Source organism: Streptomyces sp. NPDC049040, from assembly GCF_043197715.1.
In the GTDB taxonomy this organism is placed as follows: domain Bacteria; phylum Actinomycetota; class Actinomycetes; order Streptomycetales; family Streptomycetaceae; genus Actinacidiphila.
In genome coordinates this window covers 581,257-637,430 of the sequence record NZ_JBICTO010000004.1, presented here as the reverse complement: position 1 = coordinate 637,430, position 56,174 = coordinate 581,257, and the positions used below count along the sequence as shown (strand labels likewise).

Genomic DNA, 56,174 nt, shown 5'->3' with positions numbered 1-56,174 from the left:
CGCAGGCGAGGGTGAGGACCGCGGCAAAGACTGCGACACCAGGGGCCTGCTGGTGGATGTCACCGGCATCCCCCTCACGACCAGTTGAGGAACACCGTGTCCGAGTCCAGGAGATCGGCCGCGATCTTGGTCACCAATCCCCCCGGCGCGATCGGGACCACCCGGAAGTCTGGCTCCTCGTAGCTGTAATCCTCGTCGGTGTCCCGGGCGTTGGGCCTGTGCACGGAGACGATGAACTCCTTCCCGTCAGGGGATGTCAGCATCCCCTCGCCAACCATTCCCTCATCCGGCCCGACCGCCGCGATCCGCGGGCCGGTGGGGCGGCCGGTGCGGGAGTCCATGGCCAGGAACGAGCCGGACGGCGTACGGCACAGCACCTGATCGTCACCGCTCCAGCCGACGACGCCCACACATCCGCTCAGCAGGGTGGCGCCGTGGGCAGAGGTCCTGGTGAGGGGGCCGGTGGTGTCCGAGGTGTCGAAGACGGTCCCGAAGACCTTGGGCGCGTTCGCGGTGATCCGACGGCCCTTCGGCGCCAGGTGCACCATGTTCGCCTGGAGGGCGCGCGGGGGCTTGCCCAAGACAGTGAGGGGCAGCCCATGTCCGGCCGCCGGGCCTTGGTCCGTCAGGTGGCGATCGCCCTCGACGGACCGGGAGCCGATCCTCTGCTCGCCGCCGGGGGCCGTATAGGTGAACCACGCACTGCGGCCGTCCGGCGACATCACCGCGTTCTGCTCGTCGTCACCGGCCGCACCACTCAGCCGTACGACCCCGTCCGGGCCGTCCTCGCTCGTCACGTAACCGGCGTGGGAGATCGCATCGTCGCCGGGATCGCGGAAGACCACCGCCATGTGTGTGAACGTCAGGTCGAACAGGGCTCGGATCCGTGGAGCCATGTCCTCCAGGGAGGACACGCCGTACGGGGAACGGTTGTCCGCGTTGGTTCCACAGAGATCCACGAGAGGGCTGCTGACCGCCTTGGCCCCGGTGTAGTTGGTGAACGCGGCGTCGTCCGGCAGGGCGAACTCCCGCTCCGCGCGCATCTGCCACGTCCGCGGGTCCCAGGCGCGGACCGAGACGGCGCCGGAGCGTGCGCCCATTTCGCACGTGGCGGTGACAACCGTGCCCTTGTGGGTGAAAGGACTGTCGGGGAGGGCGTATCCGCGGTTGCCGAGGTATGGCGCCGAGGTCCTGGCGGCGGGCTTCCCGGTCTGGTCCTTCCGGACCTGCCTGTGGGAGGACGTGCTGCACGCCGGGATGCACAGGGCGGCCAGCACGGTGAGGGCCGTCGCCCTGTGCACTACAGGATGTCGCATTCCGGGTCCTCGGGCTTGAGGTGGCACGCGGTCCAGGGGACGGAGCCGGTGAGCCATTTCTGGTCGGGATGGAGGGGGATCGACTCCGTGCGGACGCGCAGGGGCTTCCCGTCGCGGTCCTTCAACTGCACCCACCGAGCCTTCTGGTAGGCGTCGACGTAGTGGACGGTGACACCCCACTCGCACGACTGCCCCGGCGGGGCGATCGCCTCCACCCGCAGGCCGCCGGAGGCCTGCCCTCCCCCGACCTCGATGTAGTGGGTGTCGAAGTAGGGCTCGCCCTGCCCCTCTCCTTCGTCCGTCAGAACGGGTTCGTCGGCCCTCGGCGGGATGTGGAGCTGGATCCCCTGGTAGACCGCTCCGCCCTGCGGCGGGCTGGCGACGACTGTCTTTACCGTGCTCTTCCGGCACGCGACGGGGGTCACTTTCCAGCCGTCGATGACGACCGCCGTGGCCCGTGTGCTCAGCACGGTCATCTTGAACGTGTCCGTGGTCTCCAGGTGGCCGTTCGACGACTGCTGTACGTGTCCCTTCGGGGCGTACTGCATTTCTGACGGGAACGAGAGCGGGCGACCGCTCAGCGTCCTGAGGTAGGCGAAGGCGGAGGAGGGATCGTCGCCGGCCGTCAACTTCCGCGTCTCCGCGGGGGTCAGGTCCCGATCGAGGAGCATGACCCACGGCTGGCCAGGGTCGCCCTTGTCGGGCTGGACGGACACCGTGAACGGCTGCTGGGCGGCGTCGTATGCCTTGTTCGACTCGTTCTCCCTGCTCACGCTTGGCTTGATCAGGAGGTAGTCCCTCACGACCACACCGGCGACGCCGAGGAGGGCGGCCGCCGCCGTGACCAGTAACCAGATCACCTTCTTGCGGCGCGAGGCCCCGGGAGCCACGCCGAGGACCTCGGCGGTGATCGCCCGTAAGCTCTCGCGGGGCGGGCTCTCCGACGCGGCGGAGTTCTGCGGCGGGGACTCCGCCGCGGGAGTGGCAGGCGGGTCGCCGCCCGTGGTACCGCTCTCACTTGCCGACTCCGGCGGTGTGCCGCCGTCAGCGCCCGGCTGTGGCTCCGGGGTCTCCTCCGCCGGCTCGGTCGTCGCGCTGCTCGGAGACTCCGCCGCGGCCGCGGACGGCATGCCGCCGACCGAGACCCCGCTTGCGCCCAGCGGTTCCTGCTCCGGGGTCCCCTCCGCCGGCTCGGTCGTCGTCATACCCATCCCCCCGACGTGATGCGCCCTGTCTATCCCACACCACCACCTGGTCGCAGACGTTTGTAGGAATCAGCCAAACGGCGCCGCTCCCCCCGACCCGAGCTGGAGGCGAAGCCGGATCCGACCGAGGAGGTCCTGGACCGCCTCCCGGACCGGTTTTCGCCTTCGATGGGTTCGGCCCGCTCGGGATCCGTCCCACCGCGGGCTCGGGCCGGTCCGCCCAGAATCACCCCGACCGTGTGGGTGCCGCAGATGCCATCCACACAGGTCAGTAGGAATGTCGCCCGTCTGCTGCGGTTGCAGAAGACGGGCTTGCTTGAACGTGTTCGTGTTGCGTTGGCCTCCCGTTGAACATGATCAAGTGGATCTCAGCCGGTGCTCACCCGGGACGGGCTGACAATGCCGTTGAGCTGCACGGATGAGGTTTTCGCAGGGACAGGGCCGAACGGGTGCTGCATCATTGGCCCGACGCCCGCCCGCGACGCCACCCAAACGAGAGGCCCCACCATGAGCCCGAGGCTGACGTTGGAGGAGCACCGAGACCTGGGGCTGTCCCTGGCCTACGTCAGGGACGAACTGCAGAAGCGGACCATCCAGCTCGCCAACGCCTACCCGCAGCCGGGGCCCGAAGCAGTACCGGAGGAACTGCTCAAAGAGGCCCTGAGGACCCTGGAATCCGTGCGATACGAACTCGACCAGATCATGTGCCACGAGTACCCGGACAACGGCACACCGGAGGTCTACTACCCAGAGGGTGGACAGAGGGCGACCTGGCGCCCACTCCGGCAGCGGTGACGCCACGACGACAACCAGCAGGACGAGACGCGGCGGATGAACGCCCCGCCCACCGTGGGCGTGACGCAGATGGGGCTGCCCTCACGCGCAGGCGCCCCTCCCCACCAGACCTGGGGAGGGGCGCCGTGTCGCGGTGCGTGTCACATGCGGTGACCGTCGCGCCAGCCGTAGTCGAGGATGAGCCAGATGACCTCCGAGCCGTAGGGCCACCGAGCGACTGCGCCGGACGGCCAGAGGTGAAGCAGCGTGCGAGATGGCCACGAGTCGCCGACCTCGATGGGTCGTGCTGCCCGGGGCAGTCGAAGCCGTTGTTTCCGCTCGCGCGGACGGGCATCGCCTGGCCTGCTCTCTCCATGCCCGACAACCGGGATCCGCCGTTCTCGCCCCGCGTCGTCTCGTGTTCTCCGATCCGACGGTGCGGCAGACCGTCCTAGAGGAGCAGCCCATCCTGCCGCTGTCCTACTACCAGCAGCACATCCCGGTCCCCGACGGCTGGGACGACCACCCCTGCTCCTGCCTCCTGTTCGGCCCTCCGTACGACGACCTCGCCGCCGAGGCCCGCGAACACGGCTGGCGTGTGGCACACCTGCCCGGTGAACACCTGCACCCGACCGTCGAGCCTGCCCTTACGGCCCGCCACCTCATCGAACTCGCCACCACGACCCGATCCACCTCCGACGCGATCACGGCCTGGAGCAGGGGCTCGACCACAAGACCGGGTCAGGCCGGCATGCTGGGGCCTGCGCCGCTCCGTTCACGCCAGTGGGTGAGGTTGCGGCGGGTTTCGAGGGTGTGGGGGTGGTCGGGGCCCAGTACGCGTGTCCGGTCGGTGAGCAGTTCGGCGTACGCGGTCACGGCGCCGGCCGCGTCGCCTGCCTCGCCCCGCCGGTAGGCGAGATTGTGGCGGGTCACCAGAGTCCCGGCATGGTCGGGTCCCAGCACCCGCACCACGTCGGTGAGCAGTTCGGCGAAGGCGCTTACGGCGCCGGTCGCGTCGCCTGCTTCGCCCTGCCAGTGGGCGATGGCGTGGCGGGTTTCGAGGGTGTGGGGGTGGTCGGGGCCCAGTACGCGTGTCCGGTCGGTGAGCAGTTCGGCGTACGCGCTTACGGCGCCGGTCGCGTCGCCTGCTTCGCCCTGCCAGTGGGCGATGGCGTGGCGGGTTTCGAGGGTGTGGGGGTGGTCGGGGCCCAGTACGCGAGTCCGGTCGCGGAGCAGTTCGGCGTACGCGGTCACGGCGCCGGTCGCGTCGCCTGTCTCGCCCCGCCAGAAGGCGATGGCGCGGCGGGTTTCCAGGCTGCCGGGGTGGTCGGGGCCCAGCGCCAGCTCGTAGATGCCCAGGAGTTCGGAGTACGCGGATACGGCGCCGGCCGCGTCGCCGGCCTCCCCCCGCCAGTCGGCGAGGCGGTGACGGGTGGCGAGGGTGTCGATGTGGCCGGGGCCCAATACACGTTCCTGGTCGGCGAGCAGTTCGGTGAGCGCGGATACTGCGCCGGGCGCGTCGCCCCCGCGCCCCTGCCACAAGGCGAGGTCGCCGCGTGCGGTGAGGGTGTCGGGATGATCGAGGCCGAGACCGGTGCGGGTGGCGTCCGCCAGGTTCCTGAAGTAGGTGACAGCGGCGGTGACCTGGCCCGATGCCCCCAGGCTGCGACCGGCCAGGAAGACCACCTTGTGGACGTTCGGCAGGTGGAGGCACCCCGCCGGGCCGGTGCGGGCGGCCAGGGCGGCCGTGTTGGCGCGGAGGGTCTGGGCGAGGTCGGCGTCACGTTCCATCTCGGGCCACGCGGCCAGCACGGCGTCAGCGGCGACGAGGGCGTAGGCCGTGTGCTCGCCAGGGGTCAGGGAGTCGCGGGCGGTGCGCTGGACGAGGGAGTGGACGCGTACGGGCCGGTGGATCACTCCGGGGTTGTCGTCGACCAGGCTGAGTCGGTCCAGGACCCGCAGCGCTCTGTGAACCTGCTCCTCGGTCGCGGCCGGTGCCGGAGCGGTGCTGGTCTGCGGGCGCCGCCAGCGTCGCCGTTGCGGGGCCGGCTCGGGCCGGTCGGTGGCTGCGGCGAGGAGTTCGCGGACCGGCCGGGAAGTCAGGACCGAGGCAGGAATGCCGTTGGGGTCGAGCATGGCGGCGAGGGCGAGCAGAGGCCGGGCGAAGCCGGGCGGGTCCTGACGGTCGGCCAGGTCCACCGAGAGGGACCAGGCCGCCCCTACCGAGGTGTGCTGGTCGTCGGGCAGTCTGCCCGAACCGGGCACTGCCTCGGTGAGGGTACGGGTGCGGTCGGCCAGCAGGGCCCGGTAGTCGGCGATGCCCAGGGCCTGATCGGCCAGATAGGCCACCGCCTGTGACAGCGCCAGTGGCAGGCACCCCAGGTCGACGGCGAGGGCCGCGAGCTGATCGTCCGGTTCCGTACGCCCGCCGGCGACCAGCGCGGACGCCAGGTAATCCGTTGCCTCGTCCTCGGTGAACAGCCCGACCTCGATCCGGGACCGTCCGCTGCCGGTCAGAGCCGAGTCCCTGCGCCGAGTGGTGACGAGCGTCCGGCCCGTAGGACTGTCCGGCGGCCACAGGCCCCTCAGGTCCGCCGGGTCGGCGACATCGTCCAGTACGACCAGCCACCGGCACGGCTCCCGCCCGGTTTTGGGCTCCAGCCACGCCAGGAACGCGTCCGCCGCGGCCTGCGGATCCGACGGGTCCGCACCCGCCATGTCCACGCCCGCGCGTCCCAACCCCGCGACCGCCGAGGCCCGGTCCACCGCGGTCACCCATACCAGCAGGTCCACCTCGCCCTCCGCCCACGCCGAACGTGCCTCGTCGGCGGCAAGTTGGGTCTTGCCGACCCCGCCCATCCCGGTCAGCACCTGGCACGGCAACGCCGTCCCCCCGCGGGACGCCGCCTCCCGTAGCCGGGCGGCCTCCGCACGCCCCGTGAACGACTGCGCCCGCGGTGGGATCACACCCACCTGGTGCGGAAGCGAGATCACAGGGCGCCCAGCGCCGTGAAAGTGGTTGTGCTGGGTGTTGCCGTCACCGGTCTGGAAGGCGGTGGGCCCGCTGAAGATGTCCCCGGCCACGATCAGGATCCGAAGGTGTTGGTCTGCGTGTTGTGGTCACCGGCCTGGAAGGCGGCCGGCCCGCTGAAGGTGTTCCCGTACACGGCTCGCGCCCCCGGCCCGGCCGACTCCGCGGCACTGACCACCTCCGCCACGGCATGCTTCAACGTCCGCGCGAACGTGGCGTCCTGCTCGACGGCCTCCTCCAGGGCCAATCGCAGGCGCGTCCGGGTGCGTTCCGACACCGCTTCCCGGGTCGACGCTGCCTCGGCAACCGCCTGCTCCAGCGCCGGATCCGTACCCAGCCGGGTGGCTACGACATCGTGCAGACGGTCCATCCCCGTGTCCAGCAACGTGTCCACTTCGGCGTCCGCCCGACCCGCCACGCGACGCGCCTTCCGCACCGCCCACGCGACCAGGTACCCGACCGCCAACTCCACACCCACCACAACGCCCCCGCCCAGCGCTCGTCAGCCAGCCATACGTCCGTCAACGACCATATGCCTCCCCTCGGGGACACCGCCCGATGGAGGGCAGAGAAGGGGGCGAACGAATCGGGTCCGAGCCGTGTGGGCCGCCGCGCCGAGCGCCGCCTCGCGGGTGGTGACGGACCGGCGCTCAGCAGCTGAGGAGGTCCGCAGTGGTCTCCGCCAGCGTCCGCCCAGTCGAGAAGGCGCGGGCGCGCGTCAGGGCCGGGGTGGCGCCGGGCGAGCTGGCATGGATCTCCGGGACCGCTGAACCTGTGGGGCTCTACAGTCATCGCTGCAGGTGGCAGCTCTGGAGTGGCCTGAGCTGGGACCATGTCCGCGTGATCGTCTCACCGCTGTACAAGGCAACTCGCAAGCTGTTGACCATCTCTGGCGTGATGCTGCGCCGAGACATCGCCAAGGACGCGGAGCTGCTTGTCCTCCGGCATGAGAACGCGGTACTACGCCGTCAGATCGCCTGAGCGCGCCGGGCGCCGAGGAGGCGCCCGGCGCCACCGGTCAGCGGGCCACCGCCACTGCCAGCAGGAACCACCCGGTGTGCGGGATCCACTGCTCGGCCCACCGCCACGACTCGCCCTCGGGGGCGTCGCCGGGCAGGAAGGCGATGTCGTCCTCGTCCGCCCACCCGGAGGTGATGCCGTTGACGATGCCGCCGGGGAGGTTGGGGAAGTCGGAGGCATAATCCACGTTGCCGCGGCCGCGGCCCTGCAGCATGCACGCGCCGAAGGGATTGCGGCCGGTGACCCATGCCAGCTGATCGTCAGCGAAGTCCAGCAGCCGCTCCCGGTCGGCCGCGCAGACATCGCCGGCGTCCGCGCAGAAGCCGGCCGCCGCGGCCAGCGAGGCGATGGTGGCGTTCTCGCCCTGCCACCAGTAGCCGGTCTCGTTGGCATGCGGGAAGAAGAACGCGTCGCGGTCCTCGCCGCCGGCCGGCCGAACCCGCTGCCGCGGATATCCGAACGGGTTCGGCACCGCCGAGGTGCGGCGCAGCGTGTCGAGCATCGCCTCGACCGCCACCTTCCGTGCCGGGCCCGCCTCGGGGGCGTCCGGGAGGACGGCGGCGAACCGGACCAGGGCGAGGGCGGGCAGACCGGCCTCCACCGCGTGGAAGAAGGGCCGCCCCTCCGCGTCCCCGGTGAACCAGCCGGGGCCGCCGCCGTCCGGGCGTTCGTACCGGTCGATCAGCAGCCGCGCACGGCGCCGTGCGGCCTCGACCACCGGCGCGAGCGGCGCCGCACCCGCCGCGGCCAGCTCGGACGCGGCCAGCAGCGCCGCGTAGTCGTCGATCACCGACTCCGTGCCGTCGTCCAGGTACTCCAGGTTGTGTGCCTCCAGGTGGGCGAAGCCGGCCAGGGCCGCCTCCAGGTACTGCCCGCCGGTGAAGTCCCCGTGGTCGCCGAGGGCGGAGGCGCGGGCCAGGGCGGCGATGGCGAGGCCGCCGCCCTGCCGGTAGGCCGCCTGGTAGCGGTCGGTGCGGACGCACTCCGCCAGCGGCGCCGTCACGAACCGTTCGTCGAGCCGCTTGGTGAGGGCGTCGAAGACGCCGGTGTAGAAGTAGCCCTCGGGGGAGCGGAAACGCATCAGGAAGTCCGCGCCCCACAGGGCTTCGTCGCGCAGCCGGGCGCCGAGCGAGCGGAGCAGACCGGGGTGCCGCTCGGCGACCGCGTCCCGGGCCGCGGCCAACGCCCAGGCGCACAGCGGGATCTGCTGCGGGCTCATGGTGCGGGTGTAGGTGAGGTGGCTGAGGAACTTGCTCGGGTCGCCGCTCGCGTCGAGCCAGCCGCCGTGCGCGTCCACCTCGCGGCCGGTCTCGTCGCCCCACAGCCGGGCGTGCCGGTCCTTGCGGTCGATCTCGCCGCTGGACCGCATCGCCCTGAAGTACGCCAGCACGTCGGACATCGTCTGCCGCTGGACACGGTCCTGGGCGATCTCGAACGGCTCCGACACCGCCTCGCGGCCGCCGCCGTCCACCACGCGCACCGTATACGTGCCCGGCGCTGTGTCCCGGGGGAGCGGGATCCGGGCGAAGGGGCCGACCCGCCAGCCCGGAACCGCGCGGACCGGACCCGGGACGAGCGCGACAGGGCCGCCCGGGCCGAGGAGTTCGCACCCGCGCGGCGCCAGGCCGTCCGGCAGAACGGCGACCACGGCCTTGGACGCGGCGAGGCCGTAGCCCAGGTGTGCGGTCAGGATCGTCGGAGAGTCATTCGTCGAGCGCACCCGCGGGTACCGCCCCTTCCGTCGTAGCGGTGGTCCTGCGGACCACCCCGGTCGCCGCCCGGACGCTCCGGTCGGCGCTGGCTTTCACCGTACGGACACGTGCCGTCAGGCGAGCATGGCGGCCATCGCGACGACCATCGCGGTGCTGCCCGCCTCCCGCAGGACCGTCCGGCCGTTCGCGCCGGCCGCCGCGTCCGCCGCGGCCGCCGCCGGCGGGCAGGACGCGGCGGAGCCCACGAGTGCCGCCAGGCGGACCGCCGCCCTGGCCAGCACCCAGCAGGTGACGAGGAACAGGAACAGCCGCACGTCGTACGACACCGGGCCGCCCGCCATGCGCATCCCGGACGGGTGGCCCGGGGTCCCCGCCTGCCCTGGCCGGGCAGCCGCCGCGGTCAGCAGCGCCATCGTGGCGAGGTCCACGACAGCGGATGCCCGGCCGCAGTGGCGCGGGCCGGCGAGCGCGGTCCACAGGCAGGCACCGGCGACGGCGAGGGATCCCGCCGCCAGTCCCGTGCCGCACACCCCGCAGGCCATCAGCGCCATGACGGCCAGCACGACAGCGGGCGGCCCCCATTCGCGGGCCGGCCCGGCCAGCCGGTCCGCCAGGCACGCGACGGCCCCCGCGAGCCCGCCCACCGCCGCCAGTTCGTGCATCGCGTCGCCCGGGCCCGGCTAGTACGGGTAGTGCACCGGGCCGCTCGCGACCGTCCGCCAGCGCTTCTCGGTGAACTCCTCGAGGTTCGAGTCGCCGCCGGCCCGGCCGCCGAGACCGGACTGGCCGATCCCGCCGAACGGGGCGAGCGGCTCGTCCTGTGGCGTCGCGTCGTTGACGTGGACCATCGCGCAGTTCAGCCGGCGGGCGACCGCGGTGGCCCGCTGCACGTCGGCGCCGACGACAGAGCAGACCAGGCCGTAGCGGGTGTCGTTGGCGAGCGCGACGGCCTGCTCCACGCCGTCGACGACCGCGACCGGTGCGATCGGGGCGAAGATCTCCTCGGTCCACAGCGCGGAGGCCGGGTCGACGTCCACGACGACGGTGGGGCGGAAGAACCTGCCCTCGTTCGTGCCCCCGGTCAGGATCCGGGCACCGCCGGCGACCGCCTCGTCGAGCAGCTTCCTGGCACGGGCCAGCTGTGCGTCGTTGATGATCGGACCCAGGCCGGTGCCGTCGCGCAGCGGATCGCCGACCGTGACGGCCGCCGCGCGGTCGGTGAGATCGCGCAGGTAGGCGTCGGCGACCTGGCGGTCGACGATGTGCCGGCCGGCGCTGATGCAGGTCTGCCCCTGGTAGTGGAAGCTCGACCACGCCCCGATCATGGCGGCCTGCTCGACGTCCGCGTCGTCCAGGACCAGCAGGGCGTTGTTGCCCCCGAGTTCCAGGGACGTCTTCTTCAGCAGGGACCCGGCGGTACGGGCTATCTCGCGTCCCACCGTCGTCGAGCCGGTGAAGTGGACCATCGCCACGTCCGGGTGCTCGACCAGCCGGCGCCCGACCGCCTCGCCGCCGGGGAGCACCTGGAAGACGCCGGCCGGTACCCCGGCCTGCTCGAAGAGCTCGCAGATCGCCAGGCCGCCGGACAGCGGCGTCTCCGGCGACGGCTTGAGCAGGACGGCGTTGCCGAGCGCGAGGGCGGGCGCGATGACGCGCATGCCCAGCACCAGCGGGAAGTTCCATGGCGTGATGGCCGCGACCAGGCCGACGGGCACCCGCTCGCTGACCGAGAAGCGGTCCGCGTGGCCGGTCCGGAGGACCTCTCCGACCGGCCGGGAGGCCAGTGCCGCGGCCTCGGTGAGCTCGCCGGCCGCCGAGGCGATCTCGTAGTCGGCCTTGCCTGCGATGCTGCCGGTCTCCCGCATGATCAACTCGCGGAGGCCGTCGGCGTTCCCGAGTGCGGTCGCGACCCTGCGGAGTACGGCGGCGCGCTCGGTGTAGGGCAGCGCCGCCCACTCGCGCTGTGCGGTGACCGCGGAGGCCGCCGCCGCGTCGACGTCCTCGGCCTCGGCGTTGCCTGCGACGCCGATCGCCTCGACCGAGGACTTGTCGCGAACCGGGAGGGAACCTCCAGCGGCGGGCGGCCGGAACCGGCCGTCGACGTAGATGGCCCCCGTCCAGGGGTGATTGTGCTCTGCCATGCTCAGCTCCTTTCGGGACTGCTCCCGGTGGAATGTGAGGATCGGGCGCGGGCCGCCCCCGGGCGGGTGTCCGCGTGATCGCCGTACCGCCCGTGCCGGAGCACGGGCCCTATGCGGAGGTGCCCGTCCCCGCGCCTCGGTTGCGGACCGCCGCCAGCGCCACCGCGCCCGCGACCGGCGGCACGTCCAGCAGGCGCAGCGTCAGGTCGGGGTGCGCGGCGCCGAGCCCGGCCCGCAGCCGGTCGGCGAGCAGCGGCTGACCCAGCACGACACTGCCCGCGGCCACGACGGTGCCGCCGACGGCGCCGCGCGCCCGCAGCCTGGTCACGAGGGCGGTCAGCCGGGTCGCCGCGTCGTCCACGACGGCGAGTGCCGACGCGGAGCCCGCGGCGGCGGCCCGGAAGACGGCGGGCGCGGCCGGACCCCAGTTCTCCGTGGTGGGGGCGTCGTTGACCGCGCGGGCGAGCCCCGGGGCGTCGTCGGCGCCGTAGTGCGCGAGCAGTTCGGACAGCAGCCCGTCGTCGGCGAGCCCCGCGTCGTGCCCGGCAAGCGCCGCCCTGGCCGCCTCCCGGACGATCGCCGGCGCGCTGCCCTCGTCGCCGAGCACCCAGCCCCAGCCGCCGGCGAACAGCACGGTGCCGCCTGCGTCGGTGCCCACCGCGATGGATCCGGTGCCGGCGATCACGCCGATCCCGTGGTCCAGGTCGGCCGCCGGGACGAGCAGAGCGGCGTCGTTGACGACCGTGGCGGGTACCGCGGACGCCTCGAAGGCGGCTGCGAGGCGGGCGCAGTGCTCCTGGGTGTCGCAGCCCTGCGCGCCGACTCCGAGTGCGGCGATCTCGTCGCCCGCGGGCAGCGCGGGGCGCACCCGGTCGAGCAGCCAGCGTGCGGCCTGCTCGACCGGCGCCGCGTCCCACCCGGTGGACGGGATCTCGACGTCGGCGCGTATCGCGCCGTCCGGCGCCGCCACCCGGATCGCGAGCTTCGTGCCGCCGATGTCGGCTCCGACGAGGACTCTCATACCGCGGGTCCCTCGGTGGTCACCTTGATGTCGGAGTTGTGGAAGACGAACTCCTCGATCTCCACCTCGCGGACCTCGGCGACCGCTTCGACGAGGATCTGCGCGACCAGGATCTCCATGACGGCGCGCTGCGCCGCCGGCAGCCGCGGCACCCGCACGGGGTGCAGACGCGGCCGCTTCTCGACCGGTTCTGCGGTGATGAGCACCACCGGGTGCCCGGCGGCCGCCAGTGTGTCGGCCACCGTGTGCTCGCGCTCGTCACCGAAGACGACGTGCACTCCGCCGCCGGCCGACTCCATGGCGCCGTGCAGGTACTGGCGGGTGCTCATCCCGGTCGACGGGATCCGGACGACCTCCCGGAAGAGCAGGGCGGAGGCCTCGGCCGAGCCCACCGCGGGACCGGCGCCGACGAAGTCGGCGGAGGTGGCCGTCGCGAACAGCGGCGCCAGCGCCCGTACCTGCTCGTGCAGCTCCTTCTCCGTCGCGGCGAACAGCGCGCCGAGCCCGGCCCAGCCCTCGTCGGGGGTGCCGCCGTCCCACGCGTCGGCGAGCATGCCGAGCGCCGCGACGGTCGCGGTGTAGCCGATCGTGGACGCGTAGCTGTCGGGGATGCTGCCGATGTCGAGCACGCCGGTGGCGACGTCCGCGATCGGCGAGGGCGTCATGTTGACCACGGCGTGGCGCAGCCGCGGGTCGACGGACCGGAGCACCGCAAGGGTCTCCGAGCTGCGCCCGCTCTGCGACACCGCGAACACCGGGTGCTCGCTGGCGGGGTACGGCAGCGGGTGGTCGCCGGCGCCGAGCCGCCAGGAGTGCACGCCCCGGCTGCGCAGCGACCACACCGGGGCGCACGCGGCGGCCAGGCTGGCACCGATGCCGACGAACACCGGCCCGGGACCGGTGAGCAGGCCGGCCGCACCGAGCGAGGCCACCGATGGGGTCAGCCGGGCTATCGCGGCCTCCAGCTGTTGGCCTTGGTTCTGCCGGGCCGTCCTGTAGGCGAGGTAACCGTCGCTCATGTCTGCTCCGTTCCGTCGTAGGTCCGTGTGGTCGGGTCCCACTGCGGTGGGATCGGGGGCACCTCAGGTGCGCTGCTCGCCACCCGGACGGGTTCTCCGAGGTCGACGGACTCCTCGACGGCGAGCATGACGTCGAGCACGTGGTAGGCCAGCTCGCCGCTGGCGCGCGGCCGTTGCCCCGCCCGCAGGGCGCGGGCCAGTTCCAGGACGCCGACCCCGCGGCCGCTGGGGGCGCCGGTGGCGGGCACGGTGGTCCAGGGCGTGTCGGGCGCGGTACCGGTCAGCAGCCGGGTGTCGCCGTCGAACCCGCTGACCGGGACCTCCATGACGCCCGCGCTGCCGGTGATCTCGAACAGCTGGCGGCGCAGCGGGGAGTCGAAGCTGTATACGGAGGTGCCGACCGTCCCGGAGGCGAACGCCGTCACCACGCTGACGTGGGTGGGCACTTCGACCGGGAAGGCCGTGCCGGCGTCCGGCCCGGACCTGATGACCCGCTCGGCGCGCGGGATCTGCCCGCTCGCGCTGACCGAGACGATCGGTCCCAGCAGCTGGACGAGCGCGGTCAGGTAGTAAGGGCCGATGTCGAACAGCGGCCCTGCGCCCTTGGCGAACAGGAACTGCGGCCGCGGGTGCCACAGATCCGGTCCCGGGCCCTGCATGAGGGTCAGTACGGTCCGCGGCTCGCCGATCGCGCCCTCGGACAGCAGCCGGTGGGAGGTCTGCACCCCGGGGCCGAGCACCGTGTCGGGGGCGTTGCCGACCACCACGCCCGCGGCGTCCGCGGCGTCGAGAACGGCGCGGGCGCTCACCCGGTCGAGTGCCAGCGGCTTCTCGCCCCAGACGTGCTTTCCCGCCGCGATGGCGGCCAGCGCGACCTCGGCGTGGGCGGCGGGGACGGTCAGGTTCACCACCAGGTCGACGTCGTCACGGCGCAGCACCTCGGCGGTGGTGCCCCAGCCGGCCACGCCGTAGGCCTCGGCCTGCGCGCGGGCGCGGGCGGGCACCAGGTCGGCCACGGCGGTGACGGCGAGGTCGGGGTAGCCGGCGAAGGCCTTCAGATACTGGTCGGAGATGTCGCCGGCTCCGACGACCGCGACCCGGAAAGGCCCGCTCATGCCGCCGCTCCTGCCAGGAAGTACGCCGCGTTGCGTTCGACGAGCGGCCATACGTCGCTGTGGTGGGCGACGACCTCGACGACGGGCAGCTCGACGCTCGCCGCGGTCAGCGCCAGCACCTCGGCCATCCGCCCGGCCGTGTCGACGCCCAGCACCGGGCGGTCGTTGCCCGGCTCCCGCTCGTGCACCACGTGCAGGTGCCGCACCCGGCTGCCCAGGCGGGGCAGCAGCTCGAAGACGTCGGCGCCGCCGACACCGGCCCAGTAGACGTCGACCTCCAGCACGACCGCCGGGTCGAGGAGCGCGGTGAGCAGGTCGTAGACCGGGACCCCGTCGACGGTCTGCGCGAACTCGAAGTCGTGGTTGTGGTAGCCGATCCGGATGCCGCGGGCGGCAGCCGTCCCTGCGGCGGCGTTGAGCGTCGCGGCGAGGTGTTCCACCCCGGTCCTGTCGGCGATGCTGCCAGGGTCGACGTACGGCGTGATGACGCACCCGATGCCGAGCTCCTGCGCGGCGTCCAGCACGTCGTCAACGTCGTGCCGCAGCACCGACGCGTGGGCGGTGGCGGCGCTCAGCCCGGCGTCGCGAAGGGCGGCACCGAGCCCGTCGGTGTCGGTGAGGATGTCGTACGGCTCGGCGTGGGTGAAGCCGAGGCCCGCCAGCCGGGCGAGCGTGCGGCCGAGGTCCGCGGGTCCGATGTCGTCCCGCACGCTGTAGAGCTGGATCCCCAGCGGTGCTGCGGTCGTCATGCGCCGGCCTTTCCCTGGTCGTGGTGCTGTCCGTGGTCGTGCGGGTCGTGCCCGCCGGGGTGGCAGTGGGCCGCGGTGGACGCCGGGATGTCCAGCGCCGGGTTGCGGTCGAAGAAGCCGTAGGGCTTGAGGGCGAAGCCCGCGGAGTCGACGGGCATCACCGGCCAGTCCTCGGGCCGCGGGAAGTGGGTCAGCCCGAAGGTGTGCCACAGCACGATGTCGGTGTCCTCGACGCAGCGGTCGGCCGAGGTCCACTCGGGCAGGCCGGCGCCGCCCTTGTGCATGTTGACCAGGTCGCCCGCCGGGTAGTTCTCGTCCGGTGCGTAGGGCGTCACCCACAGGTGCCGGGTGGCGTACGTGGCCCGCCGGTGGATGTCGGAGTCCGCGTCCGCCAGCAGCACCGGCCGACCTTCGGGGTGGAGCTGGTAGCCCACCGGGTTGCCCAGCCGGTTGGCGACCGAGGGGTTGGTGACCACCCAGGACCGGTTGCGGGTGTTGTCGGCGAGCCGCTGTGCGCCGGCCTCGGTGCGCAGCCGGGTGACGGACTGGGTGAAGCCGATGCCGTTCGGGTTGCGCGGTCCACGCGGTACGGCCTGGGCCTCCACCTCGTCCACGGCGTTGCCGGTGCCGTCGACCGCCATGTCCAGCCGGGCGCTGAACAGGTGCTGGTGGTAGGGGGCGCCGAGGCCCGGGGCGAGTTCCGAGGCGAACTCGTAGCCGGGGCCGGGGTAGGCGGAGGTGAAGACGACACCGGTCGCCTTGACCTCCAGCTCGATGGCGCCGTCCAGCGAGAAGTACCAGTAGAAGCCGTAGTCGTAGTTGCCGACCGTGACGAAGAAGGAGATCACCAGCCGCCGGTTGCGGCGGGACTGCGAGGAGCCGTTCCAGTTGTCCGAGTGCTTCCAGAGGATGCCGGTGTCCTCCTCGTGGATGCAGACGGCCTGCGGGACGACGCGGACGCCGCCCGCGCTGTCGGCGAGCACCGCGTCGAGGTAGGTGATGTCGCCGACGCAGTCGCAGCCCAGTTCGAGAGAGTTGGCGAAGCCGCCGAGCAGGTACTCGCCGCAGTCGAAGAAGTTCTGGAACCAGCGCTGCGGGGCGGGGTCGCCGTAGGGGACCACCATCTCGGCCAGGGAGGCGCGGTAGAGGACCGGACGGCGCCGGCCGGCGTCGTCGATGGCGATGTTGCGCAGCACCAGGCCCTCGCGCTGGTCGAAGCCGATCTGCAGGGACCAGCCGAGCCATTCGAGGACGCCGTCCTCGTCGACGGTGAAACTGGGGCCCTCCGGCTGGCTGATCTCGATCGGCTTCAGCCCGGCGCGCGGCGGCAGGCCGACCCACTGCGGGTCATGGAAGTTGCCGTCCTCGTCGGGCACCGGCAGCTCCGCGTGGTCGACGACGTCGAGGACCTCGCGGGTGACGACGTCCACCACGACGGTGACGCCGTCGACCGGGTGCGCCCAGCCGAGGTCGTCGGGCGTCTTCTGCAGGAAGGTGAAGCAGCGCTGGATGCGGCGGCCGTCCTCGCCCTCGCCCGGCACGCCGGCCGACAGCGGGTTGACGCGCAGCCGGCCGATGTCGGTCAGGCCGCGCCTGCGCATCGCCGCGAGCCAGCGCTCGTCGCGGTGCACGATCTCCTCGACGAGTGCGAACTCGGCCAGCACCACCGGGACATGGCCGTCCGAGGCGACCTCGAGCACGCGGGTCGAGACGATCCGGTCCTCACCGGGGCAGGCGACGACGTCGTGCGAGAGCCCGGTGCGCAGGTCGATCAGCATGACGCGGAAGCGGCGCGGGGCGACTACGCCGGCCAGCAGTTCGCGCTTGTCCTGCTCGGCCAGGCCGAAGTAGGAGACGTGGGTGTCGGGGCCGAGCAGACCCTCCCGCCGCAGGAGGGCCGTACACGCCGTGATCTCGTCGGGGCGGGGCGAGGCGAGGGCGCCGGCCAGCGCGGGCGCCAGGTAGGCGTCGGCGTCGTCGCGGCCGGGTGCGCTGCCGTGGGCGGGAGGTTGCGTTGCTGTGGTCACGGGGGCTCCGCTTCTGCGAAGGGGGTTCGGGGGGCGCGGGCTCAAATCCCGGCGCTCCGCATGAAGGAGGTGCGCAGGCGGTAGCGGTCGCCGGCGTAGCGGATCGACGAGGACAGCAGCGGACGCTGCGCGCGGTCGCGGACGATCTGCCGCATTTCGAGGACCGGGGTTCCTGCCGCGATGGCCAGGTGACCGGCGAGCGCCGCGTCGGCGGGGCGCGCCTCGATGGTGGTGTCGGCCTGCGCCAGCTCGAAGCCGACGCCGGCGATCGTGTCGTAGAGGGAACGGGCGGTGAAGTCGACCTCGTCGAAGCCGACGGCGACGTCGACGGGGACCAGCGAGTGGTCGACCGCGATCGGTACGCCGTCGAGCATGCGGACCCGCTCCAGCCGGAAGAGCGGGGTGCCGGGGGCGATCTGGAACGCCTCCGCCTCGTCGAAGCTGGCCGGACCGCTCTCGCGGCGCAGCACCCGGGACGTGGCCACCAGCCCCATCCGGCGGGCGGTCTCGGAGAACGACTCCAGCGTGTTGGGCCATTCCTTGCGCTCCGCGGCCGCGACGTACCAGCCGCGGCCCTGCGCCGCGCGCAGCACGCCCTCCTCGACCAGGGCGGTCAGCGCCTTGCGCAGGGTGACCCGCGAGATACCGAGCATCTGGCACAGCTCACGCTCAGGCGGCAGCCGGGAGCCGGGCTTGACCTCGCCGACGGCGATCCGGCTCTCCAGCGCGGCCTTCGCCTGCATCCACAGCGGCTCGGGGTAACCGCCGGTCAGCGCCGGCGGCGAGGCCGGGTCCGGCCGTTGTGCGCTCATGTGGTCCGTACTCATGCGGCGGCCTGGACCCTCTCCCACGTACGGGAGCGCATCGAGGCGTAGCAGGCGTCCAGCACGCGGTTGACGACCACGCCGTCCTCGAAGGTCTCGCGTGGTGTCTCGCCGCGGGCGAAGCAGTCGGCGAAGTGCCGCATCTGCTGGCTGAAGCCGTAGGCGCGGGCCTCCTCCGGTACCGGGTACACCCAGCCGGTGTCGGCGTCGGCCTTCTCCACCAGGTAGCCGGCCGGGCGCTCGATGAAGCCCCACACCGGTGTCGCGGAGGTGTCGGTGACCAGGCGGCCGGCGCTGCCGACGAGTTCGTGGCGCAGCTGCATGCCGCCCTTCTCGATCCATGACGACTCGACGGTGGCGAGCTGGCCGCCGGCGAACTTCAGCAGCGCGATGGCGGTGTCCTCGCCGGTGGTCCGGTCCGCGTGGGCGAGCGTCGCGCCCCACGCGAAGACCTCGGTGATCGGGTTGTCCTTGCCGAAGAAGTGGCGGGCGGACTCCACCGTGTGGCACCCCATGTCGAGCAGTGCGCCGCCGCCGGCGGTCTCGGCGTCCCAGAAGTGCGGGGCGTGCGGCCCTGAGTGGGCCTCGCGCGCCCGCATGGTGAGCAGGTCGCCGATCGCGCCGGCGGCGACCATGTCGTGCGCCTTGGCGATGTTGGGCGAGAAGACCGAGCTCTCCGCGTAGCCGTGCCAGACCCTGGCCTCGCGGACGACGTCCAGGATCTGTGCGGCCTCGGCGCCGCTGCGGGCCAGCGGCTTGGTGCACACCACGCCCTTGCCGGCCGCGGCGACCGCCCGTACCGCCTCCAGGTGTGCCTCGTTGGGGACCGCGACGACCACCATGTCGACGGCCGGGTCGGCACACAGGGCCGCCATGTCGTCGTAACAGTGCGCGTCCGGAGCCCACTTGGCGGCCAGCGCGGTGGCGCGCGCGAGGTCGCGCGAGCAGGTGGCGACCAGAGCCGCGTTGCGTACGTCCTGGAGCGCGTCCGCGTATGTGTCGCCGATGAATCCCGAACCTATGAGACCGACGCCGATCACGCGTTCCTCTTCCCTCGTCCTGCGGTGCCCGGCTGCGGGCCGCTGCCCGGTCCGGACTCTCACGTTAGCTCTTTGGTCTACTCATGGTATGCGATGGTCCATTAAATATAGACCACTAAAGACCACTGGTGGACTGCGGCCCCCATCAGCCCTCCAGCAGCGAGTCGAAGGCACGGGACAGTTCCTCGTCGACCGACCTCAGCTCCGGGTGGGCGTCGTGGTGGGCCAGCACCTCGCGCGCGCCCTGGGCGAAGGACACCTGGGGAGCGAAGCCCGGGACCAGTGCCCGCAGCTTGGAGGTGTCGAAGAGCATCGAGTGCCGGAAGTCGTGCTCCAGCACCTCGTTCCAGCCCGGGACGTGCTCGGCGATCGACTCGCTGGAACGGTGCCGCAGGACGGGCGCGCGCACCCCGGCCGCGCCGGCCAGGGTCAGGTGGATCTGGTCCCAGGTGAGGATGTCGCCGCTGACCACGTTGACGCTCTCGCCGACCGCGTGGTCCAGGCCCAGCAGCGGCACGAAGGCCTGCGCGAAGTCCCGCGCGTGGGTGAGGGACCACAGCGACGTGCCGTCGCCGTGGACCACCACCGGCCGGCCCGCCCGCATCCGCTCGATCGCCGTCCACCCCGCGAGCACCGGAATCACCGTGCGGTCGTAGGTGTGGAAAGGCCGCACGATCGTCAGCGGGAAGTCGGCCGAGCGGTAGGCGTCCTCCAGCAGCAGCTCGCAGGCGATCTTGTCCCGCGCGTAGCCGAAGACCGGCTGGCGGCGCGGGCTGGACTCGGTGATCGGCAGGTTCGGCACCGGCCGCCCGAAGACCGAGCAGGTGCTGATGAAGACGTACTGACCGGTCCTGCCGGTGAACAGCCCCGGGTGGGCGCTCACGTCGTCAGGCGTGTAGCCGACCCAGTTGACGACCGCGTCGAACTCCTCGTCGCCCAAGGCCGACGTGAGGGCCGCGGGGTCGCGGACGTCCGCGCGGAGCTGCCGCACGCCGTCGGCGACCGCACGGGACGGCTCGGAGCGCGTCACGATCGTCACGTCGGCGCCGGAGGTGACGGCCTGCGCGGCCGCCGCGGAACCGATCATCCCGGCACCGCCGAGGAACAGCACCCTCATGCCCGCTCCTCGGTCGGCGCCGGGACGAACGCGCCACGGGACAGCCCGCGGCCGACCAGGTGGTCGTAGGAACGGCGCAGCGCCTCGAACGTGTCGATGTGCAGCCGCTCCAGCTCGACGATGTGCCAGCGCAGTCCGGACGGTGTGCTCAGCGTGCGGGTCCAGTCGATCCCGCCCTCCCCGATCGGTACCATCACGTCCTCCTCGTAGCTGACCGCGGGACCGTCCTTGACGTGCACGAACCGCGCCCGCTCACCGAGCCCGGCCAGGACGCCGGCCGGGTCGGCGCCGCCCATCACCGTCCAGTAGGCGTCGAGTTCGACCAGCACCCGGTGGTCCAGCAGCTCCAGGAGCAGGTCGTACGCCGACCGGCCGGCGAACGACTGCGAGAACTCGGCGAAGTGGTTGTGGTAGGCGATGCTCATACCGCGCGCGGCCGCGCGCTCCGCCGCCTCGTTGACCCGCTCGACGCCGCGCCGGATCGCGTCGGGGGAGTCGAACTCCTCGCGTTCCATGCTCCACACGAGGACCTCGGCGCCCAGCTCCTGGTTCAGGTCCAGCAGTTCCTCGGCACCCGGCCCGGCAGGGAACGGCGTGTGGGCGCTGGTCAGGGTGAGCCCCGCCGAGGCGATGGCCTCCCTGACCCGAGCCGGCCCGAAGTGCTCCACCAGGCCGTACGTCTCGACGCCCAGGTAGCCCATCCCGGCCAGCCGGGCCATGGTGCCCTCCAGGTCGGCCCGCGCCTGTTCGAGCACGGTGTACATCATGACGCCGATACCGGCTGCCATGTCTCCTCCTCCGGCCGGCCCCGAGGGGCCGGCACTCGTCGTCTCAGTCACGGCCGGACGCCCACAGCAGCGCCTGCCGGACCAGCGTGCGTACCGGCGGCTCGCCCCAGGAGCGCATGTCGTGGCCGAGCGCCAGATAGACCACGCGACCGGCTCCGACCTCGCGGGCGTAGAGCACCGGGATGACGGCGCCGTCCGCGCGGTGCCGTTGCGCGAGCACCGTCACGTCCTCGTCCGCCAGCTCGAACTCGTAGTACTCGTCGAAGAGTTCGAAGTCGGTCAGTCCGCGGGTGACCGGGTGCTCCGCGACGATCTCGATCGTGTGCCGGCCCTCGTGGTGGCCGGGCCCGTGGGAGAGGTAGCGGTTGCCGAGCAGCTCGAACAGCGGGCGGTCCGCCGGGTCGAGACCGTCGCCCTGCCAGCCCATGATGTTCGCGCCGTGCACCCCGACCAGCCCCTTGCCGGCCCGCACCGCGTCGGCCAGCGCCTGCTGCTGGTCCGTCGCGAAGTGGCCGCCCGCGGTGTAGAAGAGGTACACGTCCGACTCGGCCGTCTCGGGCCGTGGATCGACGAAGCGGCTGGTGCCCATGGCCTTGCGGGTGGCGAACCCGGCCTCGACACCGAGCTGCTGGAAGACTCCGGCGGCGCTCAGCAGGTCGTGGTGGATGTCGTCGCCGTTCACGACGACCATGGCTCTCGGCGTCGAGAGGTGGGACATGACTCTCCTCGCGGGGGGTGCGGCAGGGGACTGGTTCGGGGGCGCGGGCGACGTCGGGAGCCGCGCGGCTCTACGGGGCGCGCGAACGCGCCGCGGCTCAGACCGGCTTCAGCCGCAGGGCGACCACCGGGTTGGGCACCGGGCTGAAGTACGGGTTCTGCGGGCTGGGGAACCCGGTGGCCTTGGCGGTGCTCCAGTTGCCGTAGCTGCCCCAGTAGAACATCGGGATCCACGGCAGGTTGTCGACGAAGATCTTCTCGATCTGGTCGATGATCTGCTGCCGCTGGGCGTCCGTCGTGGCCTTCGGGTACTCGTTGAACAGCTCCTTGGCCTCCGGGTTCTGGAACCGCTCGATGTTCTGATAGGTCGGCGTGGCCTTGCCGATCGGGTAGTAGAGGTTCGGGTTGATCGTGTCGTAGTAGTAGGAGAACGCCCGCGGCGCGGAGTTCACCGGGTAGCCCATCGTGGAGTCGAAGTCGCCCTTGGCCGTGATCACGTTGATGTCGTTCACGGTGGTCGTGTCGATGGTGAGCTTGATGCCGATGTCCTTGAGCTGGGAGACCAGCACCTGCACCCGCGAGGCGATGTCGGTGTACGCCGACGGGAAGCTGATCGAGAACTCGACGCGCTTGCCGTCCTTGCTGAAGTAGCCGTCGCTGCCCTTGGTGTACCCGGCGTCGGTCAGCGTCTGCTCGGCCTTCGCGGTGTCCTCCTCGAAGCCGACGTTCTTGTACTGCGGGGCGATCGATGAGGCGTAGGCGGGCATCGGCAGGCCCGTCACGCTGGTGGCGGGCGGCGAACCGGTCGCCGCTCCGACCTGCTTGCGCTTCACCCCGAGGCTGATGGCCCTGCGCACCGCGATGTCGCTGAGCGGCCAGCGCTCCAGGTTGGGGATGATGCCGTCGGTGCCGGCGAGCGGCGCCCAGTAGTTGTAGTGCTTGCTCCGGCTCAGGTACGTCTTCTCGGCGTCGGCTATGTACGTGCCGCCCCAGTCCGCGAGGCCCTGGACCAGCGCGTTGGTCATGCTCTGGTTGTCCTTGTACGCCACGAAGCGCAGCGCGGTGATCTCCGCCTTCGGCTGCCAGTAGTCCTCGTTGCGCACCAGCAGGAAGCTCTGGGCGGAGAAGGTCGACAGCTTGTACGGGCCGGTGCCGACCGGGTTCTTGTCGGTGTAGGTGACCGGGTTCTTGACCGCCGACCAGATGTGCTTGCTGACGATCGGCACCGACACGACCTCGGTGAAGAACTGCTCCGAGGGTACGTCGAAGGTGAACACGATCTGCGCGGGGGTGGGCGCGGTGACCGTGCTGAAGTTGACGCCGCCCAGGTTGAGGCCCGCGTTGTTCTTCAGCAGGGTGTAGGTGAACACCACGTCGTCGGCGGAGAACGGGGTGCCGTCCGTCCACTTCACACCGGTCTGCAGCTCCATGGTGAGCGTCTTGTTGCCGTTCGACCAGCGCCAGGACTTCGCCAGCCAGGGGAGGTCGTTGCCGATGTCGACGGTGTTGATCTGGACGAGGGGCTCGTAGATGAAGCCGCCCGACCCGGGGCTGGTGTAGGTGAGCCCCTGGGCGGTGTTCTCCAGGAACGGGTTGAAGACCTGCGTGAGGTTGTCGGACTGGCCGGCGACGGTCAGGGTGCCCTTGCCACCGCCGGAAGCGCCCGACGAGCCGGAACAACCGTAGAGGGCGAGGGTTCCCGCGCCGGCGGCGGCGCCTGCGAGAAGACCGCGTCTCGTCATTCCTGACGCGATCGACGACTGCGAAGTGGTCACTGTGCGTCTGCTCCTTCGGAGGTGGGGACAACGGAATCTGCTGTGGGGAGATCGGGATCGGAGGTCGGGGTGGCGGGATCCGGCGCGCCGTCTCCGGCGCCGGTCGGTCCGGCCGGCGCCGCGACCGACCGGGTGTTCTCGGCCAGCCGCTCCCGCGCCTCCGCGTCGTCGGCGTACAGCCAGCAACGGGTCGTATGGCCGCCGGAGAGGTCGAACGACGGCGGGGCCTGGCTCGCGCAGCGCTCCATGGCGAACGGACAGCGCGGGTGGAACCGGCAGCCGCCCGGCGGGTCGATGAGGCTGGGCGGCTGCCCGATGTCCTTCACCCGCTCGGTGCCGGCCCGCGACGGGTCGGGCGCGGAGTCGATGAGCAGCTGGGTGTAGGGGTGCGCGGCGGACTGCGTGACCGCCTCCGACGGGCCGGTCTCCACGACCTCACCCGCGTACATCACCGCCGTCTCGGCCGCGAAGTACCGTGCGGAGGCGATGTCGTGGGTGACGTAGAGCATCGCCACGTTGCGCTCCTCGGTGAGGCGGCGCAGCAGGTTGAGGATGCCCAGGCGGATGGAGACGTCGAGGCTGGAGACCGGCTCGTCGGCGAGGAACACCTCGGGGTCGGCCGCCAGCGCTCGGGCGATGGAGACCCGCTGGAGCTGCCCGCCGGACAGCTCGTGCGGGTACTTGTCGGTGAACTGCCGCTGCGGCACCAGGTTGATCTGCGCGAGCAGGTCGTCGATGACCGCGGTCTGCTCCTTGCCCCGCTTGCCCGGGTGGTGGATGGCCACCGCGCGCTTGAGGGTGCTAGCGATGGTCGCGACCGGGTTGAAGGAGGCGAAGGGGTCCTGGAGGATCAGCTGGACCTGCCGCACGTGCTCGCGGAACGCCCGGCCGCGCAATGAGCGGACGGCGACGCCGTGCAGCCGCACCTCGCCGCCGGTGAGCGGGTGGAGCTGGGCGAGCAGCCGCGCCAGGGTCGACTTGCCGGAGCCCGACTCACCGACGAGGGCGGTGATCTGCCCCGCGTACAGGCTCAGGCTGACGTTCTCCACGGCGTGCACGACGCGCGTGGTGCCGCCACGGCGCAGCCGGCCGCCGCGTACCGGGAAGTGCTTGGTCACGTTGACCGCTTCGAGGACGGGCGCGGGTCGGGAGCCGTCCGCCGGAGTACCGCCGGCCGCTGCTGTGTCCTTGGTCGTCCGGTCGCCGCTCATCGCATCTCACCTGTCGCCAGTTCGTTCGGGTCCGCGGCACCGTCCGCGTGCAGCAGGCAGGCAGCCTGCGAGGTGCTGCCGCCGGGTCCCTGGACCTGGTACAGCCGCGGCACCTGCGACTCGCAGGCGTCGAAGGCCAGCGGGCAGCGCGGCGCGAAGGCGCACCCTGCGGGCAGCCTGCGCAGGTCGGGCGGGGAGCCGACGATGCCGGTGAGCTCCCGCTTGGGCCCGCCGAGGGTCGGGAACGAGGCGAGCAGGCCGCGGCTGTAGGGGTGCTGCGGGCGCTGGTAGAAGTCTTCGGCCGCAGCCTGCTCGACGATCTTGCCGCCGTACATCACGGCGATCGTGTCGGACAGTTCGATCAGCAGCGACAGGTCGTGGGTGATGAACACCACCGAGAAGCCGAGCCGGTCCTTCAGCTCCATGATCTTCTCGATGATCTGCCGCTGGATGACCACGTCGAGCGCGGTGGTCGGCTCGTCCATGACGATGATCTCCGGGTCGAGCGCCAGCCCGACCGCGATCATCGCGCGCTGCCGCATGCCGCCGGACAACTCGTGCGGGTAGGAGCTCGCCCGGTCGGCAGGGATACCGACGATGCCCAGCAGCTCCACCACCCGGGCGGCCCGCTCCCGTACCGCCATCCGCGGCCGGTGGGCGATGATCACGTCCTCGATCTGCTCCCCGATCCGCATGATCGGATTCAGCGCGTGCATGGCCGACTGGAAGACGATCGACAGCTCCTCCCAGCGGAAGCCGCGCAGTTCGTCGTCGCCCATGGCGAGTACGTCGACGGTGTCGCCGTCCGCCTTGGTGTAGACGATCTCGCCCTGGGAGATCTCGGCCGGCGGCTTGTGCAGCCGGGTGATCGCGTACGCCAGGGTTGACTTGCCCGAGCCCGACTCGCCCGCGATGCCGAGGACTTCACCGCGCCGCAGGGTGAACGAGACGTCGTTGACAGCCGGGGTGCGGCTGTCGCCGTTGACGTAGTCGACCTTCAGATTGCGGACGTCGAGGATGACGTCGGTGCTGTCGGCGGTGAACGGCGCTCCGGCCGGCCGCGGCACGACGGCGCCCCGGTCCCTGACCCGCTTGGTACGGCGGCGCGCCACCTGCGCCCGCTGCGCCTTCTTGGTGCCGATGCCGGCCTGGCGCAGCCGGGGGTTGATGAACTCGTCGATGCCGAAGTTCACCAGCGACAGCGCGGTGCCGAGCAGCGCGATGGCAAGGCCCGCCGGGACGAACCACCACCATGCCCCGGTCAGCAGCGCGCTGCTGACCTGCGCCCAGTAAAGGATCGTGCCCCAGGACCACTGGGTGACGTCGGTCAGGCCGAGGAAGGCCAGGCTGGCCTGGGTGAGGATGGCGCCGGTGACCGTGCCGAGGAACGAGGCGGCGATCACGGCGATCTGGTTCGGCAGGATGTCCTTGAGGATGATCCGCCAGGTCTTCTCGCCGGTGGCCCGCGCCGCCTCCACGAAGTCCCGCTTGCGCAGGCTCAGCGTCTGCGCCCGCAGCACCCGGGCGCCCCACGCCCAGCCGGTGACGGAGATGACCAGGATGATGCCGAGGGAGCCGCTGTGCGGCAGGTACGCGGCCAGGATGATCGTCAGCGGCAGGCTCGGCAGCACCAGGAACACGTTGGCCAGCAGCGACAGCGCCTCGTCACCAAGCCCGCCGATGTAGCCGGCGGTCACGCCGACGAGCACGGAGAGCACGGTGGTCACCACGGCCGCGCCGATGCCGACCAGCATCGAGGCACGGGCCCCGTAGAGCATCTGGGAGAGGATGTCCTGCCCGTTCTGGGTGGTGCCCAGCAGGTGCGACAGGGACGGCGACGCACTGGCCGCGTCACTGACGGCCGAGGGGTCGTACGGCGAGATCCACGGGCCGATGATCGCCAGCACCAGGAAGACCAGGGTGATGACGACGCCGGTGAGCGTCAGCGGGGCGCGCAGTATGCGCAGCCAGATCCGGGCGGGACCCGCGCTCGCGGTGCCGGCCTCCGGGGTGTCGACTGCGGCCTCCGACTCTGCGAGGGCAGCGGATTGCAGGGCCATGGATCAGCTCTCCCTCGTCCTCGGGTCGAGGAACACGTAGGCGATGTCCGCGATCAGGTTGGCGATCAGCACCAGGATGGTGATGAGCAGGAAGATGGCCGACATCAGCGGATAGTCGGCCGCCTGGGCGGCTTTGAAGAGGACCGAGCCGATACCCGGGTAGTTGAAGACCACTTCGGTGACGATCGAGCCGCCGATGACGAATCCCAGCGACATCGCGAATCCGGAGAAGGACGGCAGCATCGCGTTGCGGGCCGCGTAGGCGTACATCACGCGGCGCTTGGGCAGCCCCTTCGCCTCCGCCAGCCGGACGTAGTCCTCGCTGAGCGTGGTGACCATCATGTTGCGCATGCCGATCAGCCAGCCGCCGACGGACGCGACCACGATGGTGACGGCCGGCAGGATCGCGTAGTTGATCGCGCTTCCGATGAACCCGCCGTTGAACCCGATGGTCTCGGTGACCGCGTAACCGCCGGACAAGGGGAACCACTTGAGCGTGATGGCGAAGACGTACACGACGATGATCGCGAACCAGAAGTACGGGATCGACGACAGGAAGGTGGTGGCCGGGATCAGCGAGTCGAGCCAGGTCCCGCGCTTCCAGCCCGCCAGCATGCCCAGCGCGGTGCCGATGACGAAGCCGAGCACCGTGCAGACCGTGACCAGGGTGAGCGTCCAGAACATGCTCGCCCCGAGCACCGTGCTGACCTTCGACGGGTAGTACGCGTAGGAGATGCCGAAGTTCCCGGTGAAGACGCTGTGCCAGTAACTGACGTACTGCTGCCAGAGGTTCTGGTTCGACTGGCCGAACAGCACTCGCAGGGCGTGCACCGCGGAGGGGCTGAGCTTGCCGTGGAACTGGTTGATCAGGTTGTCGGCCGGATTACCCGGCATGATCCGCGGGATGAGGAAGTTGAGGCTGATCGCCGCCCAGGCGGTGAGCAGGTAGAAGGCGATCTTCCGCAGGAGTGTGCGCATCGGTCACTCGCCCTTCTGATCGGGTCGGCAGGCCCAGCGCGCGGCCCGCCGTACGAGCTTTCGCATGGCGGGCTCACCCCAGATCCGCATGTCGTGGCCGAGCTGGATGTAGCAGACCCGGCCGTCGCCGTACCGGCGGGTGTGCACCAGCGGTTCGGTGCCGGAGCCGGTCTGCCGCCACGCGAGGACCTGCACGTCGGCCGTCGTCGCGAGCTCGTAGTGCTCGTGGGTCACCTCGAACGGCGCGATGCCCGCGGTCAGTTCGTGGTCCTGGTCGAGGACCACCTCGAACCGGCTCTCGTGCGGCGAGGGTCCGTGGGAGAGGTAGCGGCTGCCGATCAGCTCGGCGAGCAGCCGGTCCCCCTCGTCCAGTTGGTCGGGCGGCGAGGCGAGGACCGTCGTGGAGTGCAGGGCGACCAGGCCGCAGCCGCCGTGCACCGCGCGCGCCAGCGCCTCGCGCTGCTCGGCGGTGAAACGGCCCAGCGCGGTGTAGAGGACGATCACGTCTGCGTCGGCCGCGTTGTCCAGCGGGGCGGTGCTCAGGCCGGTCCTGGTCGCGAACCCCTCCTCGGTCAGCGCGCTCTGCAGCGCGGAGGCCGCGGTGAACAGGTCCTCGTACACGTCGTCACCGCTGATCAGGGCGAGGGCGGTAGGACCGGCGAAGGGGGCGGCGGGCCTGGTGGCGCGGGGCGCCGAGACATGGCGGGGCCTGGATATCTGCATGCGGAGGCTCGATTCAGTAGGTGGAGCGCAATTCACCGGTAGGGCTCCAGAAGCCCTCTGCGCGCCCGCTGGTCAGGGCGTTGTCCATCCGGTCCAACGGCAGCCGGACACGTCGCCGGGACCTGCTGCTCTCATACGTGGCGAAGATCAGTTCGGCGCCCCGCAGCGCGTACCGCGCGTCAAGCGCCGGTTGCCTGCCGGTCCGCAGCGACTCGACCAGGTCGCGGATCGCGTCCGCGGTGCCCGCGACGATCGCGGGGTCGACCGCGTGGTCCCAGGTGCTGGTGTCGGTGTCGAACGGCGACTCCCGCACCAGGTCGTTCCTGCCGAAGCGCCGTACCCGGGCGCGGGAGCCCCTGATGTCGGCCCGTCCCCTGGTGCCCTGGACGATCAGTCCGAGGTCGTTCTCCAGGTTCAGTACGGAGGTGTGCGGTTCGCGCCCGGTGGAGACGACCGCCCGTACCCCGTCCGCCCAGCCCACCTGGGTCAGTGAGGCGGCCTCGGTGAAGACGCCGTAGACGTAGCGGTCCACGGATACGTCGATCTGGCCCAGCACCCACTCGGGGGCGGCGTCCTGCCGGTGGAAGAGGACGAGGTCCAGGATGTGGGTGCCCCAGTCGAACAGGTTGGGGCAGTACCCCTCGATGGTCACCACCTCGCCTATCTCGCCCTGGGCGATCCACTCCCTGGCCTGCCGCTGCACCGGATCGAAGCGCCGCTGCAGGTTGAAGGTCAGCTGGACCCCGGCGTCGGCGGCGCAGGCCGCCATCTCCAGCGCGTCGCCGTAGCTGAGTGCGATCGGCTTCTCGCAGTGGATCGCCCGGGCGCCCGCCGCGACGGCCGCCCGCACCACCTCCAGGTGGAAGGCCGGTGGTGTGCAGACGCTGACGATGTCCGGCCGCGTCGCCGCGAGCAGTTCCCGGAAGTCGCCGTGGACGCCGGGCACGCCGAGTTCCGCGGCCAGCGCCTCGGCGGACCCGGTGTCCACGTCCGCGAGGCCGGTCAGCCGCACGCCGGCGGCGAGATGGCCGCGACCGTGCACCCTGCCCTGCGAACCCGCCCCCACAACGACCGCCGAGAGGTCCTCATCGACAGCCCGCGCGGAGTCGCCCATGACTCGCTCCCCTCTCCAGGCGGATCTGGCGGTGTGCCAAGTGCATACCACTTAGCGACATCTTAATACGAAGAGCGGTCCTGTCTAGAGGGCGAATGGGAGGTAACGCGGCGCGAATTCGCCCTCCGATACGGAAGGTCAGCAACAAAGTCGGGCAATGTGGACAGGGTATTCGGCCACGATCGGTCCGTACCATGGCTTACCACTTAGAACCAGACGACTACACTGACCCGCACCACTCGGACAGGAGACCCGTATGAAGTTCAGTCAACTTGTCGGCCCCCGCGCCTCCGAAGTCGTCACCGCCGACACCCCGGTCCCCAACGACGACCAGGTGCTGGTGGAGGTGCTGGCCTGCGGAGTGTGCACCTCCGACATCGGGCCGTGGCTCACCCACGATCCGGCAGGCGCCCCGGTCCGGCTCGGCCACGAGATGGTCGGCAAGGTCATCGGCACCGGGCGTGACGCGACCAGGTGGCGGCCCGGCGACGTGGTGACGGGCCTGGGCGGCAACGGCTTCGCGACCCACGCGGTGATGGACGCCAACGCGATACTGCCGGTGCCGCCGGGCGTCGAACCGGCGCACGCCATCGGTGAGCCCGTCGCCGACCTCGAAGAGGCCCTGTCCCGCACCGGTATCAGCCCCGGCGTCCGGGTGGCCGTGGCCGGACTGGGCTTCATGGGACTCGGACTCGTCCAGCTCGCCAAGCGGCACGCGCCCGGTCTGCTCATCGGTGTCGACCCCGACCCCGCCCGGCGCAGTCGTGCCCTCGCGCTCGGCGCCGACCTCGTCTTCGCCCCCGACGAACTGCCCGAGGAATACCGCACCGACACCGGCCGCGCCACCGACGCCCGGCCGTCCATCGTCCTCGAAGCCACCGGTGCCACCGGCGGGCTGAAGACGGCCGGCAGCATGGTCCGGCCGTTCGGCACCCTGTGCGTGGTCGGCTACCACCACACCGGTGACGCGAAAATGGACATGGACCTCTGGTACAAGGCGGTCACCGTCGTCAACGGCTTCTGCCCGGACCGCACCCGGCTGATCGCCGCGATGCGCGAGAGCCTCGACCTGATCGCCGACCGGCGCTTCAGCTACGCACCGCTGATCACCCACCGGTTCGGGCTCGACGACATCGACAAGGCCTTCCACGCGATGGAGGAGGCCGCCCCCGACTTCGTCAAGGGTGTCGTGCTGTTCTGACCGCAGGACCCGGCCGGCCCACACCTACGACCGGGCGAACGACGTACGCAACCGGTAGCGGTCGCCCGCGTACCGGATCGTCGAGGCGAACAGCGGCTCCTGCTGCGCGCTCAGCGCGAGCTGCCGCATCACGAGCACCGGGTCGCCGGGCGCCAGATCCAGGTGCTCGGCCGCCCGCTCGTCGGCCTTCGTCGCCTCGATGGTGCTGTCCGCGCGTACCGGCTCCACCCCGGCGGCCGAGAGCGTCGAGTACAGCGAACGGTTCTGGAAGTCGACCTGCTCGATCCCCGGCACCAACGCGTGCCGCAGCCTCGTCAGGTCAAGCGCTATCGGAACGCCCTCAAGGAACCGCACCCTCTCCAACCGGAAGAGCGGCGTCCCCGGGGCGATGCCCAACTGCTCCGCCTCGTCGATGCTCGCCGGGCTCGACTCGGCGCGCAGCACCTTCGACTGCGGTGTCAGGCCCATCCTGGTCGCCGTCTCGCTGAACGACTCCAGGCTGTTCGGCCACTCCTTCTTCTGCGTGCTCCGCGAGACGTACCAGCCGCGACCGTGGGACGGATTCAGCACACCGTCCGCGACCAGGCTGTTCAGCGCTTTGCGCAATGTCACCCGACTGATACCGAGCTGCTGGCACAACTCGCGCTCCGGCGGCAACCGCCCGCCGGGCCGCAGCACCCCCCGATCGATCTCGCCGCGGATCACATTGGCCGTCTGGACCCACAACGGCTCGGGATGCCCGGGCAGAACCGCACCGGAGACATCAGGTGAGTCATTCATACAGTAAGGCCCCCGCAGTGATCCGCTCCGGTGAACAAGCGCGGATCACCTTAGCTTCACCGGCCACTCTCTGGCCAGAACCCACCACGCGCGGTGGCGAAGCCGCCCCCCGCAGGCGGGTGGGTGACGGTCTCGGGGTGGTCCAATTCGGCGCGGAAGGCGACCAGGGGCGCCCTGGTAGCGCCCGACGAGGGCGACGCGCTCGTGGCCGAGGGCCGCCGCCGCGGCCACCACGTCGGCGGCCATGGTGCGCTCGGCGTACGTCTCGGGGGCGGTGTCCGCCGGCCTGTCGCTGGCGGCGGAGCCGCGCAGGTCAGGGCAGATCACCGTGCGCTCGGCAGCGAGCCGGTCGGCGACGTGCCGCCACATCAGGCGGGTCTGGGGGAAGCCGTGCAGCAGCACGACCGGGCTGCCGCTGCCGCTGCCGCCGACGGCGAGGAGCCGCCCTGGTCGCGGAACCGGGTGCCCACGTCGCCGAGCATCCCTGGCGCGAGCCCGCCTGGGGGCTGCTCGCCCGCGCGCTCCACCGCGCGGGCCGCCAGGCCGACACGCTGGCCGGCGGCGACGCCCTGGTCCACTCGCGGCGCGACCCACTCGCCGCCGTCGAAGCGGCGGAGCGCCCCGGGGACCTCGCCCTGACCGCCCGGATCATCGGGCGCCTAGGACGTGCCCGCCCTCTGGAGCCGGGCCGACGACCCCGAGCAGGCCCGCACCGCCCTCGCCACCGTGCCGGAGCCGCCGCGTGACCACATGCAGGAGGCGCTGTGGTGCCTGACCGCCCGTGCCGCCACCGCCCTGCGCGACGCCCGTGCCGAACACGCGGGAGCCCCCGGCGGAATGCTGACCCTGGGCCCGGTGTCGCGCTTACCTGGCGGAGTCGGAGGCACGTACCGGGGCGGGGCAGGCGCGCGCTGATGCGGGAGCCGGATTCACGTACGATTGGTGCAGTCGGCAGCAAATCGGCTGTTTGGTGCGAATCGTTTTCTGGCACCACGTATGGCCATGCCGTTCCTCAAGGAAAACGCCTCCGTTCTCCAGGCAGGAAGAAGCCCAGCTCATGGATCTCAACGGCTCCGTCGCCTTCGTGACCGGCGGCAACCGCGGACTCGGCGCCCAGTTCGTCCGCATCCTCCTGGAAGCCGGTGCGAGCAAGGTGTACGCGACCGGCCGCGACCTGCCCGGCGTCGGGACAGGCGCCGTCCCGGTCCGGCTCGACCTCACCGACCACGCATCGGTCCTCGCGGCCGCGGAACAGGCCCAGGACGTCACGCTGTTGATCAACAATGCCGGGATCGACACCTTCACCGGCATCATGGACGGCGACCTCGACACCTACCGCCTCGAGTACGACACCAACGTGCTGGGGACCCTCGACGTGACCCGTGCGTTCGCGCCTGTCCTCGCCCGCAACGGGGGCGGGGCGATCCTCAACGTGCTGTCCGTTCTGTCCTGGGCGTCGCTTCCGACCGAGGCGGCGTACAGCGCGGCCAAGGCCGCCGAGTGGTCCGTCACCAACTCCCTGCGTGTGGAGCTTGCGGCGCAGAACACCCAGGTGACCGCACTGCACGTCGGCCGTATGGACACGGACATGATCGCCGGCAGGGACACCGAGGGGGCGGCCGATCCCGCGGAGATCGCCAGGATCGCCCTCGACGGCGTCGCGACGGGCCAGCTGGAGGTGGTCGCGGACGCGTTCACCCAGCAGGTCAAGGGAGGGCTGTCACTCGGCATCGAAGCCCTCTACCCTCAGGTCGCGGGAGCCTGACAGGCCGTCACGGGGGTCGCCGGGAGCAGGTGATGGGTGCCCGCCCGCCCTGCCCGCCACAGCGTGAAGTAGTAGAACACCGGCCAGGTGGAAGATGCGTTCACGACCTCCCTCGGATCGCAGGCCCCGGGATCCCCGGTCGCGCGACGTCCGTGGCCCGAAGATGTCCGGTTGACTGAGCTCATTCAGCGGCGGCGGCACGGCGCAGCGTGAACCAGAACGTCGGGACCGGGTTCGTGCCGGGCGTCACGTCGGTCAGCTGCCACGCCGAGAACCTGGCGCTGAGTTCGTCGGCGGTGACGCCGGAGATCGGGTCGTCGAACGCTTCGGGTCCGTACCCGAACATCAGAAGTCGTGCGCCGGGGGCGGCACGCTTCGTGAGGCCGGTGGCGTAGGCGTCGCGGCGGTGCGGTGGAATCCCGCAGTAGCAGCTCAAGTCGAAGAACAGGTCGTACGGGCCCGGCACGCCCACCTCGTCGAGTCGGGTGGCGTCCCCACACAGCACGGTGACGTCCGCTCCGGCAGCGGCGGCCTTCTCCCTCGCCTGCCGGACCGCCCGGTCGACCAGGTCGACGGCCGCCACCCGCCAGCCGTGCAGGGCCAGATACACCGCGTTGGTTCCGGTGCCGCAGCCGAGTTCGAGGACCTTGCCCGGCATCAGCGCGCCGGCGCCCTCCACCAGGGCCACCAGCTCGGGCGGCGTGATGCCGCTGTCCCACGGCGGCTTGCCGTCCCTGTAGAAGTCCTCCAGCTCACGGCGCACGGCCGCCTCCTGGTCGAGCTCCTCAGCCGTCCGAATCTCACTCATCGCCACCCCTCCACGAATCTAGAGTTCAACTCTAGTGAATCACTCTAGAGATAGACTCTCAGCATGGATGCGGTCAAGGGATCCGACGGACAGAACGCCAAGCGCCCCGACAAGCGGGCCGAGCGCTCGCGGCGCACCCGCGAAAACATCGTCGCGGCGGCGCGGGACCTGTTCGTCGCGCAGGGGTACGGTGCGACAAGCCTTCAGGAGGTCGCGGATCGCGCGGGCGTGGCCGTCCAGACCGTGTACTTCGTGTTCCGGAACAAGCGCGCGCTGTTCAAGGACGTCGTCGACACGTCCATTGCGGGCGACGCCGAACCGGTCGCCACGATGGACCGCGACTGGTTCCACGCCGCGTGCGCCGAGCCCACTGCAGCCGGGCAACTGCGCGCCCACGTGCGGGGCGTACGCGACATCCTCGGCCGTCTCGCCCCGATCATTCCGCTGATCGCGGCTGCGGCGGCCACGGACCCGGAGATCGCCGCGCAGTGGCCCGCCGGCCCCGACCCGCGCTATACCGTCCAGCACGCAGCAGCAAAGGCACTGACCTCCAAACCCGACGCCCGCCCCGACGTCGACACCGCCCGCGCCGCCGACCTGCTGTACGGGCTGCTCAGTCCGGAGCTGTACCTGGTCTTCGTCCGCGACCGGGGCTGGTCCCCCGACGCCTGGGAGGAGTGGGCATGTGTGGCCCTGACCACCCAACTCTGCACAGACCACGAGTAGGCCACCGCAGATGTGCCGCACCTCGCACACCCCGTCCCACCAGGGCGGATGGGGTTATCGGCAGGGGCAGGGATATGGCGACCCATGCCTCGCCGGATGGTGTCTTGGGTGCCGTGAGGATCACGCGGTTGTTGTCGACGGCGGACAGCGTGTGGCGGACGTAGAGGACACGTTCGCGTCTGCCGTTCTGCGGCGGCGGGTCTCGGGATGGCCGTGGGGCGGGCGGGGTTGTGGGGGAGGCGGAGGTGTCGGACGGCGTCGCCGAGTGCGATGGAGAGAGTTGCGAGGCAGCGGTGGACGGTGACCTTCCCGCGTCCGCTGGCGAGTTGGGAATGGGTGAATGCTGCGATGTGGGAGTGGTTGAGGTCATCGAGTCTGACTGTGCCGTGAGGGGATGATGCGCGAGTGCTGGCTTGCCCAGGCGCTGTCGTCCTCCTGGGGCGAGATGGTGTGGCCCATGCCCGGGGCAGTTGAAGCCGTTGTTTCCGCTCATGCGCGGACGGGCATCGCCTAGCCTGCTCTCCATGCCCGACGACACCACGCACGTGAAGCGTGACGACCGGCCTGAGGAATCCCGGCGAGTACGCCTGAGTCAGACGTTCGACGAAGATGCGGAGTTGTACGACCGGACCAGGCCCGGCTACCCGCCGGAGCTGTACGACGACCTCGCGGAGTTCGCCGGTGCCTGCCCGGGCAGCCGAGTACTGGAGATCGGCTGCGGGACCGGGCAGGCCACGGTGCCGCTGGCCGAGCGAGGCTGTCGGATCACGGCGGTCGAGGCAGGACCGAGTATGGCCGCAATCGCCCGCCGTAACCTGAACGGAGCCGCGGGGGTGGAGATCGTTACGGCGGACTTCGAGAGCTGGCCTCTCCCGGAGGAGTCGTTCGACGTGGTCTTCGCAGCGACCGCTTTTCACTGGATCGACCCGGCGGTAAGGATGGCGAAGGCTGCCGAGGCGCTGCATCCCGACGGGGCGCTCGCCGTGGTGCGGACCCAGCATGTGAGGGGTGGTACCGAGGAGTTCTTCGTCGAAGTTCAGCGCTGCTATGAGCGGTTCGATCCGGACACGCCGCCTGGGCTGCGGCCTCCGGAAGCCGCCGACATCGACGGCTCGGACCACGCCCAGGAGGTCCTGCAGAGCGGTGCGTTCGGGCCCACGGTCTTCCGCCGTTACGAACAGGACCTCACGTACACCACGCCGGAGTATCTGAGGCTGCTTCAGACCTACTCCGGTCACCGTGCACTTTCAGCAGCTGCCAGGAGCGGCCTGCTGGGGTGTATCGCAGGCCTGATCGACGGGCGGTACGGTGGTCGGGTGACCAAGCGGTATCTCATCGACTTGGCGGTGTCACACCGGCGATGACGCCGTTTGGCACGCCGTGGCACCCTCCGTTGGCCACAGAGCTGTCCCTGCAACCGCGGCGTGAGCGACGTCCTCATGTCCTCTGCGACGGGCCAAGGAGAGAGACGAAGCGCAACAGTGGGGTGGGATCTGGCCCAGCTTGTCCCTCGGGAGGTGGCAGAGCGCCGGCGAGGCTGGTGCGGTCAGTGTCGGTCAAGATTGGCTTGCCGACCACCTGGCGTTGCCGAGTAGCGGTTGGCGCCTGCCGCAGAGCAACAACTCCGATGCCCTTGTCGCCTGGAGCCGGCAGGCCATCGAGTCGCGGGGCTGGGAATACGTCGTGCGAAGCGACCCAACTCCGTGCGGCTGGCGAACATCCGCATTCTGGCGAGGCATCGCAGGGCGTGGTTGTTCTCTCCGGAGATCGTGGGCAGGGTCGAGGCCTCAGTGAGCGACGGGATGACGTTCGCGGACGCGTGCAGGTCGGCGCCGGAGCTCGACGAGCGCCAGTCCGCGAAGGCGGTCGCTGACGGCTTGGGCGTCTCGCGGCAGACCATCGCCCGTCTCGCCCGGAAGTACGGGATCCCGCTGCAGCGAGGACGCCGCAGCCACAGCTCTGTCGACCGCGAGTGGCTCTTTGATCAGCACGTCACGTGCCGACGGCCGCTTCCCGAGGTCGCACATGAGATGGGGTAAGTACCGTCAGCATGAACTGCTGGGCAACGAAATCGGCATTCGGCTTCGCCCCCGCGGAGGTGCCGGCCATCGCGAAGCCCTGGGCCCGGATACCGGAAGTCCGAGCTGACTCACGAGCAACCGGGCGATCATGTCGAGGTGACCGTCGCCGACCCCACCGAGTTCATCTTCACCAGCCGTGCCACCGTCTACCGAGCCCTCGAATGCCGCCAGAGCGCGTCCACGTCGTCGATCTTCGGCGGGCAGTGACGTGCTGCCTCACGTCTACCAGGTGACGAAGTACAACCCCGCCGACCGCGACCAGCACGGGCACTGCGCCGGCGCTGAGCCTGCGACGAGCGACCACGGGCCGATCGAAGCGGCCTGTCTTGAGGCCGTCGCCGCCTTCGCCGAGGACACCGGCGTCGACCAGCTGGCCGCCCGCGAGCCGCAGCTCGGCGGCTTCGCTCACTTCGGTCTGGGGCCACCGGTCGACGGCTACGGCCTGGCCGACCTCTTCCCCGCCGGCCTCGACGGGTTCCACGACGGTGCACTGGTGCCGATCGCCCTCGGCCTGGAACTTGTACGGGCCATGCTCCGCGACAGCGGTGCCTGGTGCCGCCTGGAGGCGGAGGGAGAGTTCACGGTGCACGTCGGCTGGGACTGGGCGTTCCTGAAGACCCTGCGGCGCGGCCAGGTCGTCACCGGCACGGTGACCTCCATCGCCGGCTTCGGCGTCACCTTCGTGGACATCGGCGGCTTCACAGCGATGATCAACCTTCCGGAGCTGTCCTGGCGTCCCTTCGATCACCCGTCCGACATCGTCAGTGTCGGCCAGGAGATCACCGCCGAAGTCCTCGACATCGACATGGTCTGGGAACGGGTGCCGCTGTCGCTGCGAGCAGTGCAGGAGGACCCGTGGCCGCAGGTCGCGCAATGGCTCGGACAGGTGGTCACCGGACCGGTCACCAAAGTCCTTCCGTTCCGCGTCTTCGTCCGCATCGAAGACCGAGAGGACGGCTTCCAGGGCCTCGTGCACACCGGCGAGCTGGATCAAGCGCCGGAGGACGTCATTGAGGTCGGCGACGTGGTCACGGTGAAGATCATCGATGCCGATGTCCCGCGGCGCCGCATTGCCCTGTCACAGAGGCAGGCTGACCAGTGACGACGTGGACGTGCTGCTGCTGGGACGAGGAAGCCACCTGGTTCTACTTCGAGGTCGACGCCGACGGCTGGGTGACCCGACAGATCGAGCTCCGAGGTTCTGAGCTGATCCCGATCGCAGCTGCCTCATGGACGAGTGGCAGCGCGCTCAGTAGGCAAGCAGTCTGGGTGAGTACGAGAGGAAGTTCGGACGCACCGCGGAACTCCCAGCGTCACAGTGGGAGGGATACGAAGCCGATCAGCAGACCTCGCAAGCATTCGAGCAGGTCTGGGATGCCGCTCGACGGGAGATCGCAGCCCGCTGACCCCGAGGCCCGGCAGTTACCCTGTCGGCTTGTGGAACAGCTGCCCGAGGGCGTCGATCGCGACATCATGAACCACCGGATCATCCTCCCCACCAAGGCGATCCGTGAGGCACGCGCCTGCACGCTCCACGAGGCGCTGGACGTCTCCGCCGAACGCTACGAAGAACTCCGTCGGGATCGCCCGGACTCCTTCGCGGTGTCACCCGAGGACCACGGCCGGGGCTTCTACTCCTCACCCAGCACCGCACCACCCGCTCTCACTCCAGACCGCCGACGACTGCTGGTGCCGGCCGCGACCGATACCGACTGAGTCGCCCGAAGCTCGAGCGTTCAGGAGGGGGATTGCCCAGCACTGCCTGGCTCAGAGGGTTTCCAGGGGTCGGCCCGGCCGAGCAACTCCACGAGTGGGGTACCAGTCCGGGCAGCGACGATGCGGCGGGCGCGGAGCTGGGCGCGGGTGCGGGGGCGGAATTTCGGATCCCGTCCGCAACCACACGGTTCGAAGCCGTCGTAGCGCAGCCCGGCGTTGAGAACCGCCGAGACGACCGACCATGCCTTCCGATTACTGCGGCGGGGTGGCGCGAAGTCGTGGCCGGCACACAGCAACGAGCCTGAACAGCGCGGGCACGAGTGTCCACCCTCGCGAGGATGCCGCTTGAAGCTGATTCGGCACGAGACGCAGGCGTAGTGCAGCTTGTAGTGGGCGAAGGCGTATCTGCACACAGGCCGACTGTAGCGATGACGCTTCGCCATCTACCAGGGGATTCCACCTCTGGGGTGGTGTAGGAGACGCGACTGCGCTTGTCGTCCCTCTCGCCACGACGCGGAACCCCATGTGCAGGGCGGGGACTGCTCGGCTCCAAGCTCGAGTGACGATGTCACCGGCCATGCGCTGGGAATGGGGCACGCGAAGCCGGAACGGTCAGAGGGACATGATGCGCTGAAATGCGCGAAGCCCCAGGCTGCAGCGCCGGCGTGTGACACCGAAGTCGGGAACCTGCACCAGGGGTGGAGCCGGAAGGCCGTGCACACCATTGCGCTGCGACTGGCGTGGCCGGTCAGTCGAACGCCGAAGTCGCGCAGCTCCCACTGCAGCCGGTCTTGTCCGTGGCTTTGACGGCGAAGGGCACGTTCGTGCGGGATGCAGACTGCCGGGCTCGCCGCGAGCATCGCAGCAGGAAGGTCGGACAGTATCCTGCAATTCGCTCTCGCTCTCGCCCTCGTCGGTAGCCGGCAGTCCTGCGGCCTGGCTGCGCGGGAAGTCGGCCCACGTGGTGCTCGCTCGTTCCCGGAGCGGGTGGGATGCCGTGCCCTTTGTGGATTTCCCAAACGGTGGAGGCGGCGACCTCGATCCGAAGCGAAGCGAGTTCGCGGTGGATGCGCCGGTACCCCACGAGGAGTTCTCGCGGGCGAGGCGCGGGACCAGGGCGCGGATCGAACGGATGGTGGCCGGTCGTCCGCGCCGCTTCGGTAGGCAGGTTGCAGCATGGCGCCGTTTGAGCAGGTTGCGGTGCCATCGCAGGACAGTTCTGGACGTACAAGGAGCAGGAGCCGGCGGAGCTTGCCCATCGGCAGCGGGCGCGGGAGCGCCAGGGCGTTGGTCGCGGGGAGGTAGGCCAGGCGCAGGAGGAGACCGGCGATCACGGCCGTGACCTGAGCAGACGATTTATCGGCACCCGCAATGCCGGGCGGATGGCCCGGGCCGCCGGGTTAGAAGGGCGTGGACGGGGGTGTGATGCAGCCTGCGCTGATTCTGAGCGTCTCGTACTTTTTGCCCTGGTCGTCGGTGATGTCTGTTTCCCGGGTCACGAAGACGTCCCAGGTGTCGGTGGTGAGGTGGCTTTCGTCGGAACCCCCCGTGGTGGCGGTCTTCCAGCCGGCGGCGTGGAGCATGGCGGTGATGGTCTCGCGGGTATGCGGGTGTGCCCCTGCCAGGGGGTAGATGCGACCGAGGTCGATGCCGCAGGGCTGTATCCGGTCTGTCGAGCTGATCGTCGGATCCAGGTGTGTTGCGGTGAGCGTTTTCTGCAGCAGGGCGAGAACCTCGTCCCGGTGGGTGGCGCCGGGTGGCGCTGGTGGGGTGGAGGCGGCGAGGGGTGCCGCGGGGGTCGTGTCAGGCGTGGTGTGGGTGGCTGGCTTACTGGAGGCTTGGGTGCTGCCGCTGCATGCGCCGGCCAGGAAGACCGCGGGTACTGCCATGGCGAACAGGAGGGTGCGGAGTTTCACAGCATGTAGCTTAGAGGGCGTTTGGCTCCGTTATTTGATCCCGTATTGCCACACTTTGACTCGATCATGTGCCGCGCCGTGTCGGGGTGGATTCTCGGGCGAGGCGGCGCGTCATGAGGTAGACCATCGCGAGGTGGACCATGGCTTCGGAGCGGTGTGGGTGGGCTTCGTGGTCGCGTGCGAGTCGGCTGCGCAGGCCGTGGTTCGATGGTCGGCCGATGTCCGGCCCCCGGCCGTGGCGCTCAGTTCGCCAGCCGGTCAGGACCGGCTCGACCAAGCTCCCACCGGGCATCGGACAGGTGACTCGGATAGCGGCGGTGTTCACCTGCAATACCGAGAGCCCCTGGTGCGGGCCAGTCGCTTGCACACGGCACACGAAGCAGGAGGGTCACGACGGCGCACCTTGGGGTGAAACAGGAGGAGCGCAGGCAGGACCGCAACATCAATGCCCCTCTGGCACCATCGGAAACTCGGGGAGCACCAGCATTTTCGAGAGCGATCGCCGAACATCACCAAAGAATCCAAAGAGAGGACCTGACGCCCCCTGAGTGAGCGTGAGGTTCGTATATCGCTGCGTCCGCGGTGGTCGGCCGCGTCGAACTCCGACGCGACATGGGCCATTTGCGGTAAAGTGTCCGATGAGGAGTGCGCCAGCGGTCCCCGCAAAGGGGAATCTGACCGGAAGTACCCCGTCTCAATTGGACAGGTCCCGGATTATGGGGTGCTCCGAGCCCGCCATCCGCTCCCGCCGACCGCCACCGGCATCCCCCGGCGCTAACTCCCCCACGACTTCCCACCATGGCAGGGGGGCTACTACCTTTGGCCGGATGCTGTCACCGCAGTCACCGCAGTCACCGCAGTCACCGCAGTCACCGCAGCCACATGCCGCCGCGAGCCCGGCAGCCACTCCGGCAGCGCCCCAGCCGGCTCGAAACCGTACGGCAGCCGTGGTTGTCCCGCTGATGGTCGGACTCGTGCTCGGCGCCGGCGGGGTCGGAGCCGGCTGGGCACTCAGCGGCGACAGCAGCGCCCCCGCTGCTGGGTCCGACCCCGCGGGGGACGCCCGCGCCGCGTGCCAGGCGCTCGACGGGTTCGACGAATCGAAGTTCGCGGCGAAGGGGCCCGACGGCGACATCGCCCTCAACCGCTACGCCGCAGCGGGGGCGCTCTCCGCCTCGGCGGCTGCGGGGGACCGGGAGTACAAGCCGCTCGCGCAGGCCATCCGCCGCTCTCAGGACCGGCACGCGCAAGTCTTCGACTTCGACGCGCAGGTGAAGCAGGACCTGGCCGAGGCCCGCCGGATCTGCGGCACTCTCTAGCGGCCTCCGCCCCGCCTGCGTTGCGCCGTGCGGCTGACATACGGATCGCCGGTGTGGTTCCATGGCGTCATGACCCCGCTCGTGATGCGCCGCCACGTGGACTACGTGCGTGTCACCAGCACGGGGTGTCCCGCCGGGCGCTGACGCCGCGTCTCCGGCGTTCTGCCGCCGTTCCGGCCGCTGATCATCTGCTGTTCCGCGCGATCGGCGTCTTCCGCCGTCCTGCCCCCACCGTGGTCTTCCTGTCCGGTGGCGGCGGTCCGCGCCGCGCTTTCCGGCGCGGCCCCGCGCGCCTCCGCAGTGAGCCGCCGCCGGGACACCGCCGGGGATTCGCCTCGCCTCTCCGGTCGCCGTTCCCTTCATCCGCACCTCCGTCAGGAGAGCCATGACGAACCCCATCGACTCCGTCACCGCGGGGCACACCCCCGACGAGGTCCCCGCGGCCGACACGTCCGCCTGGTCGTTCGAGACCCGGCAGGTACACGCCGGCGCCGAGCCCGATCCGACCACCGGGGCGCGGGCGGTGCCGATCTACCAGACGACGTCGTTCGTCTTCCGCGACACCCAGCACGCCGCCGACCTCTTCGCGCTGGCCGAGCCGGGCAACATCTACACCCGTATCCACAACCCGACGCAGGACGTGCTCGAACAGCGGATCGCCGCGCTGGAGGGCGGGGTCGCCGCGGTCGCGGTGGCCTCGGGCCAGGCCGCGGAGACGCTGGCGATCCTGACGCTCGCGAGCGCCGGCGACCACGTCGTCTCCAGCGCGTCGCTGTACGGCGGCACGTACAACCTCTTCCGTCACACGCTGCCGAAGTTCGGCATCCAGGTCTCCTTCGTCGAGGACCCGGACGACCAGGACGCCTGGCGGGCGGCGATCAGGCCGCAGACCAAGGCGCTGTTCGCCGAGACGCTGGGCAATCCGCGCGGGAACGTCCTGGACGTGCGGGCGGTGGCGGACGTCGCGCACGAGGCGGGTGTGCCGCTGATCGTGGACAACACGGTGCCCACGCCGTTCCTGCTGCGGCCGATCGAGCACGGCGCCGACGTGGTGGTCCACTCGGCGACGAAATTCCTCGGCGGCCACGGGACGACGATCGGGGGTGTCGTGGTGGACGGCGGCACCTTCGACTTCGGCGCGCACCCCGAGCGCTTCCCGGACTTCACCGAGCCGGACCCGAGCTACCACGGCCTGCGGTACTGGCCGGCCCTGGGACCCGGTGCGTTCGCGATCAAGCTGCGCGTGCAGTTGCTGCGCGACCTCGGCCCGGCGCTGTCGCCGCACTCGGCCTTCCTGCTGCTGCAGGGCGTCGAGACGCTGTCGCTGCGGCTCGAACGGCACTCGGCGAACGCGCAGGCGCTCGCGGAGTGGCTCCAGGAACGCGACGAGGTGGCGGCCGTCCACTACGCGGGCCTGCCGTCCAGCCGCTGGTACGAAGCCGGGCAGCGCTACCTGCCGCGGGGTGCGGGCGCGGTGCTGGCCTTCGAACTGCGCGACGGGGCCGAGGCGGGACGCCGCTTCGTCGACGGGGTGCAGCTGTTCAGCCACCTGGCGAACATCGGTGACGTGCGCAGCCTGATCATCCACCCGGCCTCCACGACGCACAGCCAGTTGGACGAGGAGCAGCTCGCGGCCACCGGTACGTCACCCGGCCTGGTGCGGCTGTCGGTCGGCATCGAGAACGCCGCCGACCTCATCGCGGACCTGGAGGCGGGCTTCCGCGCGGCGAAGGGCGCGTCCTGAACCAGACCGGCACCAGGCCGCCTGCCGGCATCCCCCTGCTGCCCGCCTCAGGGGCGTGGCAGCCGGGGGACCCGCCGGGGCGCCGCCGCCTGCACGACCTGTCCGGCCCGCTGCCGCTGGAGGCGGGCGGGGAGCTGCCGGGAGTACGACTGGCGTACGAGACCTGGGGCCGTCTGGCGCCGGACGGCTCCAACGCGGTGCTGGTGTCGCACGCGCTGACCGGCGACAGCCACGTGGCGGGGCCGAAGGAGCCCGGGCATCCCACCGCGGGCTGGTGGGACGGCCTGGTCGGGCCGGGGCGTGCGCTGGACACCGACCGCTTCTTCGTGGTCGCGCCGAATGTGCTCGGGGGCTGCCAGGGGACCACCGGGCCGTCGTCGTACGCGCCCGGCGGCCGCCGGTGGGGCGGTGCCTTCCCGTTCCTGACCCAGCGCGACCAGGTCGCCGCCGAGGCGTCGCTGGCCGACGCGCTCGGGATCAGCCGCTGGGCGGCCGTCATGGGCGGGTCCATGGGCGGGATGCGCGCCCTGGAATGGGCGGTGAGCCGCCCCGAGCGGGTCGGCGCGCTGCTGCTGCTGGCCTCGCCCGCCGCCGCGAGCGCGGAGCAGATCGCCTGGTCGGCCGTGCAGTTGCATGCCATCCGGTCCGACCCGAACTGGCGCGGCGGCGACTACCACGACGCGGGACCGGGCGGCGGCCCCGCGGCCGGGCTCGGCCTGGCCCGCCGCCTGGCCCATGTGACCTACCGCAGCGAGGCGGAGCTGGCCACGCGTTTCGGGCGCGCCGCGCAGGGCGCGGAGGATCCGTGGCAGGGCGGCCGCTACGCCGTCGAGTCCTATCTCGACCACCATGCCGAGACCCTGGTGCGGAGATTCGACGCGGCCAGCTACGTCGTCCTGACCGAGGCGATGAACTCCCACGACGTGGGGCGCGGGCGGGGCGGGACCGCTGCGGCACTGCGCCGGGTCACCGCGCCGACCCTGGTCGCCGGGGTGGACTCCGACCGGCTCTACCCGCTTTACCAGCAGGCCGAGTTGGCGGCGGGCATCCCCGGCGCGGACCGCCCACGCGTGGTCGAGTCGCCCTACGGCCACGACGGGTTCCTGATCGAGGTGGAGCAAGTGGCGGCCCTGGTCGCGGAGTTGCTTGCGGGCTGACCTGCCGCCGGATCTCCGGCGTCAGGGCCGGCGTGCGCCTTGCTTGGGCTGCCCGGACTCCGCCGCGGCGAGCCGGCGCAGGGCGACCTCGGCGAAGAGGGCGGCGCCGTCCGGCAGCACCGCGTCGTCGAACACCGCGTCCGGGGCGTGGTTGCCGGGCGCGGTGGCCGGGTCGCGGTCCTGCGGGCAGGCACCGAGGCTCGTCATCACCCCGGGAACACTGGCGAGCACCCGCCCGATGTCGTCGGAGACCAGGGCCGGGCGGGTGCCGCGGACGAACCGCCCGGGACCGAACAGGCCGGTGACCGCCGCGCGCACCAGGTCGGCCTCGGCGGCGTCGTTCACCGTCGCCGGATAGCCGGGGACGTAGTCGACCCGGGCCTCCAGGCCGTGGGCGGCGGCGATGCCGTGGGCCGTGCTCTGCGCGGCCGACGCGAGCCGGGCCAGCGTGGTGTCGGACAGGGCTCGCAGCGTCGCCTCCAGCCGGGCCCGGTCGGGGATGATGGCGGGCCTGCTCCCCGCGTGCACCGTCCCGACGGTGAGTACCACCGGGTCGAACGGGTCGAACCTGCGGGCCGGCAGGGCGCTGAGCGCGGTGACGAGTTCGGCGAGGGCCGGGACCGGGTCGCGGGTGCGGTGCGGCCAGGCGCCGTGGCCGCCGGCTCCGTGTAGGGCCACGGTGAGAGTCCCGTTGGCGGCCAGCGCCGGCCCCGCGGTGTTGCTGAACTGCCCGGCCGGCGCGCCGGCACTCGAATGCAGGGCGTACGCCGCCACGGGACGGCTTCCCGTGGTCTCCAGCAGCCCTTCCGCCAGCATCAGCCGCGCCCCGTCGTGGCCCTCCTCGCCGGGCTGGAACATGAGCAGCACATCGCCCGCGAAGCGGTCGCGCCGGGCGGCGAGCAGGTGCGCGGCGCCGACCAGCATCGCGGCGTGCTGGTCATGGCCGCACGCGTGCCGTGGGCCGTCGGGGAATTCCAGGGCGTCCAGGTCGGCACGCAGCAGCACGGTCGGTCCTGGCCGCGCACCGGACACGACGCCGACGACCGAGGTCAGCGCCGTGCCGGTGTGCAGTTCCAGACCGAGGCCGTCGAGCGAGGCGAGGAGCGCCTGCTGGGTACGGGGCAGCCGCAGGCCGGTCTCCGGGTGCTCGTGGAGTGTCCGCCGCAGCCCGTGCAGCCCGAGGAGCCGGGCCTCCGCGAGGAGGGTGTTCACCGTGCGGTGCCGCGCAGGGCGGGAAGCACCGTCTCGGCGATCCGGTAGGACTCCTCCAGCAGCGGGTTGCCGGACAGGATGAAGGTGTCCACGCCGAGGTCCTGGAATTCCCCAAGGCGCTCGAGGACCTGTGCGGTGCTCCCCACGATCGCGGTGCCGGGACCGGGGCGGAAAAGGCTCATGCCCGGCCACAGGTTGGGGTGCTCGACCAGCTCCCGCGCGTGCTCGGGGACCCGGCCGCCGTGCTGGCGGAACTGCCGTGCCCAGCCCTCGCCGTCCTTGCCCTCGGGGTCGCCCAGCATGCGGGTGTAGGTCGCCTGGCTGGTCACGTCGAGCAGCCGGTCCGCCGCCGCCCACGCCTCCTGCTCGGTGTCCCGGACGATGAGGTGCAGCCGCAGGCCCAGGCGCAGTTCGCGGCCGTAGTGCGCGGCGCGCTCGCGTACCCGCTGCAGCTTCTCCTTCAGCAGGTGCGGCGGTTCACCCCAGGTGAGGTAGACGTCGACGTGCTCCGCCGCCATCTCGATGCCGGGTGCCGAGGACCCGCCGAACCACAGCGGGGTGTGCACACCGCCCTGGATCGGGGCGAGTTCGCGCAGGCCCGCGCCCGCCTGGGTCAGTTCGTAGAACCTGCCCTTGTGGTCGAAGACCTCGCCCGCGGTCAGCCGCTTGACGATGCTCCAGTATTCGGCGCTCAGTTCGTAGCGCTCGTCGTGTTCGAGCTGAAGACCGGCCTGCCGCAGCGCCTCGGTCGAGCCGTTGACGACGTTGAAGCGCAGCCGGTCGGGGCCGAAGAGGTGGGCGAAGCTCAGCGCCATCTTGGCCAGCACGGTCGGCGAGATCAGACCGGGGTGCACCGCGAGCAGCGGTTTGAAGCTGGGCCGGGTCACCGCGGCGACCGCCGATGCCAGCGGCCACACGTCGTAGAGGTCGGTGGCGAACAGCGCTCCGTCGTAGCCGAGGCGGTCCACCGCGACACCGAGCTGCTGGAGATAGGCAAGGTCGATGCCGCGGCGCCCTTCGGGCTCCCACGGGTAGGCGCCCTCGCGCGGGATGATGTACCAGAGGATCTCGGGGCTGGGCACGGTCACTTCTCCTGGGACTCGGCGGCCGCGAGGGCCTGGGCGGCGACGGTGTCGAGGCCCGGGTGGCGGGCGTTGGCGACGGTGATGGGCCGGGGCAGGAAACCGGCGGCGGCGAGGATGTCGGCGGCCTCCTGCTGCTCGGCGACGAAGGCGTCGGAGGCCGGCTCCAGGCGCCACGGCAGTGCGGCCAGCGCCTCGCGCCAGTCCGCCGCGCTGCCGCCCTGGTCGGCCGCGGTGATCTCCGCGGCCTGGTCCAGGTGGCCCGCGGCCCAGGTGTCGGCGGCCTGCAGTGCGCGGGTGATCAGCCCGACCAGCTCGGGGCGGGAGTCGGCGATGTCGCGGCGGGTGAAGAAAACCGAGCGGTCGGCGATCAGGTCGCCGGCCTCGGCCAGGGTGCGGACCCGGCCCTCGCGGCGGGCGGCGGCCAATTCCGCGCCCTGCCCCACCCATGCGTCGATCCGGCCGTCGAGCAGTGCCTGGTAGGAGCCGGCCGCGGAGCGCTCCGGGGTGATGTCGGCGCCGTAGGACAGGCCCTGCAAGGCGAGTGCCTTGGCGACGAAGTGGGTCTGCCAGGAGCCAATCGCCAGGTGGACGGTGCCGCCCTTCAGATCGGTCACGGCGGTGATGTCGCTGTCGGCGCGGACCAGCAGGGCGCCGTGGCCGGGCCGTGGCGCGGAGACCGCTGCGTAGACCAGGTCGTGGCCTGCGGCCTGCGCGGACAGCGGCGGGGTGGAGCCGGTGCCGCCGAAGTCGATGGTGCCGTCGGCGAGGGCCGCGGCGGTGTCCAGGCCGCCGATCCGGTGCCAGACGACGGTCTCGCCCTGCGCGCTGAGGAGTTCTTCCAGGATCCCGAGCCGCGACAGGTGGTAGAGGGACGGGTTGGCCTGGTGGACGCCGATGTTGACGGTCATGCGTGGGACTCCTTGGCGGGTGCGGTGTCGGTGGTGGCTTCCGGTGCGGGCTCCGGTGCGGGCTCCGCTGCGGGTTTTGCGCGGTGGACGCCGAGTTCGGTCAGCAGCCGGGTGCGCAGGGCGGCGAACCCGGGGTCCGCGCTGTCCCGCGGGTGGTCGATCGCGATCCGCTCGTCGGTGGCGAGCCGGCCGTCGCGCAGGACGGCGACGCGGTCGGCGAGCCGGATCGCCTCGTCCACGTCGTGGGTGACCAGCAGGACCGCGGGCCGGTGGCGGCGGCACAGTTCGCCGACCAGGTCGTGCATCCGCAGCCGGGTGAGTGCGTCGAGCGCGGCGAACGGCTCGTCGAGCAGCAGCAGTTCCGGCTCGCGGATCAACGCCCGTGCCAGGGCGACGCGTTGGGCCTCGCCGCCGGACAGGGTGCCCGGCCAGGCGTCGGCGTGCCCTTCGAGGCCGACCTCGGCGAGCGCGCGCCGCCCGGTCTCCCGGGTGTGCGGGCCGCGCGGCAGGGCCACGGTGACATTGCCGAGCACCTTCTTGGAGGGGACCAGCCGCGGCTCCTGGAAGACCACGGTCCGGCTCTCGGGGACGAGCACCGTGCCGGCGTCGTGCCGGTCCAGGGCGCCGAGGATCCGCAACAAGGTGGTCTTCCCGGTGCCGCTCGCGCCCAGCAGGGCCAGGAATTCACCCTGGCCGATGTCGAGGTCGAGCCCGTCCAGCACATCGCGTGAGCCGAAGGTGCGGCGCAGGCCCCTGATGCGGACTGCGGCCAGGCTGCCGCCGGGAAGGTCTCCGGCGGTTTCCCGCTGCGCCCGGCCGGTGCCGGCCAGTGTCCCGCTCATCGCACGGCCCCCCGGATGCGCCATGGCATCAGCAGCCGTTCCAGGACCCGGGCGACACCGTCGGCGAACAGCCCGATGAGGGCGTAGATGAGGATGCAGACGGTGAGGATGTCGGTGCGCGAGTACTCCTGGGCGGTGGACATCAGATAGCCGATGCCCGCCGTCGAGTTGATCTCCTCCGCGGCGATGAGGGCGATGACGCTGAGTGTCATCGACAGCCGCAGCCCCGACAGCAGGGCGGGCAGCGCGCCGGGAAGCACCACCTCGCGGACCAGGGCGAGCCGGCCCATACCGAAGCTGCGCATGGCCTCAACCAGTTTGCGGTCGGTGTTGCGCACACCGCCGGCGGCCGAGACGTACATCGGGAAGCTGGTCGCCACCGCGATGAGCACCACTCGGGCGGTCTCACCGATCCCGAACCAGACCATGAACAGCGGCACCAGGGAGAGGAAGGGGATGGTGCGCAGCAACTGGAGCGAGGAGTCGAGCAGTTCCTCACCGAGCCGGGAGAAGCCGGTGACCACACCGAGCACCAGCCCGATCGTCGCGCCGAAGGCCAGGCCGAGACCGGCCCGGGTGAGGGAGACCGACAGCGCGTCGCCCAGCTGCCCGCTGGTCCACAACTCCCGGAAGGCGGACAGCACCTGGCGGGGCGAGGCGAGCAGGGACGAGCCGAGGGTGCCGGACGCGGACGCCCAGATCCAGACCAGCAGCAGGACCACCGGGCCGAGCAGCCGCAGCCCCAGCCCCAGGGCGCGCGGGCGCGGCCTGTCGACCTTGGGCCGCGGGGTGACCAGCCCCGGCGCCTGCGGATCGGCCGAGGTCCCGACGGCTCCGCCGGGGGCGGGGGCGCTCATTCGGTGCCCGCCGCGGCGGCGTCGATGTCGATGACATGCGGCTTGACGTCGAAGACGCCCTTGGTGATCTTCTGGTCGGCGAAGAACTGCGCCACGGTGGCGAAGTGCGCGAGCTGGGTGCCGCCGATGGGCTGTGCGGTGCCGAGCGCCTTGTCGATGGGCAGTTCGATGGCCTGCTGCGCGGGGCTGACCGCCTCGGGACCTGAAGTCGTCTTGACGTTCAGGTACGCCTCGGGATTCTGCTGCTGCTTGGTCCCGGCGTCGTGCAGGTAGGTGTAGAGCGCCTTGACGACGTCGGGGTGCTTGTCGGCGAAGTCGTTGCGGACCGCCCAGACCGCGTAGTTGTCAGAACCGACCTGCCCGCCGGTCGTCAGGAAGCGTGCGTCGGAGTTGGCGAGAGCGGGGATGGAGTAGGTGCCCCAGGTGGACCAGGCGTCGACCTGGCCCGAGTTGAAGACCGGGCCGATCTGGTTGGGCTGGAGGTAGACGCGCTTGACCTGGTCCACCGGGATGTGCTGCTGCTGGAGGGCCTTGAGCAGCAGGTACTCGCTGGTGCCGCCGTGCCACACGGCGACCTTCTTGCCGACGAGGTCGCTGACGCTGTTGATCCCGGAGTCCTTCTTCACCAGGATGCCCTCGCCGAGTTTGTCGGGGTCGACGGCGGCGAAGAGCTTGAAGCCGGGCGTCTGGGCGAGTGCGGCGATCGCGGAGGTGATCGAGCCCTCGGCGAAGTCCAGCGCGTTGGCGTCGAGTTCCTGCGCGGCAGGGGCGAACGCACCTGCGGTGCCGGTCCACGCCACCTTGGCGTGCACCTTGGCCAGCGCCTTGTCGAGCGATCCGTCCTTGCGCCCCAGGGCGAGGACACCGGAGTTGCCGCCGTCGGGGATGCGGACGGTGATGGTGGGAGCGCTGCCTCCCGCGGTGTCCGCGCGGGCGGACCCGCCGGAGGACGAGGAGCAGGCTGCCAGGCTCAGGGTGGCGAGCAGGGCCGTGGTGGCGAGGGCGAGTTGACGGACGTTCACGGAGGTCTCCAGAAGATGGCCGGCCGGGATGGGCGCGGGAGTCATGGGGTGGTGGCGGGGGTGCCCGCGGGGCGGGGCGGTACGGCTTCCGCGGCGGCCCGGGAGGCGCGCAGTTCGTGGGCCAGGCGCAGCGGCTCGTGGTCCGCCCAGCCGGCGACGTCCACGGGGGCGGGCAGGAAGCCCTGGGCGGAGAGGAACCGCTCCTGCTCGGCGAGGAGGTCGAGGCGCCCCTGGCCGAGGTGGAGTCGCAGGCTGCCCGCGGTGCCGTCGCGGTAGGCGCCGGCCACTCCCTCCGCGCCCGCCCCGGTCTCCGCGCCCAGGATGCGGGCCACGTCGCCGGGGTGGTCGGCGGCCCAGTCGGCGGCTTCGAGCAGGACGGCGAGGAAGCGCACCACCAGGTCGGGGTGTTCGTCAAGCAGCCGCTGGTGGACGGTGATCGGGCGCGGGGTGCCGTTGTTGATCCGGTACCTGCGGTCCGGTACGGCGTCCAGGTCGATGGCGACCTTCGCCCCGTAGCGCTGGGCGGTCTCGACGGCGACCGCGCCCTTGACGTAGACCGCGTCGACCCGCCCGTCCCGCAGCGCCGCCAGCTCGCCCTCCCACTGGCCCTGGCGTACGCCGGGGATCTCGACGAGATCGGCGTCGTCCAGGGTGAGGCCTGCCAGCCGCAGGGCCCCGGCGTGTCCGTGCAGGGCCATGGCGCGCCAGAAGTCGATGGCGATGTCATGGCGTGGAATTGCCAGCCGCCTGCCGCCCAGCTCTTCCGGTGTCCGCAGGTCGCTGTCCTGGCGCACCAGGATCGACTGCCGCTCCTCGATCCACGTCAGCGCGATCAACCGGGTGGCCTCGCCGCGTGAACGCGCCCACAGCGCGGGGACGTTGCCGCCCTCACGGAACAGTGCGGTCAGTTCGTGCGTGAAGTGGCTCCGCGGCAGGCCGTCGGAGTCCGCCTGCCCCGCGGCGTCCCGCAGCGAGCGCACGGTGATCCCGTCGGGGGCGAACTCCGCGGCGAGGCTGCCGCGGTCGGCCGCGATCCCGGTGGCGGTCGGGACGGGGCAGCGGGTGAACCAGATCTCATCCGGAACTGACATGGGTGCTCCAAGCAGCATGCGTCGGGAGGGCGGGGCGCGGGCGGATGCGGCGCGGAGCGTCGCAGGGCACCACCACGCGAGAAGTCGTACGAGAGCGGGGTGCGGCGGACGTCAGCGACAGCCGGTGCCGCGGGACCGGCCGAGGTCCAGATACAGCCGCGCGGACAGCAGCGAACGGAACGGGCTGAGCAGGCCGGGCGTCGTCATCACGGTTGCTTCCCTTCCGGTTCGGTGTGCGGCATGCGGTCTGCAACGGAGGCTGGCACACACATTCGGTCCGAAGCAACGTTTCCCATCATGTGGGATCACGTCTGTCGGGCAGTGTTCACGCCGGGAGACGTGGCGCAATATTCTGGCAACAGTTGCCAGATCGTGGCAGCCTCCGCATGCTTGGGCCATGACGACGGATGCGCGCACCAACGCTGCCGGGGCGCCCCCGGGAGCGCAGGCGGTCACCCGCGCACTACGGCTGCTGCACTGTTTCCGGGACAACCCGGGTGAGCTGACCGCGTCCCAACTCGCCCGCCGCATGGAGCTCTCGGTGTCCACGGCGCACCGCCTGGCCCGCACGCTGGTCGCGGCGGGCTTCCTGGAACAGGACGAGCGCAGCGCCCGCTACCGGCTCGGCCCGTCCGTCGCCGAGCTCGGCCAACTCTCCCTGCACCAGCGCGGTATGCACCGGGCCGTGCCCGAACTCGACGCGCTGGCAAGGGCCACGGGCACCACAGCCGACCTGGCCATCCGCGGCGGTGCCCATGCCGTGATCCTGGCCGGCGGTTCGGTGAACCCGGCGTCCGGGCTGGGCCTGCGCCGCCCGCTGCACTCCACGGCGCTCGGCAAGGTGCTGCTGGCGTGGGCGCGTCCGGGAGAGCAGGATCTCGACGCGCTGCCGCCACTGGGCGCGCACACCGACCGCACCATCACGGGACTGGCCGAGCTGCGGGCCGAGTTGGACCGCGTACGGGCGGCGGGTTACGCGCTCAACGACGGCGAGTCGGCCTACGGGGTGCGGACCGCCGCGGTGCCGGTGCTCGACGCGGAGGGCCACGCGCACGCGGCCCTCGCGGTGCGCTCCACCCCCGACGTCATCACCGACGCCCGCCTCCCATGGTTCGTGACCCGCGCCCATGCCTGCGCCCGCGCCCTGGAAATCCTGCTGCTGCCGCCGTCCCAGCGACACTCCGCCACCGACGTCGTCGGATAGCCCCAGCAAGGCCCCGCCTGGCCGAGCGCCCCATGCTGACCGCGCCCGTGCGGTTCCGCGTCCTCCACGCGAGTCCACATCATCGCGCGGGGTTGGCGATTGACGCGCCGGCAGTTGCCACACGCAACTGCTGGCCCCTGGCCGAGGCACTCGGACACCCCGGCCCCCACCGGCCGTGGTGCTTCCTGCGCCTGTCCGGTGATCCGGTGTTCGCACGGACCGGGCGTCGGTCCGTGCGAACAGCCCGTTCAGTCAGGAACGATGGTCACTGCTCGGATCGTCAGGGCACCTTGACGCCGGAGGCGAGGGTCCAGTTCTGGTTGCCGCCGCCGTTGCAGTTCCACAACTCCAGGCCGGCGCCGTTGGGGTTGGTGGTTCCGGTGACGTCGAGGCAGAGCCCGGACTGGACGCCGGTGATCGTGCCGTTGGAGTTGACGTTCCACTGCTGGTTGGTGCCGCCGTTGCAGTCGTAGATCTCGACGTGCGTACCGGCGGTGGTGGCGCCGCCGTGGGCGTCGAAGCACTTGCCCAGCACCTTCAGCGTCTTGGCCGAGGAGCTGTAGGTGATCTTCTGGTTGGCGCCGCCGTTGCAGTCCCACACGTCCAGCTGAGTGCCGTTCACCAGGGTGCCGGCCGGGTCGTCGGCACAGCGGCCGGAGAGCCCGCTGGTCAGGTTGCCGCCGACCGGAGTCGAGGAACCGGACGGGGTGACCTTGAACAACGCGGACTCGTGCGGGGCCAGACTCCGGCTGACGGAGTTGGTGAGAGTCTCGTTCGACTTGCCCCAGAGGTTGCGCACCGTGGCGGAACCGCTGAACCCGAGGTCGGAGAAGTTGGCCGTCACCGTCTCGTTGCCGGCCCGGTCGGAACGGTTGAACAACGCCACCGTGTAGCTGCCGTCCGGGTTCTTCTGCCTCGTGGCCCACACCTGCAGATCGTTGTTGTTCGAGATCTGGCTGGCCACCACGGAGTCGGTCTGGTTGACGTTGGTGACCTCGGCGTTCTTCAGCATGTTGAGGTCACCGGCGTCCAGGTTGGTCAGGTCGCTCCCCAGCATCATCACCGACCGGGTGATCGCCCACAGAGTGAGCACGCTCTGCCGCTCGTTCACGGTCAGACCGTTGTGGTCACCGTTGCCGACCTCGATCGAGTCCGGGTCGTTCCAGCCACCCGGACCGGCGTACTGCCCCCACTGGGCCAGGTTGGCCCAACGCGGCCCGACGTTGCTCCAGGTGGTGAGGGTCGAGCAGTAGCACTCGATGTCGCCTCCCGTCCGCCAGCTGTTGGAGTACTGCTGCCAGGTCCTGATGTTGTTGATGTCCAGGGTGTTCGACAGGCCGAGGTGGATGGTGCGGCCGGTCTGGTTCAGCGCCTTCGACCAGGCGATGACGTCGTCCTGGTCGCTGGTGTGCACGCCGTCGATCTTGATGTAGTCGACCCCGTAGGAGGCGAACTGGTTCGCCCACGAGTTCACGAACGCCTGTGCCGCGGTGGGGTTCTTGTTGTAGTCGATGAAGTACATGACATTGCCGAACCCGCCGTAGTTCGACTCGAAGGTCGACGTGCTCGAGACGATGTCCCGTGCGTGGTAGGACGTGCCCTCGATCGGGGTGTTCTGGTCGTATGCCGCCTTCGGGATTCCCGGCGTCACGTACATGCCGAACTTCTCGCCCAGGCCGTGGATGAAGTCGCCCAGGTTCTTCATACCGTCCGGGAACTTGCCGGTGTCGACGACCCAGCGACCGTACTGATCGACGGTGGTGCCGGGGTTCTTGATGTAGTAGTCGTCCAGGTTGATGTACTTGTAACCCACGTCCATCAGGCCCGAGTCGTGCATCGCCTGGGCCTGGGCCTTGATCTTGGCCTCGGTCGGGTTGTTTCTGACGGAGCTCCAGCTGCTCCACCCCATCGGCGGCGTCCGCGACGCACCGTTGTCCTGGGCTTGCGCGGTGGGAGCGTTGATCGCGTCCGCACCGTAAAGGAACGAGCCCAGCAGCGCGGCCACGCCGAGAACGCTCGCCCACCCCCTCCGCCGGTACCTGTCCTTCTTGTGTGGCCGTTGCCGCATCGAAAGGGTCATGGCGACTCCTCGCACAGTCTGTGGGGGAAGCACGGGCTGCTCGAACCCGTGCGTGTTCGTGTCGCACCATGATGGAGTTTGAGTAAATGTGTCAACAGCGCTGACGTGATCCAAACACAAAGAATCAAAATGTCGACGCCGGCTGACGGTTATGGGTGGTTCGCCTGAATAGCCCCCGGGTGCCGCCGAGTTGGCGTGCGGTGGCCGATCCGGGCCGGCCGGCGCCGGGGTGACATATCCGGCACGCCGCCGTGCGGCGGGCGGAGTGATGGGCACCCCTGACGCTCACCGCCGCAGGCACGTTTTCCCGACCAGGGTGCCCGGACCTGCCGCGCATCATCACACGTTTCTGTTCGGAGTTGTTTCTTTGTCCTGAGGGTTGACCTCAAAAGAAACACGACAACACATTGTGCGCCATCTTCCCGGCGGGGACCGTCGGTCTGGCCACGGCCAACAGCCCCTGGTCGGGAAACCACCAGACGGGGCGAGCACCCGGGCGACCGCACAGGTCACCCAGATCACCCAGCCGGACTGGAAGTTCATCGATTCCGCATCGGGCCACCTGGGCGCGGCAGCGAGAATGACGGCGCGTACGTGACGGCAAAGTCCATCACCGGTTCGGACTACCCGACGATCCTGGAGACCACCACCTCCGGCTCCGCGCAGGCGGTGAACTTCCACGCCCAGGGCGGTCTGTCGATCGGGGCCGTGCACGTCTGGGCCTGTGCGGCTCGAAAGGTCATCGCTGCTGGTCAAGCGACATGACGATATGTGTTGGTGACGCCTGCTCGTTGCAGTGGTGTCGCTGCGCAGCGGCACTCCGGGGACGGACAGCAGCGTGCGGGCCACCCTTGCGCAGCAACGAAACGCTCACGTGGACACGGTGTCAGCCGAGCCTGCGCGAGGTCGTGGACCGGGTTGGTCATTGCCGCGAACAGATGCTGGGTTTTGTTGCCGCTGAGGGGGATCAGGGCCTCCGGGCGCTGGGCGCTGGGCGCTGGGCGCTGGGCGCTGGGCGCTGGGCGCTGGGCGGTCGGCGTTCGGTGGCCGCGGTCACGGCAAGCAGAGCGCGGGGGGGGGGGGGGCCCCCCCCCCCCCCCGCGGCCGCCCCCCCCCCCGCCCGGGCCCCCCCCGGTGCCGGCCGGGGGGGTGGTGAAAGGCGGGGAGATATATTCGTTCTTGT

Annotated in this window: 48 protein-coding genes and 4 pseudogenes; 14 read left to right on the top strand and 38 right to left on the bottom strand. The window is 71.0% G+C overall.

Annotated features, from left to right (window positions below; translation table 11 throughout):
• Positions 1–74 precede the first annotated feature (74 nt).
• Both ACGFMP_RS15220 and ACGFMP_RS15215 read right to left on the bottom strand, forming a co-directional pair.
• Positions 75–1,316, bottom strand: coding sequence for a hypothetical protein (locus ACGFMP_RS15220; protein ID WP_393672735.1), 1,242 nt, complete (start codon positions 1,314–1,316; stop codon positions 75–77).
• The gene (locus ACGFMP_RS15215) at positions 1,301–2,521 is read right to left on the bottom strand and encodes a hypothetical protein (RefSeq protein WP_393672734.1); all 1,221 of its coding nucleotides are present in this window, start codon (positions 2,519–2,521) and stop codon (positions 1,301–1,303) included. The genes ACGFMP_RS15220 and ACGFMP_RS15215 overlap by 16 nt, the downstream gene beginning before the upstream one ends.
• Before the next feature lie 507 nt (positions 2,522–3,028).
• Here ACGFMP_RS15215 and ACGFMP_RS15210 point away from each other — a divergent pair.
• Entirely contained in the window at positions 3,029–3,316 is a 288-nt protein-coding gene (locus tag ACGFMP_RS15210) for a hypothetical protein (protein ID WP_393672733.1), read from the top strand.
• Positions 3,317–4,036: 720 nt separating this feature from the next.
• On the opposite strand, the gene ACGFMP_RS15205 is transcribed toward ACGFMP_RS15210, so the two are convergent.
• Together ACGFMP_RS15205 and ACGFMP_RS15200 are read right to left on the bottom strand one after the other, a co-directional pair.
• Positions 4,037–6,379, bottom strand: a complete 2,343-nt coding sequence (locus tag ACGFMP_RS15205) for a tetratricopeptide repeat protein (protein ID WP_393672732.1) — start codon at positions 6,377–6,379, stop codon at positions 4,037–4,039.
• A gap of 2 nt (positions 6,380–6,381) precedes the next feature.
• Positions 6,382–6,798 (bottom strand): hypothetical protein, encoded by a 417-nt coding sequence (locus ACGFMP_RS15200; protein ID WP_393672731.1) that lies wholly within the window; start codon positions 6,796–6,798, stop codon positions 6,382–6,384.
• 200 nt (positions 6,799–6,998) lie between these two features.
• Between ACGFMP_RS15200 and ACGFMP_RS15195 the strand changes: the two genes are divergently transcribed.
• Complete coding sequence (locus ACGFMP_RS15195; protein WP_393672730.1) at positions 6,999–7,307, top strand: hypothetical protein; 309 nt, start codon at positions 6,999–7,001, stop codon at positions 7,305–7,307.
• 37 nt (positions 7,308–7,344) lie between these two features.
• On the opposite strand, the gene ACGFMP_RS15190 is transcribed toward ACGFMP_RS15195, so the two are convergent.
• From ACGFMP_RS15190 to ACGFMP_RS15100, 19 genes are all read right to left on the bottom strand, one after another.
• Positions 7,345–9,066: a glycoside hydrolase family 9 protein gene (locus tag ACGFMP_RS15190; protein WP_393672729.1), complete on the bottom strand. Its 1,722-nt coding sequence runs from the start codon at positions 9,064–9,066 to the stop codon at positions 7,345–7,347.
• Between the two features lie 105 nt (positions 9,067–9,171).
• Positions 9,172–9,720, bottom strand: a complete 549-nt coding sequence (locus ACGFMP_RS15185) for a hypothetical protein (RefSeq protein WP_393672727.1) — start codon at positions 9,718–9,720, stop codon at positions 9,172–9,174.
• A gap of 18 nt (positions 9,721–9,738) precedes the next feature.
• The gene (locus tag ACGFMP_RS15180; RefSeq protein WP_393672725.1) at positions 9,739–11,199 is read right to left on the bottom strand and encodes an aldehyde dehydrogenase family protein; all 1,461 of its coding nucleotides are present in this window, start codon (positions 11,197–11,199) and stop codon (positions 9,739–9,741) included.
• Between the two features lie 109 nt (positions 11,200–11,308).
• Positions 11,309–12,220, bottom strand: a complete 912-nt coding sequence (locus tag ACGFMP_RS15175) for a BadF/BadG/BcrA/BcrD ATPase family protein (protein WP_393672723.1) — start codon at positions 12,218–12,220, stop codon at positions 11,309–11,311.
• Positions 12,217–13,239, bottom strand: a complete 1,023-nt coding sequence (locus tag ACGFMP_RS15170; RefSeq protein ID WP_393672722.1) for an SIS domain-containing protein — start codon at positions 13,237–13,239, stop codon at positions 12,217–12,219. Before ACGFMP_RS15170 ends, ACGFMP_RS15175 begins: the two co-directional genes overlap by 4 nt.
• Positions 13,236–14,354, bottom strand: a complete 1,119-nt coding sequence (locus ACGFMP_RS15165) for a Gfo/Idh/MocA family protein (RefSeq protein WP_393672720.1) — start codon at positions 14,352–14,354, stop codon at positions 13,236–13,238. Before ACGFMP_RS15165 ends, ACGFMP_RS15170 begins: the two co-directional genes overlap by 4 nt.
• The gene (locus ACGFMP_RS15160) at positions 14,351–15,103 is read right to left on the bottom strand and encodes a sugar phosphate isomerase/epimerase family protein (protein ID WP_393672719.1); all 753 of its coding nucleotides are present in this window, start codon (positions 15,101–15,103) and stop codon (positions 14,351–14,353) included. Before ACGFMP_RS15160 ends, ACGFMP_RS15165 begins: the two co-directional genes overlap by 4 nt.
• On the bottom strand, positions 15,100–17,130 hold the full coding sequence (locus tag ACGFMP_RS15155) for a primary-amine oxidase (RefSeq protein WP_393672718.1): 2,031 nt from the start codon (positions 17,128–17,130) through the stop codon (positions 15,100–15,102). The genes ACGFMP_RS15160 and ACGFMP_RS15155 overlap by 4 nt, the downstream gene beginning before the upstream one ends.
• A 41-nt stretch (positions 17,131–17,171) precedes the next feature.
• Entirely contained in the window at positions 17,172–17,942 is a 771-nt protein-coding gene (locus ACGFMP_RS15150) for a GntR family transcriptional regulator (RefSeq protein WP_393672717.1), read from the bottom strand.
• An 11-nt stretch (positions 17,943–17,953) separates the two neighbouring features.
• Entirely contained in the window at positions 17,954–19,057 is a 1,104-nt protein-coding gene (locus ACGFMP_RS15145) for a Gfo/Idh/MocA family protein (protein ID WP_393672716.1), read from the bottom strand.
• Positions 19,058–19,139: 82 nt separating this feature from the next.
• Positions 19,140–20,111 (bottom strand): NAD-dependent epimerase/dehydratase family protein, encoded by a 972-nt coding sequence (locus tag ACGFMP_RS15140; RefSeq protein WP_393672715.1) that lies wholly within the window; start codon positions 20,109–20,111, stop codon positions 19,140–19,142.
• Entirely contained in the window at positions 20,108–20,899 is a 792-nt protein-coding gene (locus tag ACGFMP_RS15135) for a sugar phosphate isomerase/epimerase family protein (RefSeq protein ID WP_393672714.1), read from the bottom strand. Before ACGFMP_RS15135 ends, ACGFMP_RS15140 begins: the two co-directional genes overlap by 4 nt.
• Positions 20,900–20,942: 43 nt before the next feature.
• On the bottom strand, positions 20,943–21,617 hold the full coding sequence (locus ACGFMP_RS15130) for a ThuA domain-containing protein (RefSeq protein ID WP_393672713.1): 675 nt from the start codon (positions 21,615–21,617) through the stop codon (positions 20,943–20,945).
• A 97-nt stretch (positions 21,618–21,714) separates the two neighbouring features.
• Positions 21,715–23,391: an ABC transporter substrate-binding protein gene (locus tag ACGFMP_RS15125; protein ID WP_393672712.1), complete on the bottom strand. Its 1,677-nt coding sequence runs from the start codon at positions 23,389–23,391 to the stop codon at positions 21,715–21,717.
• Positions 23,388–24,602 (bottom strand): ABC transporter ATP-binding protein, encoded by a 1,215-nt coding sequence (locus ACGFMP_RS15120; RefSeq protein WP_393672711.1) that lies wholly within the window; start codon positions 24,600–24,602, stop codon positions 23,388–23,390. The genes ACGFMP_RS15125 and ACGFMP_RS15120 overlap by 4 nt, the downstream gene beginning before the upstream one ends.
• Positions 24,599–26,662, bottom strand: coding sequence for a dipeptide/oligopeptide/nickel ABC transporter permease/ATP-binding protein (locus tag ACGFMP_RS15115; protein WP_393672710.1), 2,064 nt, complete (start codon positions 26,660–26,662; stop codon positions 24,599–24,601). The genes ACGFMP_RS15120 and ACGFMP_RS15115 overlap by 4 nt, the downstream gene beginning before the upstream one ends.
• A gap of 3 nt (positions 26,663–26,665) precedes the next feature.
• Positions 26,666–27,640 (bottom strand): ABC transporter permease, encoded by a 975-nt coding sequence (locus tag ACGFMP_RS15110; protein WP_393672709.1) that lies wholly within the window; start codon positions 27,638–27,640, stop codon positions 26,666–26,668.
• A 3-nt stretch (positions 27,641–27,643) separates the two neighbouring features.
• The gene (locus tag ACGFMP_RS15105) at positions 27,644–28,363 is read right to left on the bottom strand and encodes a ThuA domain-containing protein (protein WP_393672708.1); all 720 of its coding nucleotides are present in this window, start codon (positions 28,361–28,363) and stop codon (positions 27,644–27,646) included.
• A gap of 13 nt (positions 28,364–28,376) precedes the next feature.
• Complete coding sequence (locus ACGFMP_RS15100; RefSeq protein WP_393672707.1) at positions 28,377–29,477, bottom strand: Gfo/Idh/MocA family protein; 1,101 nt, start codon at positions 29,475–29,477, stop codon at positions 28,377–28,379.
• 256 nt (positions 29,478–29,733) lie between these two features.
• Between ACGFMP_RS15100 and ACGFMP_RS15095 the strand changes: the two genes are divergently transcribed.
• The gene (locus tag ACGFMP_RS15095; protein WP_393672705.1) at positions 29,734–30,678 is read left to right on the top strand and encodes a zinc-binding dehydrogenase; all 945 of its coding nucleotides are present in this window, start codon (positions 29,734–29,736) and stop codon (positions 30,676–30,678) included.
• A gap of 24 nt (positions 30,679–30,702) precedes the next feature.
• On the opposite strand, the gene ACGFMP_RS15090 is transcribed toward ACGFMP_RS15095, so the two are convergent.
• Entirely contained in the window at positions 30,703–31,458 is a 756-nt protein-coding gene (locus ACGFMP_RS15090) for a GntR family transcriptional regulator (protein ID WP_393672703.1), read from the bottom strand.
• A gap of 119 nt (positions 31,459–31,577) precedes the next feature.
• Positions 31,578–31,896, bottom strand: a pseudogene (locus tag ACGFMP_RS15085) (alpha/beta fold hydrolase); the annotation flags it as partial.
• Between ACGFMP_RS15085 and ACGFMP_RS15080 the strand changes: the two are divergent.
• A pseudogene (locus ACGFMP_RS15080) lies at positions 31,896–32,181 on the top strand (BTAD domain-containing putative transcriptional regulator); the annotation flags it as partial. The pseudogenes ACGFMP_RS15085 and ACGFMP_RS15080 overlap by 1 nt on opposite strands.
• A 334-nt stretch (positions 32,182–32,515) precedes the next feature.
• Positions 32,516–33,223: an SDR family oxidoreductase gene (locus tag ACGFMP_RS15075; RefSeq protein WP_393672702.1), complete on the top strand. Its 708-nt coding sequence runs from the start codon at positions 32,516–32,518 to the stop codon at positions 33,221–33,223.
• Here ACGFMP_RS15075 and ACGFMP_RS15070 read toward each other — a convergent pair.
• Together ACGFMP_RS15070 and ACGFMP_RS15065 are read right to left on the bottom strand one after the other, a co-directional pair.
• Complete coding sequence (locus ACGFMP_RS15070) at positions 33,205–33,327, bottom strand: hypothetical protein (RefSeq protein ID WP_393672701.1); 123 nt, start codon at positions 33,325–33,327, stop codon at positions 33,205–33,207. The genes ACGFMP_RS15075 and ACGFMP_RS15070 overlap by 19 nt on opposite strands.
• Before the next feature lie 77 nt (positions 33,328–33,404).
• Positions 33,405–34,031, bottom strand: coding sequence for a class I SAM-dependent methyltransferase (locus tag ACGFMP_RS15065; protein WP_393672700.1), 627 nt, complete (start codon positions 34,029–34,031; stop codon positions 33,405–33,407).
• Positions 34,032–34,094: 63 nt separating this feature from the next.
• Between ACGFMP_RS15065 and ACGFMP_RS15060 the strand changes: the two genes are divergently transcribed.
• From ACGFMP_RS15060 to ACGFMP_RS15045, 4 genes are all read left to right on the top strand, one after another.
• Positions 34,095–34,757, top strand: a complete 663-nt coding sequence (locus tag ACGFMP_RS15060; RefSeq protein WP_393672698.1) for a TetR/AcrR family transcriptional regulator — start codon at positions 34,095–34,097, stop codon at positions 34,755–34,757.
• Between the two features lie 524 nt (positions 34,758–35,281).
• Positions 35,282–36,121, top strand: a complete 840-nt coding sequence (locus ACGFMP_RS15055) for a class I SAM-dependent methyltransferase (RefSeq protein ID WP_393672697.1) — start codon at positions 35,282–35,284, stop codon at positions 36,119–36,121.
• A gap of 925 nt (positions 36,122–37,046) precedes the next feature.
• On the top strand, positions 37,047–37,940 hold the full coding sequence (locus ACGFMP_RS15050) for a S1 RNA-binding domain-containing protein (RefSeq protein WP_393672695.1): 894 nt from the start codon (positions 37,047–37,049) through the stop codon (positions 37,938–37,940).
• Between the two features lie 335 nt (positions 37,941–38,275).
• Positions 38,276–38,554, top strand: coding sequence for a hypothetical protein (locus ACGFMP_RS15045; RefSeq protein WP_393672694.1), 279 nt, complete (start codon positions 38,276–38,278; stop codon positions 38,552–38,554).
• Positions 38,555–39,466: 912 nt separating this feature from the next.
• Here ACGFMP_RS15045 and ACGFMP_RS15040 read toward each other — a convergent pair.
• From ACGFMP_RS15040 to ACGFMP_RS15030, 3 genes and pseudogenes are all read right to left on the bottom strand, one after another.
• Positions 39,467–39,813: pseudogene (locus ACGFMP_RS15040) on the bottom strand (integrase); the annotation flags it as partial.
• A 141-nt stretch (positions 39,814–39,954) separates the two neighbouring features.
• Positions 39,955–40,470 (bottom strand): hypothetical protein, encoded by a 516-nt coding sequence (locus ACGFMP_RS15035; RefSeq protein WP_393672693.1) that lies wholly within the window; start codon positions 40,468–40,470, stop codon positions 39,955–39,957.
• A 64-nt stretch (positions 40,471–40,534) separates the two neighbouring features.
• Positions 40,535–40,657, bottom strand: a pseudogene (locus ACGFMP_RS15030) (IS5/IS1182 family transposase); the annotation flags it as partial.
• 775 nt (positions 40,658–41,432) lie between these two features.
• On the opposite strand from ACGFMP_RS15030, the gene ACGFMP_RS15025 reads away from it, so the two are divergent.
• The 3 genes from ACGFMP_RS15025 (at position 41,433) to ACGFMP_RS15015 (ending at position 44,690) form a co-directional block, all read left to right on the top strand.
• Positions 41,433–41,789 (top strand): hypothetical protein, encoded by a 357-nt coding sequence (locus ACGFMP_RS15025; protein WP_393672692.1) that lies wholly within the window; start codon positions 41,433–41,435, stop codon positions 41,787–41,789.
• A gap of 385 nt (positions 41,790–42,174) precedes the next feature.
• Positions 42,175–43,533 (top strand): bifunctional o-acetylhomoserine/o-acetylserine sulfhydrylase, encoded by a 1,359-nt coding sequence (locus ACGFMP_RS15020; RefSeq protein WP_393672691.1) that lies wholly within the window; start codon positions 42,175–42,177, stop codon positions 43,531–43,533.
• Entirely contained in the window at positions 43,530–44,690 is a 1,161-nt protein-coding gene (locus ACGFMP_RS15015) for a homoserine O-acetyltransferase (RefSeq protein ID WP_393672834.1), read from the top strand. Before ACGFMP_RS15020 ends, ACGFMP_RS15015 begins: the two co-directional genes overlap by 4 nt.
• Before the next feature lie 21 nt (positions 44,691–44,711).
• Here ACGFMP_RS15015 and ACGFMP_RS15010 read toward each other — a convergent pair whose 3' ends face one another.
• The 7 genes from ACGFMP_RS15010 to ACGFMP_RS14980 are packed head-to-tail and all read right to left on the bottom strand — an operon-like array spanning position 44,712 to position 51,707.
• Entirely contained in the window at positions 44,712–45,902 is a 1,191-nt protein-coding gene (locus ACGFMP_RS15010; protein WP_393672690.1) for a M20 family metallopeptidase, read from the bottom strand.
• Entirely contained in the window at positions 45,899–46,990 is a 1,092-nt protein-coding gene (locus ACGFMP_RS15005; RefSeq protein ID WP_393672689.1) for an LLM class flavin-dependent oxidoreductase, read from the bottom strand. The genes ACGFMP_RS15010 and ACGFMP_RS15005 overlap by 4 nt, the downstream gene beginning before the upstream one ends.
• Positions 46,987–47,895 (bottom strand): ABC transporter substrate-binding protein, encoded by a 909-nt coding sequence (locus tag ACGFMP_RS15000; RefSeq protein WP_393672688.1) that lies wholly within the window; start codon positions 47,893–47,895, stop codon positions 46,987–46,989. The genes ACGFMP_RS15005 and ACGFMP_RS15000 overlap by 4 nt, the downstream gene beginning before the upstream one ends.
• Entirely contained in the window at positions 47,892–48,737 is an 846-nt protein-coding gene (locus ACGFMP_RS14995; protein ID WP_393672686.1) for an ABC transporter ATP-binding protein, read from the bottom strand. Before ACGFMP_RS14995 ends, ACGFMP_RS15000 begins: the two co-directional genes overlap by 4 nt.
• Entirely contained in the window at positions 48,734–49,594 is an 861-nt protein-coding gene (locus ACGFMP_RS14990) for an ABC transporter permease (protein ID WP_393672685.1), read from the bottom strand. Before ACGFMP_RS14990 ends, ACGFMP_RS14995 begins: the two co-directional genes overlap by 4 nt.
• Complete coding sequence (locus ACGFMP_RS14985) at positions 49,591–50,616, bottom strand: NrtA/SsuA/CpmA family ABC transporter substrate-binding protein (protein WP_393672684.1); 1,026 nt, start codon at positions 50,614–50,616, stop codon at positions 49,591–49,593. Before ACGFMP_RS14985 ends, ACGFMP_RS14990 begins: the two co-directional genes overlap by 4 nt.
• 41 nt (positions 50,617–50,657) lie before the next feature.
• The gene (locus ACGFMP_RS14980; RefSeq protein ID WP_393672683.1) at positions 50,658–51,707 is read right to left on the bottom strand and encodes an ABC transporter substrate-binding protein; all 1,050 of its coding nucleotides are present in this window, start codon (positions 51,705–51,707) and stop codon (positions 50,658–50,660) included.
• 397 nt (positions 51,708–52,104) lie between these two features.
• Between ACGFMP_RS14980 and ACGFMP_RS14975 the strand changes: the two genes are divergently transcribed.
• A complete protein-coding gene (locus tag ACGFMP_RS14975; RefSeq protein WP_393672682.1) occupies positions 52,105–52,911 on the top strand; it encodes an IclR family transcriptional regulator in 807 nt (268 codons plus the stop codon).
• Between the two features lie 280 nt (positions 52,912–53,191).
• Here ACGFMP_RS14975 and ACGFMP_RS14970 read toward each other — a convergent pair whose 3' ends face one another.
• Entirely contained in the window at positions 53,192–54,916 is a 1,725-nt protein-coding gene (locus ACGFMP_RS14970; RefSeq protein ID WP_393672681.1) for a glycoside hydrolase family 27 protein, read from the bottom strand.
• 669 nt (positions 54,917–55,585) lie between these two features.
• On the opposite strand from ACGFMP_RS14970, the gene ACGFMP_RS14965 reads away from it, so the two are divergent.
• Positions 55,586–55,756 carry a hypothetical protein gene (locus ACGFMP_RS14965; protein WP_393672680.1) on the top strand — a complete coding sequence of 57 codons (171 nt, stop codon included), beginning with the start codon at positions 55,586–55,588 and terminating at the stop codon, positions 55,754–55,756.
• The last annotated feature ends 418 nt before the right edge of the window (positions 55,757–56,174 follow it).

Excerpts from the sequence above, each read along its gene's own strand:
- ACGFMP_RS15220 (WP_393672735.1), bottom strand. The coding sequence starts at position 1,316 with ATGCGACATCCTGTAGTGCACAGGGCGACGGCCCTCACCGTGCTGGCC.
- ACGFMP_RS15215 (WP_393672734.1), bottom strand. The coding sequence starts at position 2,521 with ATGACGACGACCGAGCCGGCGGAGGGGACCCCGGAGCAGGAACCGCTG.
- ACGFMP_RS15210 (WP_393672733.1), top strand. The coding sequence starts at position 3,029 with ATGAGCCCGAGGCTGACGTTGGAGGAGCACCGAGACCTGGGGCTGTCC.
- ACGFMP_RS15185 (WP_393672727.1), bottom strand. The coding sequence starts at position 9,720 with ATGCACGAACTGGCGGCGGTGGGCGGGCTCGCGGGGGCCGTCGCGTGC.
- ACGFMP_RS15180 (WP_393672725.1), bottom strand. The coding sequence starts at position 11,199 with ATGGCAGAGCACAATCACCCCTGGACGGGGGCCATCTACGTCGACGGC.
- ACGFMP_RS15175 (WP_393672723.1), bottom strand. The coding sequence starts at position 12,220 with ATGAGAGTCCTCGTCGGAGCCGACATCGGCGGCACGAAGCTCGCGATC.
- ACGFMP_RS15170 (WP_393672722.1), bottom strand. The coding sequence starts at position 13,239 with ATGAGCGACGGTTACCTCGCCTACAGGACGGCCCGGCAGAACCAAGGC.
- ACGFMP_RS15165 (WP_393672720.1), bottom strand. The coding sequence starts at position 14,354 with ATGAGCGGGCCTTTCCGGGTCGCGGTCGTCGGAGCCGGCGACATCTCC.
- ACGFMP_RS15160 (WP_393672719.1), bottom strand. The coding sequence starts at position 15,103 with ATGACGACCGCAGCACCGCTGGGGATCCAGCTCTACAGCGTGCGGGAC.
- ACGFMP_RS15150 (WP_393672717.1), bottom strand. The coding sequence starts at position 17,942 with ATGAGCGCACAACGGCCGGACCCGGCCTCGCCGCCGGCGCTGACCGGC.
- ACGFMP_RS15140 (WP_393672715.1), bottom strand. The coding sequence starts at position 20,111 with ATGAGGGTGCTGTTCCTCGGCGGTGCCGGGATGATCGGTTCCGCGGCG.
- ACGFMP_RS15135 (WP_393672714.1), bottom strand. The coding sequence starts at position 20,899 with ATGGCAGCCGGTATCGGCGTCATGATGTACACCGTGCTCGAACAGGCG.
- ACGFMP_RS15130 (WP_393672713.1), bottom strand. The coding sequence starts at position 21,617 with ATGTCCCACCTCTCGACGCCGAGAGCCATGGTCGTCGTGAACGGCGAC.
- ACGFMP_RS15120 (WP_393672711.1), bottom strand. The coding sequence starts at position 24,602 with ATGAGCGGCGACCGGACGACCAAGGACACAGCAGCGGCCGGCGGTACT.
- ACGFMP_RS15115 (WP_393672710.1), bottom strand. The coding sequence starts at position 26,662 with ATGGCCCTGCAATCCGCTGCCCTCGCAGAGTCGGAGGCCGCAGTCGAC.
- ACGFMP_RS15110 (WP_393672709.1), bottom strand. The coding sequence starts at position 27,640 with ATGCGCACACTCCTGCGGAAGATCGCCTTCTACCTGCTCACCGCCTGG.
- ACGFMP_RS15105 (WP_393672708.1), bottom strand. The coding sequence starts at position 28,363 with ATGCAGATATCCAGGCCCCGCCATGTCTCGGCGCCCCGCGCCACCAGG.
- ACGFMP_RS15100 (WP_393672707.1), bottom strand. The coding sequence starts at position 29,477 with ATGGGCGACTCCGCGCGGGCTGTCGATGAGGACCTCTCGGCGGTCGTT.
- ACGFMP_RS15095 (WP_393672705.1), top strand. The coding sequence starts at position 29,734 with ATGAAGTTCAGTCAACTTGTCGGCCCCCGCGCCTCCGAAGTCGTCACC.
- ACGFMP_RS15090 (WP_393672703.1), bottom strand. The coding sequence starts at position 31,458 with ATGAATGACTCACCTGATGTCTCCGGTGCGGTTCTGCCCGGGCATCCC.
- ACGFMP_RS15075 (WP_393672702.1), top strand. The coding sequence starts at position 32,516 with ATGGATCTCAACGGCTCCGTCGCCTTCGTGACCGGCGGCAACCGCGGA.
- ACGFMP_RS15065 (WP_393672700.1), bottom strand. The coding sequence starts at position 34,031 with ATGAGTGAGATTCGGACGGCTGAGGAGCTCGACCAGGAGGCGGCCGTG.
- ACGFMP_RS15060 (WP_393672698.1), top strand. The coding sequence starts at position 34,095 with ATGGATGCGGTCAAGGGATCCGACGGACAGAACGCCAAGCGCCCCGAC.
- ACGFMP_RS15055 (WP_393672697.1), top strand. The coding sequence starts at position 35,282 with ATGCCCGACGACACCACGCACGTGAAGCGTGACGACCGGCCTGAGGAA.
- ACGFMP_RS15025 (WP_393672692.1), top strand. The coding sequence starts at position 41,433 with ATGGTCGGACTCGTGCTCGGCGCCGGCGGGGTCGGAGCCGGCTGGGCA.
- ACGFMP_RS15020 (WP_393672691.1), top strand. The coding sequence starts at position 42,175 with ATGACGAACCCCATCGACTCCGTCACCGCGGGGCACACCCCCGACGAG.
- ACGFMP_RS15000 (WP_393672688.1), bottom strand. The coding sequence starts at position 47,895 with ATGACCGTCAACATCGGCGTCCACCAGGCCAACCCGTCCCTCTACCAC.
- ACGFMP_RS14995 (WP_393672686.1), bottom strand. The coding sequence starts at position 48,737 with ATGAGCGGGACACTGGCCGGCACCGGCCGGGCGCAGCGGGAAACCGCC.
- ACGFMP_RS14990 (WP_393672685.1), bottom strand. The coding sequence starts at position 49,594 with ATGAGCGCCCCCGCCCCCGGCGGAGCCGTCGGGACCTCGGCCGATCCG.
- ACGFMP_RS14980 (WP_393672683.1), bottom strand. The coding sequence starts at position 51,707 with ATGTCAGTTCCGGATGAGATCTGGTTCACCCGCTGCCCCGTCCCGACC.
- ACGFMP_RS14975 (WP_393672682.1), top strand. The coding sequence starts at position 52,105 with ATGACGACGGATGCGCGCACCAACGCTGCCGGGGCGCCCCCGGGAGCG.